The following is a 55,666-nucleotide window of genomic DNA, read 5'->3' on the forward strand; positions in this document are numbered from 1 at the left end:
GACCGTCAGGTGTGACCTGGCCGTCAGGCGACCGCCCGCCGCGCCCGGCCGTGCAGCGTCAGGTAGAAGGTCTGCGCGGACTCCCCCGGCCCTCCCGTCTCGAACCGGTTGCGGACCTTGCCGAGCGGGTTCCAGACCCGTCCGTCCGGCATCCGCACTCCGACGGGCTGACCGAACAGGGCCTGCTGGTCGGCGTCGAAGTCCACCCACACCGCCCCGGCCCGGCGCACCAGCACCTCGCCCACGTACGCCCCGAGCCCGAACAGCACCCCCCGGCTCCGCTCGGCCCCGGCCCCGCCCTTGCGCAGCCCGTCGACCATGAAGTCGACCACGCGCAGGCTGGCGACGGAGTAGTCGAGCGGCAACCGGTTGCGGGCGGTGACGCGGGCGACGAAGGCCGCCGTGTACGACCGCATCTCCCTCGCGCACGGCATCCGTCCGTCCGCCGTCCCCATGACACCCCACCCCTTGACTCGGCAGCGGAGAGCACCCGGCGGCCCTCCCCCCGTCCCAGCGGGCCCGGCACCTCGAACGACACGGGCGACGGACGTGTGGATCATCACAAGGAAAGTCCCGAGTTCCGTACAACCTTCTGACGAAACCGCACGACGACGCAGGCCAGCCGCCGGATGGGCCGGGCCCGTGCCGTGGACACCCCCGGCGCTTCCCGCGACGCGGTGTGATGTTTCCCCTCCGTTCACCGCTGAGTGTGACAGCGGACCATCCCTGTGACGGATGTGTCTCGCCCGACTCTTCCTTCTCCGGCCTTCCCGGGCCGGCCACGGCGTTCTTTGAGGTGGATTCGTCTTGAGCCGACGTCAGTCGTCGCACGCCTACAGACCCCTGAGTCTGAAACGCAGAGCCTGGATCACGCTCGGTGCGGTGGTCCTTGGGGGTGGGGGCGCGGTGACGTACGCCCTGGCCAGTCCCTCCGTGGAGCCCGGCCCGGCGGGGCGGGAGAAGCGGCCGGTGAAGGTCTACGACCTCGCGCTGAAGAACGCCGGCAAGGGCAAGCGGGAGCTACCCCGCACCGGCACGGAGGAGTTCTCCCTGCTGGGCGTCTCCTGGACCGGGGCCGCGAAGAAGCTCGACGGCACCGCGCAGGTACGCACCCGGAGCGTCGCGGACGGCGAGTGGAGCCCCTGGCGGGAGCTGGAGCCCGGCGAGGACCGGGCGGAGAAGGTGCGCTCCGGCATGCGGGGCGCGTCGGCTCCGCTGTGGGTGGGCCCCTCCGACGGGGTCGAGGTCCGGGTCGTGCACGAGGACGGCACGTCCAGTGCCGGGCTGCCCAAGGGGCTGCGGGTCGATCTCGTGGACCCGGGCGTGGTGACCGAGGGCGAGACCAGGATCGGCCCCGACGCGATGGAACCGGCCGCGTTCGCCGCCGACGCCATGGAACCGGCCGCGTTCGCCGCCGAGACCAGCGCCCCCGCGACGGCGACCGGCACGGCGACCGCGCCCGTCACGGACTCGGCCTCGCCCACCGCCTCCCCGCTGCCGAGCGACGGCACGCCCACCGCGACGGCCACCGACACCGCCTCGCCGTCCCCCTCGGACACCGGCTCGCCCTCGCCCTCGGCCTCCGCGTCGCCGTCCCCGACCGCGACCGTGCCCACCGCGCCGCCCTCCACGGTCACCCGGCCGCCCATCACCACCCGGGCGCAGTGGGGCGCGGACGAGTCCAAGGTCGAGGACCCGCCCTCGTACATCGACTCGGTGCAGGCGGTGTTCGTGCACCACACGGTCGGCACGAACAGCTACAGCTGCGCCCAGTCGGCGTCGATCGTGCGCGGCATCATGGCGTACCACACGGACGTCAACGGCTGGAACGACCTCGGCTACAACTTCCTGGTCGACAAGTGCGGCCAGATCTTCGAGGGCCGCGGCGGCGGCGCCGACCTGCCCGTGCAGGGAGCGCACACCTACGGCTTCAACAGCTACTCCACCGGCATCGCCGTCCTCGGCGACTTCCACGGAGACCCCGCGAACGGTGTCCCGGCCGGCCGGCCGACCCGGGCCGCGCTGGAGTCCGTGGCCCGCGTCGCCGCCTGGAAGCTGGGCCAGTACGGCGGTGACCCGAGCGGCAAGGTCACACTGACCGCCGCCGGCGACACCGGGGTGTGGAAGACCGGCGACCAGGCCACCTTGAACACCATCTCCGGTCACCGCGACGGCTACGCCACCGAGTGCCCCGGCGAGGCGCTGTACGCCAAGCTCGGTGAGATCCGCCGCTTCGCCTCCGGTCCGGGCGCCAATTCGGCCATCCCGACCTCCGACACCGACCGCGACGGCATCGCCGAGCTGGTCGCCGGCCTGCCGAGGACGAACGGCTGGGAGGGGAGCCTGGTCGTCGTGCCCGGCGGCATCGAGGGACCGGTCGGCTCCGCCCGGTACACGCTCGACCAGAACAGCCCCGGCGTGCCCGGCGGTTCGGAGTCCGGCGACGACTTCGGCGCCACGACCGCGTGGGGCGACGTCGACGGCGACGGCCACGCCGACCTCGTGGTCGGCGCGCCCGGCGAGGACTGGACCCAGGCCAACCGCGGCGCGATCACCGTGCTGTACGGCCCCGGCCTCGACTCCGGCGACATGTACACCACCACCGGGGTGGCGACCACCGACGCCAAGCTCGGTTCGGCGCTGGCGGTCGGCGACTTCGACGCCGACGGCAAGGCCGACGTCTTCGCGGCGGGCACCGGCAACGGCGGCAGCTGGAACGCCCGCCTGGCCGGCGGCACCACCCAGTACGGCAAGCTGACCTCCGCCACCGGCGCGGTCGCCCACACCGACGCCACCTCGGGCGACTTCAACCGCGACGGCTACGCGGACGTCGCGCTCAACTACCGCGACCAGTCCGGCACCGGCCGCGTCACCTGGTTCAAGGGCAGCGCCTCGGGCCTGGTCAAGGTCAGCGTGCTGTCGGTCATGGGCGGCCGGGGCGTCGACGCGGGCGACGTGAACGGCGACGGCTACGACGACCTCGCCGTCGGCCAGCCGTACACCGCCGAGTCGGGCGCGTACACCGGCGGCCAGGTCACCGTGGTGCCGGGCAGCGCCACCGGGTTCACCACCACCGGTATGCGCACCGTCCACCAGGACACGGCGGGCGTCCCGGGTGGCGGCGAGGCCGGTGACGGCATGGGCGCCTCGGTCTCCGTCGGCGACTACGACGCGGACGGCTACGCCGACGTCCTGACCGGCCTGCCCGGCGAGGACGTCAGCCGCAGCGGCGCGAACCAGGCCGACGCGGGCATGGCGGCACTGCTGCGGGGCACGTCCTCGGGGCTGACCGGCACCGGTGCGCAGGTCTTCCACCAGGACACCGCCGGCATCGACGGCGCCACCGAGCCCGACGACCGGCTCGGCTCCTCGGTGGTCCTGAAGGACCTGTCCGGCTGGGGCCGTGCCGACCTCGCCATCGGCGTGGAGGGCGAGAACGCCTACGACGGCACCGTCCTCCAGCTCGACAGCGGCAGCTCCGGCATCAGCACGGACGGTCACGAGTACTACTGGCGCAGCACGCTGGGCACGCCCGCGGGCGCCCGGCTCGGCCAGACGCTGACGCCGTAGGAGGGCTCGTCCCCGGGCCGGATCGCCCCCGGCGCGGATCGTCCCCGGGACGGTCCCCGGCCCGGGAAGGCCTCCGGCCCGGACGCCCCTGACCCGAATCAGCGGCCGGGGCCCCGCTCACCCGCGGGGTTCCCGGTCCGCACCGGCCCCGCCGCCCGGCGCACTACGGCCGGCCAGACCCCCGGTCGCAGCGTCCCGGCACAGCAGCCGCAGGGAGCCGTGCCCGGCGAAGCAGCGGCGGGCCTCGTCGAAGGGGTCCCAGAGGCGGCCGTCGGGGGTGCGCATCCAGTGGTCGCCGCCCGTCGCCCACCACTCGCCGCCCGTCTCCCGGGCGATCACCTCGCCCGCGTAGGCGCCGAAGCCGCGCAGCACCGTCTCCACGGCCGCCGTCGGCGGGCTCTCGCCGCGTATCTCGTCGATCACCCGGTCGACGCGCCACAGGCTCTGCGCCGAGTAGTCCAGGCGCAGCCGCGCGCCCTCGCGCATCGTCGCCACCGTGTCGGCCGCCCACCGGACGGGCTTGGCCGCCGCCGAGGGCCTCGTCTGTTGCAGTGCCGTCGTTTCAGTCACACCAGCTAGAGCGCTGCACGGCGGTGATTCGTCACGCGGCTTCCGGGGTTTCCCGCAACCGGCGCAGGACCGCCCCACCGCCACCCCGGCTCCACCGCACGACGGTCACAGACGGGCCCCCTCAGCCCAGGCCGCGTGCCCGGCGGGACACCACAGCGCGCAGCACCCGGCGGCCCTCGGTCGTCACCTCCAGGGCGCGCCGCAGCCCGCCGGCGCCGTGCCCGGCGAGGAGCTCCAGCACGGTGACCTGGCGGCGCAGCTCGGCGGCGACGAGCGGGGAGGCGTCCTCGGCGCCGCCCTCGGCGCGCACGTCGGCGGGGCCCTGGCCCACGGCGGGGTCGAGGAGCCGGTGGATCTGGAGGGAGGCGACGGAGCAGGCGTCGGCCCAGGCCCGCAGTCCCGCGTCCGGCCAGGCGGCGGGCGCGGCGGACAGCATGCGCCGGGCCAGGCCGGCGGCCTCGTCGCCGGGCTCCCCGCCGCCGGCGAGGGTGCCGCGGGCCTCCTCGAGGAGCTTGCCCCAGGCCTGGGCGTCGCCGTCGGCCGCCAGGCTGCCCCACAGCGGGCGCAGCACCTCGTCGGCATCGCCCAGCAGGGGCACGCACCGATCCAAACAAGCCAGCCCGCTCGCGGCCAGCCCGCGCTCGTCGGCCTGCGCGATCAGCTCCACCAGGCTCATGCATGCCTCCCTGTTCGTGCCGTTTCGGCCCGGTCACCGCCACGGGACCCGCACTTCCCTTTACTGCGTGCGACGGCTCCGGAGTGTCACAGCGGCACCACGCCCAGCCGATCGAGGAACCGGAAGAAGAGGTTTTCGGCCATGTTGTCGGGGTCGGCGGCGAGCACGTCGGCCAGTGCGTCCGCGGTCGTGGTGCGCCCGGCCTCGGCGGCCCAGGCCACGGCGCGCTCGGCGGCGTCCCGCGGCTCCAGGAAGTAGTCCTCCAGCGTGAGCCCGTCCTTCTCCGCGCCGAGGTAGCCGGCCATCGCCGCCCGCGCCAGACAGGTCGTCCAGGCCCCGCTCTGCGGTGCCGCCGCCTCCAGGACGACGCAGTCGCTGTCCATGACGTAGCCGAAGAGCGCGGGCGCGCCGGTCTCGGCGGCCAGGTCCCGCATGTTGCCGACGTCGCCGTCGCCGCCCGGGTACTCCCAGACCTGCCATCCGTCCGGCGCGGACCTGTGCAGCGCCATGCCGTCGGTGCCGGCCAGCGCGTCCAGCTCGGTGAGCGGCCGCTCGGCGCGGCCCACGACGAAGTACCCCCAGTAGCCCATGATCCGGCTCCCCCCGCGTGACGGTCGGCTCGCCCTCACACCACCACAGGCGTACGGGGGTTCGCAGCCGGATCGGGCAATCCGCCCCCGTCCGGAGCCCGCCCCGCCGGCCGGTCGGGTCAGCCGCTCACGTCAGCCGGTCCGCCAGCGCCCGGAACTCCGCCCAGGACAGCTCGGGCCGCCCGGGGTCCCACAGCTTCTGCACGGTCGCCGCCAGCGGCAGCCGGATGCCGTCCGCGACCTGGGCCTGGGTCTGGGCGTTCGGGATGTCGCCCCAGACGGCGAAGCTGCCGCCGAGGATCTGGTCGTCGTACTCGGCCGGGACCGGCTGGGTGCCGCGCAGCACGCGCGGGGTCCACTGCTCGTAGATGCGCTCGCCGGTGGGATAGACGAAGGTGAGCGGCTCGCCGAGCACGTAGTAGAGGTACTCGTCGTTGTAGTTGATGACCTCGCGGCCGGCACGCAGGTACTCGACCGGCTGCCGGGCGCCGATCTCCTTGCCGGTCCAGTAGGCGACCTGGAGTGCGGCGGCGGGGCGCACGGAGGCGTCGCGGAAGAAGCCGTCGTTCCAGGCGCGGGGCGTGCGGTCGTGCGCCCGCACGGTGGCGGCCCGGTCGTTGAGCCAGCCCGTCGTGAGGTCGGCGACGGTCGCCCCGGCGCCGTAGCGCTCGCGGGCGGCGGCGGCCAGCTGCGGGTAGGAGGCCTGCGGGTCGGGCACGGTCAGCGCCTGGTACTCGTCGCCGCCGAGGTGCCACCGCGAGCCGGGGAAGACGTCGGCGTACTCGTTCAGCAGGTCGTCGACGATCCGGGCCGACTCCGCCTTGGAGATGTCGATGGCGCCGCGCGTCGCCGCGCCGCGGGCGTTGCGCAGCTGGAGGTCGGGGTGGGCGGCGATGACGGCGCCGAGGTGGCCGGGCGAGTCGATCTCGGGCACGACCTCGATGTGCCGCTCGGCCGCGAGGTCGACGATCTCCTTGACCTGCGCCTTGGTCAGATGGTCGGCGGAGACGACCTCGGGGTGCGAGTCGGACTCGATGCGGAAGCCCTGGTCGTCGGAGAAGTGCAGGCCGAGTTCGTTGAACTTCAGGTCGCCCAGCTCGCGTATCCGGTCCTTGATCCACTCGGCGTCGTAGTGCTTGCGGGCGATGTCCAGCATGAATCCGCGCCGCTGTTTGGCCGGCTCGTCCCGTACGACGCCCTCGGGGGCCGTGCCGCCGTCGTGCACCGCCTGCTTCAGGGTGCGGGTGCCGTAGAAGACGCCCGCGTCGGCCGGGGCGCTGACGGTGGCGCGCCCGCCGCGCACGGTCAGGGTGTAGGACTCGGGGTTCGCGCCCTCGTCCGCGTTGATCTCCAGCCGCAGGTCCCCGGCCCGCTCGTCGTCCTTCTCCCCCGCGTACGCCATCCCCAGTTCGTCGGCTATCAGCCGGCCCTCGTCGGCCAGACGTGCGTCGTCGGCGACGACGACCCGGTGGCCGCGCTCGGGCTGCCAGCCGGGGCCGCGGGCGGGGGTGTGGTCGCGTACGGCGGGTATGGTGCGGGGCTCCTCGGACAGGGGGTAGGAGCGGCTGGGACTCGGAGCGGCGCTCGACGAAGAGGTCACGGCGGGCGAGCCCACGGAACCCCCGCCCCCGTCGCCGCCGGCCGCCCACACCCCGGCGCCGACGCCGAGGGCGACCACCGCCGCGCCGGCGACCATCGCCCGCTGCCTGACCTTCCGCGCCGGGGGCCGGCGCCCGTGCTGGCTCACCCTGTCAACCTACGGCCGCCGGCACCGTCGCGCGTCCACCACATGTTCCGAAACTCTCCCGTCCGGGTGAAATTCCGACACCCCTCGGACATTCGCGGCCCCACTCGGTAACGTGACGTCCCAACTCTCACAAGATCCCCTGCCGACACACACGTGACGCCCACGAGGACCCACGCTGCCCGTGCACCGTCTTCCCGATCTCTCCGGCCGAGTCGCCATACCGGTGCCGGTGCAAACCCGTGCCGTCCCCGCCGCCTCCCCCACGCTGGCGGACTTCAACGGCGCCCCGCACGACGAGGCCGTCCACACCCTGCTGACCTGCCTGCACAGCCTGCGCTGGGCCCATCGCGTCGCCGCCCACCGCCCCTACCCCGACCTGCCGGCCCTCCTCGCGGCGGCGGACGAGGCGGCGTACGACCTGACGCCGGAGGACCTGACGGAGGCACTGGCGACGGAAGCCCTGCCCGCCCTGCCGGAGGACACCTACTCGGCGGCCCACACGGCCCTGCGGGCCGCCCACGCGGCGTACGAGGCGCGGTTCGGTCATGTGTTCGTCATCTGTCTGGACGGCATTCCGCCGGCCGAGACCCTCGACCGCGTCCTGGAAGCCATCCGGTCACGATTGACGAACGATCCGGACGAGGAACGAGAGGTGACGGCGGAGGAACTCCGCCACCTCGCCAGGGGCAGACTGACCGACGCCCTGGGGGCGCGGGGAACCGCACGACCGGCCCAAAACCCCCCGCACCCGGCAAACCGGCCCGGCCCGCCGCCCCGGTAGCCGCCCGATACCCCCCTTCGCGTGCAACTTTGATCACACCGGCAGGCCCCCCGTAAGCCCCGCAGGCAACCGTCGCTACGATGCTGGGGGCCGGTGGACCGTACCCGGCCGGGCCCGACCGACAGAGAAGCCGGCGCGGCCCCAATCCCCGCTCCCGGAGGAAACTTCCGTGCCGGCTGGAACGCTGTACCGCGGCCGGGAAGGAATGTGGTCCTGGGTGGCTCACCGAGTCACCGGCGTCCTCATTTTCTTCTTCCTGTTCGTTCACGTGCTGGACACCGCACTCGTCCGTGTGTCCCCCGAGGCCTACGACCAGGTCGTGGCCACGTACAAGTCGCCGATCGTCGCGCTGCTGGAGTACGGCCTCGTCGCCGCCATCCTCTTCCACGCGCTCAACGGTCTGCGCGTCATCGCCGTCGACTTCTGGATCAAGGGCGCTCGGTACCAGAAGCAGATGCTCTGGACCGTCGTCGTGCTCTGGGCCGTGCTGATGCTCGGGGCGATCTATCCCGTCCTCGGCCACGCCGCTCGTGAACTGTTCGGGAGCTGACGCGCACGATGTCGAACAACATCACCACTGAGAAGAACGCTTCCGGTATCGGCCCCGTCGAGGGCGAGGGCGCCTCCCTCTACGGCGTCGACAACCCGGCGCCGCTGATCGAGCCGCCGCGCAAGCGCACCAAGAAGACCCCGAAGACCACGCGCGGCAACTTCGAGATGGCCGCCTGGCTCTTCATGCGGCTGTCCGGCATCGTGCTGGTCGTCCTGGTCATCGGCCACCTGCTCATCCAGCTGGTGCTGGACGGCGGCGTCTCCAAGATCGGCTTCGCCTTCGTGGCGGGCCGCTGGGCCTCCCCGTTCTGGCAGGTCTGGGACCTGCTGATGCTGTGGCTGGCGATGCTGCACGGCGCGAACGGCCTGCGCACGGTCATCAACGACTACGCGGAGCGTGCGAACACCCGCCTGTGGCTCAAGGGCCTGCTGTACACCGCCACGGTGTTCACCATCCTGCTGGGCACGCTGGTGATCTTCACCTTCGACCCGAACATCCGCTAGGCACGGGGCTGCGAGAACTCATGAAGGTACACAAGTACGACACCGTCATCGTCGGCGCCGGTGGCGCCGGTATGCGGGCCGCCATCGAGGCGACCAAGCGCAGCCGCACGGCCGTCCTGACGAAGCTCTACCCGACCCGCTCCCACACGGGCGCCGCGCAGGGCGGCATGGCCGCCGCGCTGGCCAACGTGGAGGAGGACAACTGGGAGTGGCACACCTTCGACACGGTCAAGGGCGGTGACTACCTGGTCGACCAGGACGCCGCCGAGATCCTGGCGAAGGAGGCCATCGACTCCGTCCTCGACCTGGAGAAGATGGGCCTGCCGTTCAACCGGACCCCGAACGGCACCATCGACCAGCGCCGCTTCGGCGGTCACAGCCGCAACCACGGCGAGGCCCCGGTCCGCCGCTCCTGCTACGCGGCCGACCGCACCGGTCACATGATCCTGCAGACGCTGTACCAGAACTGCGTCAAGGAGGGCGTGGAGTTCTTCAACGAGTTCTACGTCCTGGACCAGCTGATCACCGAGGTCGACGGCGTCAAGAAGTCGGCCGGTGTGGTGGCCTACGAGCTGGCCACCGGCGAGATCCACGTCTTCCACGCGAAGTCCGTGATCTACGCCTCCGGCGGCTGCGGCAAGTTCTTCAAGGTGACGTCGAACGCCCACACGCTGACCGGTGACGGCCAGGCGGCGGTCTACCGGCGCGGGCTGCCGCTGGAGGACATGGAGTTCTTCCAGTTCCACCCGACCGGCATCTGGCGCATGGGCATCCTGCTCACCGAGGGCGCCCGCGGTGAGGGCGGCATCCTGCGCAACAAGGACGGCGAGCGCTTCATGGAGAAGTACGCGCCCGTCATGAAGGACCTCGCCTCCCGCGACGTCGTCTCCCGCTCCATCTACACGGAGATCCGCGAGGGCCGCGGCTGCGGTCCCGAGGGCGACCACGTCTTCCTGGACCTGACGCACCTGCCGCCGGAGCAGCTGGACGCCAAGCTCCCGGACATCACCGAGTTCGCCCGTACGTACCTCGGCATCGAGCCGTACACGGACCCGATCCCGATCCAGCCGACCGCGCACTACGCCATGGGCGGCATCCCCACCAACGTCGAGGGCGAGGTGCTCGCCGACAACACCACGGTGGTACCGGGCCTGTACGCGGCCGGCGAGGTCGCGTGCGTGTCCGTGCACGGCGCCAACCGCCTGGGCACCAACTCGCTGCTGGACATCAACGTCTTCGGCAAGCGGGCCGGCATCGCGGCGGCGGAGTACGCGCGGACGGCGGACTTCGTCGAGCTGCCGGAGGCCCCCGAGTCGCTGGTGGTCGAGCAGATCGAGCGGCTGCGCACCTCCACCGGCAACGAGCGGGTGTCGGAGCTGCGCCGCGAGCTTCAGGAGACCATGGACGCCAACGTCATGGTGTTCCGCACCGAGCAGACGATCAAGACGGCCGTCGAGAAGATCGGCGAGCTGCGCGCGCGGTACAAGAACGTCGCCATCCAGGACAAGGGCAAGCGGTTCAACACCGACCTGCTGGAGGCCGTCGAGCTGGGCAACCTGCTGGACCTGGCCGAGGTCATGGCCGTCTCGGCACTGGCGCGCAAGGAGTCCCGCGGCGGTCACTACCGCGAGGACTACCCCAACCGCGACGACGTCAACTTCATGCGCCACACCATGGCGTACCGCGAGGTGGGCGCCGACGGCTCCGAGACCGTCCGTCTCGACTACAAGCCGGTCGTCCAGACCCGCTACCAGCCGATGGAGCGTAAGTACTGATGGCTACCCCCGTTATGGACAAGGCGGAGGCCGACGCGAAGTCGGCGGCGTCCCCCTACATCACCGTCACGTTCCGCATCCGGCGGTTCAACCCGGAGGTGTCGGCCGAGGCGACCTGGGAGGACTTCCAGATCGAGCTCGACCCGAAGGAGCGCGTCCTGGACGGCCTCCACAAGATCAAGTGGGAGCTGGACGGCACGCTGACCTTCCGCCGTTCGTGCGCGCACGGCATCTGCGGGTCGGACGCGATGCGGATCAACGGCAAGAACCGCCTCGCCTGCAAGACGCTGATCAAGGACATCAACCCCGAGAAGCCGATCACGATCGAGGCCATCAAGGGCCTGACGGTCCTGAAGGACCTGGTCGTGGACATGGAGCCGTTCTTCCAGGCGTACCGGGACGTGATGCCCTTCCTGATCACGAAGGACACCAACGAGCCGACGCGCGAGCGGCTCCAGTCGGCCGAGGACCGCGAGCGGTTCGACGACACGACGAAGTGCATCCTGTGCGCGGCCTGCACCACGTCCTGCCCGGTGTTCTGGAACGACGGCCAGTACTTCGGTCCGGCCGCGATCGTCAACGCCCACCGCTTCATCTTCGACTCGCGCGACGAGGCCGGTGAGCAGCGGCTGGAGGTCCTGAACGACCGCGACGGCGTGTGGCGCTGCCGCACGACGTTCAACTGCACGGACGCCTGCCCGCGCGGCATCGAGGTCACCAAGGCGATCGCGGAGGTGAAGCGGGCGCTCATCACGCGCCGCTACTGACGCACCCCCGCACGCGCCCACGAGGGCCCCGCTTCCTTCCGGAGGCGGGGCCCTCGCGCTTGCCGAGGCGGCCCCGCGCCCACGTCCGGAGCACACGGGGCCGCCAATCACACCTTTCGGACAATCACCGCCCTACTCTGACGGTATGTCAGATGACGAGTCGTACGAACTGCTCGGGTTCGACAACGTGCTGCTGCCCGTCGGGGACCTCGGCGAGGCCGTGGGGTTCTACGAGCGCGCCGGGTTCCCGGTGGCCTTCCGGCTCGACGAGGCCGGGATCGCCCTGCTGAAGGCCGGGGGCGAGACGCCCGGGCTGCTGCTGCGGGCCGAGGAGGGCTTCGGGCCCCGTCCGCCGCTGTGGCCGTGCCCGCGGGTCTGGCTGGAGGTGCCGGACGCCCGCGTCGCCGCCGAGGCCCTGCGCGCGGCGGACATCGCACCGCTCGACGACCCCTTCCCCGTGGCCACGGGCTGGACGGTGGAGTTCGCCGACCCGTGGGGCAACGTCATCGGACTGACCGACTACAGCAAGCGCCCGGAGCTGGGCCGCCGGCCGTGACGCAGGCCTCACCCCTTCGCGTTGAACACGTTCAAAAACAGGTCTAGAGTCTCTCCCGTCAGCGTTTTGAACGCGTTCAAGAAGGGGTGGGGCATGGACCGCACCGTCATCGCCTACGTCATCTACCTGGCCGTCAGCATCGCCCTGACCGTCTGGGTGGCCCGCACGCTCAGCCGCAACGGCCGGGTCTTCCTGGCCGACGTCCTGCACGGCAACGAAAAGCTCGCCGACGCCGTCAACCACCTCCTGGTGGTCGGCTTCTACCTGGTCAACCTGGGCTTCGTCGCCCTCTACCTGAGCGACGACGAGACGATCGCCGACACCCGCGGGATCTTCGAGGCCCTGTCGACCAAGCTGGGCGTGGTGCTGCTGGTCCTCGGCGTGATGCACCTGGGCAACGTCTACGTGCTCAACCGCATCCGGCGGCGCGGGATGATGGAGCGGGAGCAGACCCCGCCGGTCGACCCGCAGGGCTTCCTCGCCCCGCCGGCCGGTGCCTGAGCCGATGGCTCCCGCGACCGCGACGGCCGGCGCCCCCGTGCGCCGGCTCACCGTCCTCTACGACGCCGAGTGCGCGCTGTGCGCCTTCGTGCGGGACTGGCTGCTGCGGCAGCGGCAACTGGTCCCGCTGGAGCCGGTGCCGGCCGGCTCCGAAGAGGCCCGGCGCCGGTTCCCGGGCCTCGACCACGCCGCCACCCTCGAGGAGATCACCGTCGTCGGCGACGCCGGTCAGGTCTACCGGGGCGCCGCCGCCTGGATCGTCACCCTGTGGGCGCTGAAGGAGCACCGGCCGCTCGCCCACCGGCTGAGCACCCCCGCCGGGGCGAGGCTGGCCAGGGGAGCGGTGCTGGCCGCCGCCAAGTGGCGGGGCGGCCAGTGGGGCGGCCGGACCTATCGCCGGGCCGACGGCTGGTCCTACGACCCGCGCACCGGGTGGACGTACGCCGCACCGGGCTGTGCCGGCGGCGCCTGCGCCACTGGCTAGGCTCCCTACCGTGCCTGCGAAGAACGACGGCCCCGTCGAGGGGGCCCAGCCCAGCAAGTCCGAGCAGACCCGCGCGCTGATCCTGGAGACGGCCATGCGGCTGTTCCAGGAGCGCGGTTACGACCGGACGACGATGCGGGCCATCGCCCAGGAGGCCGGCGTCTCCGTCGGCAACGCCTACTACTACTTCGCCGGCAAGGAACACCTGATCCAGGGCTTCTACGACCGGATCGCCGCCGAGCACCAGGCGGCGGTCCGGGAGGTCCTGGCCCGGGAGACGGACCTGGAGGCACGACTGGCGGGCGTGCTGAAGGTGTGGCTGGACATCGCCACGCCCTACCACGAGTTCGCGGTGCAGTTCTTCAAGAACGCCGCCGACCCGGACAGCCCGCTCAGCCCCTTCTCCCCGGAGTCGGAGCACGCGCGCCGGGAGGCCATCAGCGTGCACCGGGCGGTGCTGGCCGGGGCGAAGACCAAGGTGCCCGGGGAACTGCGCGACATCCTGCCCGAGTTGATGTGGCTCGCGCAGATGGGACTCGTCCTGTACTGGATCTTCGACCGCACGGAGGGCCGCGAGCGCAGCTACCGCCTCGCCGAGCGCGGCGCCCGGCTCACGGCCCGGGGCGTGGCGCTGGCCCGCTTCCGGGTGCTGCGCCCGCTGGTGCGCGAGGTGCACGAGCTGTTCACGGACTTCCTGCCGGGGATGACCCGGGCCCTCCCGGACCCGGCGAAGGGACCCGCGCAGGGCCTGGCGAAGGATCCCGCCAACGGTCCGGCGAACGGCCCGGCGGGAAAGCCCGCCGATCAGGCCTGACGGGACGCCAGCTCGATCACGGTGATGTCCGACGGCGCCCCCACCCGGGTGGGCGGGCCCCACGCTCCGGCGCCCCGGCTGACGTACAGCTGGGTGTCGCCGTAGCGCTCCAGCCCCGCGACGGTGGGGTTGGCGAGGCCGGCGAGGAGGGGGCCGGGCCAGAGCTGGCCGCCGTGCGTGTGGCCGGAGAGCTGGAGGTCGACGCCGTGGTCGACGGCCTCGTGGATCTGCACCGGCTGATGGGCGAGCAGCACGCAGGCGCGGGCCCGGTCCCGGTCGCCGAGGGCACGGGCGTAGTCGGGGCCGTGGCCCTCGTCCTCGCCCGCCACGTCGTTGACGCCGGCGAGGTCGAAGTGGGGCAGTTCCGTACGGGCGTTCTCCAGCGGGCGCAGCCCCAGGCGCCGCACCTCCTCCACCCACTGCTCGGCGCCGGAGAAGTACTCGTGGTTGCCGGTGACGAAGAAGCTGCCGTGCCGGGCCTCGAGTCCTGCGAGCGGCGCCGCGGCCGGGCCGAGGTCCTTCACGCTGCCGTCCACCAGGTCGCCGACGACCGCGATCAGGTCGGGCCGCGTGGAGTTGATCGTGTCGACGACCTTCTGGGCGAAGCCCCGGCCGAGCACCGGGCCCAGGTGGATGTCGCTGACCACGGCGATGCGGTAGCCGTGCGCGGCCCGCGGCAGCTTGGCCAGCGGCACGGTGACCCGCTTGACCGTCGGGCCGTTCAGCACGCCGTACGTGCCGTGTCCGACCGTCCCGAGGGCCACGGCGGCGGCGGCACCGCCGACGACCCTGGAGACGAACAGGCGGCGGGAGGGAGCGGCGAGGGGCCGGTCCGGGGGCGTGCCGTCGGACTCGGGTCCGTCGGCCGCGGGTCCGGCCGGAGGGGATCCGGCGGGCGCGGCTCCGGCGGGCGGCACGGGCGCGGCCTCGGGCTCGGTCTCGGGCGCCCGCAGCGGGCCGGCCCCGGGGTCGGGCGCCGGCGCCCGGTCCGCTCCGGGCTCGGACTCCGGCGTCTTCGGCGGTGCCGTGCCGGCCGGTATGCGCTCCGGGGCCGCCGGGGCAGGGGCCGCCGTGCCGGGGGCCGGCGCGGCACCCGTCCGTGCGGCGGCCCGCCGCTTCAGCAGCCGGCCCAGCAGCGGCCGTACGACCTCCCCCGCGAGCAGCGCCAGCAGCAGGTAGACCGACAGGGCCAGCCACAGGTAGCCCGGCCAGGCCAGCACCTGCTGGAGCCAGAAGGGAGCGCCGGCCCGTCCGGCGACCAGGGCGCCGATGGCCAGCGCCCACCCCCCGGCGATCAGTACCGCGCCCGCGCGGCGCACCGCGCCGGGGCCGCGGGTGGTGTCGCGGAACAGCCGCCGCCACACGTACCAGTTCGCCGTCGCCAGGACGCCCACCACGGTCAACGCGACGAGCGCGAAGACGACCACCATGCCGTCGAGTCCCCTCAGTCGTGAGATGTGCGGCGCAGTGCGCGCAGACCGCGCAACCCGAGGACCCCGATGACCGTCCCCAATACGAAGGAGACGACGGCCAGCGTCAGATGCACCCAGAAGTACGCCGTGGGGTCGCCGTCCTCGAAGGCGAGCCCGCTGCTGTCCTTGAACAGGTTGTTGACGAAAGTGATCCAGATGACCCAGCTCCACACCCCGAAGGCGAGCAGGAACCAGGAGACGGGGCGGCTGAGCTTCATGGCACCAGTATCGCCGGGCCGTGTCCGGAACGCTGTGCGGGGTGGGGAGGGGGCCGGGACTTCCGGGCGGCCGGGAGGTACGTTCTCCGTCGTGCCCGCACCCATGACGACCGCCAGGCGCTCCCTGGCGGTCACCGCCGCCGTCCTGACCACCGCCGCCTCGCTCGCCCTGACCGGGCCCGCCGCGCACGCGGCCCCGAGCCCCTCGGCGAGCCCGTCCACGAGCCCGTCGGCCACTCCCCCGGCGACGATGTCCTCCGTGGGCGGCGCCCGGCTCGGGCAGCCGGGGACGCAGGTCAATCTGGCGACCGGCGTGCCGGTGCTGCCCAAGGACGTCACCGCCCGCTCCTGGATAGTCGCCGACGCCGAGTCCGGCGATGTGCTCGCCGCGCACAACGCGCACTGGCGGCTGGCCCCGGCGAGCACCCTGAAGATGCTGTTCGCCGACACGCTGCTGCCGAAGTTCCCCCGCGACCAGAAGCACAAGGTGGCCCCCTCCGACCTGGCGGGCGTCGGCCCCGGCTCCAGCATGGTCGGCATAAAGGAGGGCGAGACGTACACGGTGCACGACCTGTGGCTCGGGGTGTTCCTGCGCTCCGGCAACGACGCGGTGCACGTGCTGTCCGCCATGAACGACGGCGGCCTGGAGGGCACCGTCGCGGAGATGAACGACCGCGCCGAGGAGCTTCAGGCCCTCGACACGCACGTGGTCAGCCCGGACGGCTACGACGAGCCGGGTCAGGTCTCCTCCGCCTACGACCTGACCCTGATCGCGCGGTCCGGGCTCCAGAAGAAGGACTTCCGCGAGTACGCCTCGACCGTCCGGGCCAAGTTCCCCGGCAAGACGACCAAGGACAAGAAGGGCAGGACGACCCGCGACTCCTTCGAGATCCAGAACACCAACCGGCTGCTCACCGGCGACTCGGACGTCGAGGTCTACCCGGGTATCGCCGGTGTGAAGAACGGCAGCACCACCAACGCCGGCTCCACCTTCACCGGCGTCGCCGAGCAGGGCGGCAAGGTGCTGCTGGTCACCGTCATGAACCCGGAGAAGGACGAGCACAACGAGGTCTACAAGGAGACCGCCCGGCTCTTCGACTGGGGCTTCAAGGCGGCCGGCAAGGTGGAGCCGGTCGGCGAGCTGGTGCCGCCGAAGAGCGCCGTGCCGCCGAGCGCGTCGCCGAGTGCGGGCCCCGCCGGTGAGGCGGGCGGCGCCGCGGCCGGGGAGGGCGCCGCGGGGACCCGGCCGGTGGCCGGTGCCGCGGCGGCGGACGGCTCCAGCGGCATCGGGACCGCGCTGGCGGTCACCGGCGGGGTGCTGGCGCTGCTCGCCGGCGGCGTGTTCCTGGTCAACCGCCGGTGGCCGCTGCCCGATCTGGTGCGTCGCCGCTCCCGTCCCTGACCGCGCCCGCGCCCTCGCCGTCGTCGTCCTTGCTGCCAGTCGCCGTCCACGCGGCGCAGAACAGCACCAGCTTGCAGGTGAAGTTGATCCACAGCAGCAGGGCGACGGGCACGCCGAACGCGCCGTACATGTTCTTCGCGGCCACGCCCTGCATATAGCCGCTGAGCAGCAGCTTGAGCAGTTCGAAGCCGACGGCGCCGATCAGCGCGGCCACCACCAGGCGGCGGCGCGGCGGTTCGGCGCCGGGCAGCAGACCGAGGACGTAGAGCAGGACGAGGAAGTCGGCGAGGACGGCGACGGCGAACGCCGCGATGTACAGCAGGACCCCGCCGACTCCCCCGCTGTCCATGCCCAGTTGGCGGATGATCCAGCCGACCAGCGCGGAGGCGACGGTGGAGATCGCGATCGTGATCAGCAGGGCGCCACCGAGACCGACCAGGATGCCCGCGTCCTTGGCCCGGTGCAGCACCGGGTTCTCCTCCTCGTCCGGCAGCTCCCAGACGGCGCGCAGACAGCCCCGGGTGGCGTCGATCCAGCCGATGCCGGTGAGCAGCAGCAGGACGCCCGCGATGACCCCGACGGTGCCGGCGTTCGCCACCAGGCCCTCGATGTTCAGCTGGTCGGAGATGCCGGGGATCTGCTCGGCGATCTTCTCCTGGATCCGGTCCTGCTGCTCCTTGCTGAGCGTGGCGGCGGTGACGGCACCGGCCAGGGCGAGCAGCGGGAACAGTGCGACGAAGCTGGTGAAGGTCATGGCGGCGGCCAGCCGCGCCCACTTCACCCGGTCCAGGCGCTCGTACGACCGCCATGCGTGCGTGGCCGTCAGCCGGGTCACCCACGGGCCCACGACGGGAAGCTTTTTCAGCCAGTCCATGATCCGACCCTGCCCCCACTCCGCTCCGTCCATGAACGCCGGTCCCCGGTGGCACGGAAGACCAGTGTCCGTGTGCCCCAGAAACGCAGAAGTGTGGCCAGCGCCATGCCGACTCCCGCTCCGGAGACGGTGTCCGCGGTCTGCGAGGTGAGGCCGAGGCCGTAGTGGCTGACGGCCAGGCACAGCAGTTGCACGGCGGCCCCGGCGAGGTTGACCGCGAAGAACACGGCGCAGGGGCGCAGCCCGCGGGGGCGCAGGTGCCGGTAGGTGCCGAGGGCGTTGCCGGCGTACGCCACCGAGCAGCCGGCGACGAAGGACAGCGCCTTGGCGGTGAGCGGGTCGACGCCGGCGGGTCCGCGCAGCACGGTGAACAGGGCCAGGTCGGTGGCGTAGGCGAGCAGGCCGGCGGTGGCGAACCCGACGAGTTCGCGCCGGTCGGCTACCAATTGGCCACCGCCAGGGCGTACATGGCCACCCATGCCGCACCGATCAGGGCGAGGGCCCGGTCGCGCAGGACGACGTCCTCGGGTTCCCCGGCGGTGCCGCGGTCGGCGAAGACGGCGTAGCGCAGGACGGCGAGGATGAAGGCGGCCATGGACAGCTGGCGCCAGGGCAGCACGCTGGTGTGCGGGACGCCGCCCTCCTCCATGGCCCACAGGCAGTAGCCGAGGACGGCGACGCCGGCCGCGAGCTGCCAGACGAAGCGGAGGTAGCCGGTGGTGTACTCGGTGAGCAGGGCGCGGGTGGCGCCCGCCTTCCCTGCCATCTGCACGGCCTCCGAGTAGCGCTTGGCCGCGACCATGAACAGCGCACCGAACCCGGTGGTGATCAGGAACCAGCGGGAGAGCGGGATGCCGAGCGCCGGTCCGCCGATCATCGCGCGCATCAGGAAGCCGGTGGTGACCACGGCGAGGTCGACGACCAGGACGTGCTTGAGGCTGACGCAGTAGGCCAGTTGCATCACCAGGTAGGCGGCCAGCACCAGGGCGACGGCCGGCGGGCACAGCCAGGCGGCGGCGACCGGCGCCAGCACCCCGAGGGCGCCGCCGGCGGCGTACGCCACCGGTACGGGCACCTGCCCGGCGGCGACCGGGCGGTGGCGCTTGACCGGGTGGGCGCGGTCGGCGTCGACGTCGCGGGCGTCGTTGATCAGGTAGACGGCGGCGGAGCACGCCGTGAACAGGACGAAGACCAGCGCGGTCCGGGTCAGCGCGGCCACGGAGAACAGCTCGCCGGCGGCGGCCGGGGCGGCGACCACGAGCACGTTCTTGACCCACTGGCGGGGGCGGGCGGTGCGCAGCAGCCCGCCGAGGACGCCGCCCCCGCCGGGCGGCGCGGGGGGCTGCTCCTGGGCGGTGCGCCGGTGCAGTACGGCCGTGTCAGCCACGAACGGCTCCTCTCATCCAGTCGGCGCCGAGCCGCGCCGTGAGGACGCCCAGGGCGGCGCCCGCGGCGACGTCCGAGGGGTAGTGGACGCCGACGACCAGCCGGGACAGGCACACGGCGGCGGCCAGCGGCCACAGCGCGCGGGCCCGGCGCGGGCCGAGCGCGCCGAACGCGACGGCGGCGGCGGCGGCCGAGGTGGCGTGCGAGCTGGGGAAGGAGTGCCGCCCGGCGGTGCGCACCAGGGGCTCGACGTGCGCGGGGCGGGGGCGGCGCACCACCCGTTTCACGCCCATGCTGACGAGGTGCGCTCCCGCGGTGAGGGCGGTGCCGCGCAGCCAGGCGCCACGCCGGGGGCCGTCCACGGCGGCCGAGGTGAGGCCCGCCGCGAGCCACACGGCCCCGTGCTCCCCGGCCCAGGACAGGGCGCGCGCGGCACCGGCCACGCGCGGGTCGGCGCCGTACGCCCTGAGCGCGGTCACGATCCGGTGGTCCAGGTCCATGGGGACTGACTGTTCCTGCCGCCGCGGCCGGAACCCCGGAAAAACTCCGTGAATACCGTGCGACATCCCATTAATCACCCGTTTCGGGGATGAAAGGGATGTTTCATGACCGGTCGCTCATTCATCGGCGATACGGTCGCCGCCATGTCCGTCGACACCACCGTTTCCGTCACCGGCTGGGGCCGCACCGCCCCCACCGCCGCCCGGCTGATCCGCCCCCGGAGCTACGAGGAGGCGGCGGCAGCCGTCCGGGAGTGCGGGGCCCGCGGCGGCATCCCGCGGGGCCTGGGGCGGGCGTACGGCGACGCGGCGCAGAACGCGGGCGGCACCGTGCTCGACATGACCGGCCTGGACCGCATCCACGCCATCGACGTCGAGGGCGGCACCGTGCTGTGCGACGCGGGCGTCTCCCTGCACCGTCTGATGGAGGTGCTGCTGCCGCTCGGCTGGTTCGTGCCCGTGACCCCCGGCACCCGCTACGTCACCGTCGGCGGGGCCATCGGCGCCGACATCCACGGCAAGAACCACCATGTGTCCGGCTCCTTCGCCCGCCATGTGCTGTCCCTGGAGCTGCTCACCGCCGACGGGCAGGTCCGCTCGGTGGCCCGCGGCACCCCGCTGTTCGACGCGACCGCCGGCGGCATGGGCCTGACCGGCGTGATCCTGACCGCGACGGTGCGGCTCCAGCCGGTCGAGACGGCGCTGATGTCCGTCGACACCGAGCGGGCGGGCGACCTCGACGACCTGATGAACCGGCTCGCCGCCACCGACCACCGCTACCGCTACTCCGTCGCCTGGATCGACCTGCTCGCCCGGGGTTCGGCGACCGGCCGCGCGGTGCTCACCCGCGGCGACCACGCGCCGCTGGACGCGCTGCCGGAGCGGTCCCGGGCGCGGGCGCTCGCCTTCCGCACCTCCCGTCTCCCGGCCGCCCCCGCCCTGGTCCCGGAGGGCCTGCTCAGCCGCACGACCGTGGGCCTGTTCAACGAGCTGTGGTACCGCAAGGCGCCCCGCGCCCGCCGTGGCCGGCTCCAGCGGATCTCCACGTTCTTCCACCCCCTGGACGGCGTCCCCCACTGGAACCGGATCTACGGCCGCGGCGGCTTCGTGCAGTACCAGTTCGTCGTCGGCTACGGCCAGGAGGACGCCCTGCGCCGCATCGTGCAGCGGATCTCCGAGCGCCGCTGCCCCTCGTTCCTGGCCGTCCTCAAGCGCTTCGGCGACGCCGACGCCGGCTGGCTCTCCTTCCCCGTGCCGGGCTGGACCCTCGCTCTGGACATCCCGGCGAACCTGCCCGGCCTCGGTGCCTTCCTCGACGAGCTGGACGAGGAGGTCGCCCGGGCCGGCGGCCGGGTCTACCTGGCCAAGGACTCCCGGCTGCGGCCGGAGCTGCTCGCCGCGATGTATCCGCGTCTGGACGACTTCCGTGCCCTGCGCGCGGAGCTGGACCCGCGCGGGGTGTTCGTCTCCGACCTCTCCCGCCGACTCGCCCTCTGACCTTCTGGAGCTGCCGTGAAGGACGCCTTCGGTCTCCCTCAGTCCCTGCTCGTCCTCGGCGGTACGTCCGAGATCGCGCTGGCCACCGCCCGCCGGCTGATCGCCCGCCGTACCCGCACCGTGTGGCTCGCGGGCCGGCCCTCGCCGGGCCTGGACGCCGCCGCCGAACAACTGCGCGGCCTCGGCGCCACCGTGCACACCGTCGCCTTCGACGCCCTGGACCCCGAGTCGCACGAGGCGGCGCTCGGCAAGGTCTTCGCCGAGGGCGACGTCGACATGGTGCTGCTGGCCTTCGGCATCCTCGGCGACCAGGCGCACGACGAGCGGGAGCCGGTGAGCGCCGTGCGGGTCGCGCAGACCAACTACACGGGCGCCGTCTCGGCCGGCCTGGTGTGCGCCCGCAATCTCCAGAACCAGGGCCACGGCTCGCTGGTGGTGCTCTCCTCCGTGGCCGGTGAGCGGGCCCGCCGGGCCAACTTCATCTACGGCTCCAGCAAGGCCGGCCTGGACGCCTTCGCGCAGGGGCTGGGCGACGCGCTGCACGGCACGGGCGTGCACGTGATGGTCGTACGCCCCGGGTTCGTCCGGTCGAGGATGACCGCGGGCCTTCGCAAGGCTCCGCTGGCGACCACCCCGGAGGCGGTGGCCGCCGCCGTCGAACTGGGGCTCAGGCGCCGATCGGAGACCGTGTGGGTGCCGGGCGCGCTGCGCGTGGTGATGGCGGCGCTGCGCCATCTGCCCCGGCCGGTGTTCCGGCGGCTGCCGGTCTAGGGGCGGACCCTAGCGCGCGGGCAGGGTGCCGCGGTCGACGCGGCCCGCCTGGGGCGGGACGACCGCGCTGCCGAAGGGGAACTCGCGCAGCTTGCGCCAGACCCCGTCGGCGCCCTGCTCGTAGAGCGCGAAGCCGGTGCACGGCCACTGGGCGGCGTAGTCGGCCAGCTCCTCGAAGGCGCGGTCCATCGCCGCCTCCTCGATGCCGTGCGCCACCGTGACGTGGGGGTGGTAGGGGAACTGCAGTTCGCGGGCGACCGGCCCGGAGGCGTCCCGGATCCGCTGCTGGAGCCAGGAGCAGTCCTCGACGCCCTCCACCACCCGGACGAAGACCACCGGCGACAGCGGCCGGAAGGTCCCGGTGCCGGACAGCCGCATCGGGAACGGCCGTCCGGCGGACGCCACGCGCGCCAGGTGCGCCTCGATCGCGGGGAGCGCCGCCGCGTCGACCTCCGTCGGCGGCAGCAGGGTGACGTGCGTGGGGATGCCGTGCGCCGCGGCGTCGCCGAAGCCCGCGCGCAGCTGCTGAAGCCGGCTGCCGTGAGGCTCCGGGACCGCGATCGAGACACCGATCGTTACGGTCCCCACGTCGTCTCCTGTCGTTTTGTCGGACACCCGGTTATCGACTGTACGGCCACGACCGTGCCGCGGGCAGGCGCAACCGACGTGATGTACGGCGCTCGGGGGCGCTGCGTGGTGCTCTCAGTGCTTGGCGGGCAGGAAGCCCACCCGCTCGTACGCCCGGGCGAGGGTCTCGGCGGCGACCGCGCGGGCCTTCTCCGCGCCCTTGGCCAGGACCGAGTCCAGCGTCTCGGGGTCGTCCAGGTACTGCTGGGTGCGCTCGCGGAACGGCGTGGCGAAGTCGACCATGATCTCGGCGAGGTCGGTCTTGAGCGCGCCGTACATCTTGCCCTCGTAGTCCCGCTCCAGCTCGGCGATCGACTTGCCGGTGAGGGTCGCGTAGATCGTGAGGAGGTTGCTGACGCCCGGCTTGTTCTCGGCGTCGTAGCGGATCACGGTGTCGGTGTCGGTGACCGCGCTCTTGACCTTCTTGGCGGTGGCCTTCGGCTCGTCCAGGAGGTTGATCAGGCCCTTCGGCGTGGACGCCGACTTGCTCATCTTGATCGACGGGTCCTGGAGGTCGTAGATCTTCGCCGTCTCCTTCAGGATGTACGGCTTCGGCAGGGTGAAGGTGTCGCCGAAGCGGCCGTTGAAGCGGTCGGCGAGGTCGCGGGTCAGCTCGATGTGCTGGCGCTGGTCCTCGCCGACGGGCACCTCGTTGGCCTGGTAGAGCAGGATGTCCGCGACCTGGAGGATCGGGTACGTGAACAGGCCGACGGAGGCGCGGTCGGTGCCCTGCTTGGCGGCCTTGTCCTTGAACTGGGTCATGCGGGACGCCTCGCCGAAGCCGGTGAGGCAGTTCATGACCCAGGCGAGCTGGGCGTGCTCGGGGACGTGGCTCTGCACGAAGAGCGTGCAGCGGTCCGGGTCCAGCCCGGCCGCCAGCAGCTGGGCGGCGGCCAGCCGGGTGTTGGCGCGCAGTTCCTTCGGGTCCTGCGGGACCGTGATCGCGTGCAGGTCGACGACCATGTAGAACGCGTCGTGGGTCTCCTGGAGGGCCACCCACTGGCGCACGGCGCCGAGGTAGTTGCCGAGGTGGAACGAGCCGGCGGTGGGCTGGATGCCGGAGAGCACGCGGGGTCGGTCAGTGGCCATGGTGCTTATTGTCGCAGAGGGCCCGGGGGGTTCCGTGCGTGGGGAACTGCGGACCGTGGTGGCTGGTCGCGCCCACGCGGCGGAGCCGCACATCGCATGCGGCCCCGCCCCCGTTCGGGGCGCTCAGCCCAGGTCGATCTCCGGGTACAGGGGGAAGCCCTTGACCAGGTCCGTGGCGCGCTGGGCGATCTCGTCCGCGACCTTCGGGTCCAGGACGTGGGACGCCTTCGAGGGGGCGCCCGACTTCGTGGTGCCGGGCTCCGTGGTCGTCAGTACGCGGTCGATCAGGGCCGCCACCTCGTCCATCTCCGCGGTGCCCAGGCCCCGGGTGGTGAGGGCGGGGGTGCCGATGCGGATGCCGGAGGTGTACCAGGCGCCGTTGGGGTCGGCCGGGATGGCGTTGCGGTTGGTGACGATGCCGGAGTCGAGGAGGGCGGCCTCGGCCTGGCGGCCGGTGAGGCCGTAGGAGGTGGCGACGTCGATCAGGTTGAGGTGGTTGTCGGTGCCGCCGGTCACCAGCGTGGCGCCGCGGCGCATCAGGCCCTCGGCCAGCGCGCGGGAGTTGTCGACGATGCGCTGGGCGTAGTCCTGGAAGGCGGGCTGCCGGGCCTCGGCGAGGGCGACCGCCTTGGCGGCCATGACGTGCGGGAGCGGGCCGCCGAGGACCATCGGGCAGCCGCGGTCGACCTGGTCCTTGAGGGAGTCGTCGCACAGCACCATGCCGCCGCGCGGGCCGCGCAGCGACTTGTGGGTGGTCGTCGTGACGATCTGGGCGTGCGGGACGGGGTCGAAGTCGCCGGTGAGCACCTTGCCCGCGACCAGGCCGGCGAAGTGCGCCATGTCGACCATGAGGGTCGCGCCGACCTCGTCGGCGATCTCCCGCATGATCCGGAAGTTCACCAGGCGCGGGTAGGCGGAGTAGCCGGCGACGATGATCAGCGGCTTGAACGCGCGGGCCTGGGCGCGCAGCGCCTCGTAGTCGATCAGGCCGGTGGCCGGGTCGGTGCCGTAGGAGCGCTGGTCGAACATCTTGCCGGAGATGTTCGGGCGGAAGCCGTGGGTGAGGTGGCCGCCGGCGTCGAGGGACATGCCGAGCATGCGCTGGTTGCCGAAGGCCTGGCGCAGCTCGGCCCAGTCGGCGTCGGTCAGCTCGTTGATCTGGCGGACGCCGGTCTTGGCCAGGAAGGGGGCCTCGACGCGGTCGGCGAGAACGGCCCAGAAGGCGACCAGGTTGGCGTCGATGCCGGAGTGCGGCTGGACGTAGGCGTGGCGGGCGCCGAACAGCTCGCGGGCGTGCTCGGCGGCGAGGGACTCCACGGTGTCGACGTTGCGGCAGCCGGCGTAGAAGCGGCGGCCGACGGTGCCCTCGGCGTACTTGTCGCTGAACCAGTTGCCCATCGCCAGCAGCGTGGCCGGCGAGGCGTAGTTCTCGGACGCGATCAGCTTGAGCATCTCGCGCTGGTCGGCGACCTCCTGGCCGATCGCGTCGGCGACGCGCGGCTCGACGGTGCGGATGACGTCGAGGGCGGCGCGGTAGGCGGCGGACTCCCGGGACTGGGACGCGGGCGAGTCGGACATCAGGACCTCCGGACGTGGCGTTCGGCGTACACGGTTCGGCCCAGGCGCACGGCACACATTCCCGTACGGGCCGCTCCCCGATGGTCGGTCCCATCCCAGCGCGCCAGTCACGGCCCTGAGTCAGCCTACCGGGTGCCCCCGGCCGTCCCCGGCGGACGTCCGCCATGCGGGCGCAGCGGTCACAGGATCACGTGCGGCAGGAAGCGGGCGTACTCGTCCGTCACCAGGCCCGAGGACTCCCGGATGCCCAGACCGGCCGGCTCGTTCTCCACGACCCAGGCGCCCAGCACGACGCGGTTGCCGTCGAAGTCGGGCAGCGGGGCCAGCGCCTGGTAGCAGCAGGGCTCCTCGCGCGGGGCCGGGTCGGTGCCCGGCTGGTGGACGGTGACGCCCGCGCCCTCGCGGCCCAGCAGCGGCTTGGCGACCCAGCCGGTGGTGGCGGCCAGCTCGCGCGGGCCGTCCAGGTAGGCGGGGAGCAGGTTGCGGTGGCCGGGGTACAGCTCCCAGAGGATCGCCAGCAGCGCCTTGTTGCTCAGCAGCATCTTCCAGGCGGGCTCGATCCACAGGGTGGAGCCGGTGCCGCCGCCGTTGTCGAGGGTGTCCAGGACGTGGCCGGCGAAGCGGTCGGTGGTGAGCCACTCCCAGGGGTACAGCTTGAAGATGCTGCGGACGAAGCGGAGCCGGCCGTCCACGAAGCGGCCCGAGAGGCGGTCCCAGCCGATCTCCTCCATGGATATCCACTCGGTGGCCAGGCCGGCCTGTTCGGCGGTCTCCTTGAGGTAGGCGACCGTCATCAGGTCCTCGCCGAGTTCGTCGGCCTCGGAGTTGGCGAAGTACAGCGGCCCGCCGGGCGGCAGCAGCGCGGCCTGCCGCTTCCAGGCGTCGATCAGCCGCTCGTGGAGGGAGTTCCACTGGTCGGCGCCGGGGAAGCGCTCCTCCATCCAGAACCACTGGGGGGACGCCGCCTCCACGAGCGAGGTGGGGGTGTCGGCGTTGTACTCCAGCAGCTTGGCGGGTCCGGTGCCGTCGTAGCGCAGGTCGAAACGGCCGTAGAGGGACGGCAGTTCGGCGCGGCGGTGCCAGGCCTCGGCGACCGCGCGGGCCACCCGCGGGTCGGTGATGCCGAGGTCGGCGAAGCGGTCCTCGGCGACGATGTGCCCGGCCGCCGCCAGGCACATGCGGTGCAGCTCCTCGACGTCCTCCTCCATGGCCTCGACCTCGGGCAGGGAGAAGACGTAGTACGCACTCTCGTCCCAGTAGGGGCGCAGCGTGCCGTCGGGGTAGCGGGTCAGGGGGTAGACGCACCCCTGTTCCTCGACCGTCCGCTGCCAGCCGGGGCGGGGGTCGGTGGTGCGGCGTTCCACGGCTCAGCCGCCGCCGCTGCCCGAGCCGGAGCAGCCGAAGCCGCCGCGGTCGACGGCCTCCTCGCGGCTGAAGGTGCCGTCGTCGGCCCAGCCGCCGCTGACGTCGGCGTCGTAGTACCAGTCGGCGTCCCGGACCTTGGTCCGGCTCTTGCCGGCGGAGACGGAGGTCCTGCAGTTCTTGTCGGCGACGACCTTGTAGCCGTAGAGGAAGTCGTAGCTGCCGCGGTCCACGCAGCGGCGGTCGGGTTCCGAGCCGCAGGACGTCAGGGCCGCCGCGAGCACTCCCATGCTGCCGAGTGCCACGGTGCTCGAGCGCAGCCGTCGCCGTTTTTCCGCCATCCTGACTCCCCCTCATGTCCGACTGTCGTACGAGCGTTGCCGGGGTGGGACTTTACGGCAGTGCGCGGCACAGGGCGCCGAGGGCCCCCGTCCAGGCATGGTCGGGCGGGGTGCCGTAGCCGACGACCACCGCGTCGAGGGGTTCGGCGACCGCCTCGGGATGACGGAATACGGACAGACCCAGCAGGGCCAGCTGCTGCCAGGCCGCCGCCTGGACCACCGTCCGCTCGGTGCCGGGCGGCAGCCGCAGCACCGCGTGCAGTCCGGCGGCGATGCCTGTGGGCCGGACCTCGGGGGCACGGGCGGCGAGCGCCGCGACCAGGGCGTCCCGGCGGCGCCGGTAGCGCAGCCGGGCGGCGCGGACGTGCCGGTCGTAGGCGCCGCAGGCCAGGAACTCGGCGAGGGTCAGCTGTTCCAGCGCCGGGCAGGTGTCGCTGCCGCCCTTCGCCGCCGTGACCGGCTCCACCAGGTCCGGCGGCAGCACCGCCCAGGCCAGCCGCAGGGCGGGGGCGAGGGACTTGCTGGCGGTGCCGAGGTGGACGACGCGGTCGGGGTCGAGGCCCTGGAGGGCGCCGACGGGCTGGCGGTCGTAGCGGAACTCCCCGTCGTAGTCGTCCTCCAGGACCAGGCCGCCGGTGCGCCGCGCCCAGTCGACGACGGCGGCCCGGCGGTCGGGGTGCAGGGCCAGGCCCATCGGGAACTGGTGGGCCGGGGTGAGCAGGACGGCGCCGGCCCCGTCGGGCGGCGGGACCGGGTCGGTGCCGCGGTCGTCGAAGGGCAGGGCCACGGTGCGCAGTCCGGCCGCGGCGAGCAGGTCGCGGTGCTGGGCGAGGCCGTAGGACTCGACGGCGACCGTGTGCACGCCGCGGGCCCGCAGCGCGGTGCCGAGCAGGGTCAGGGCGTGCCCGAACCCGGAGCAGACGAGGACGCGTGCGGCGTCGGCGCGCACGCCCCGCGCGCGGGACAGGTACCCGGCGAGCGCGGCGCGCAGTTCGGGACGGCCGCGGGGGTCGCCGTAGCCGAGGGCGTCGTGGGGTGCGGCGGCGAGGGCGCGGCGGGTCGCCTTGAGCCACTCGGCGCGCGGGAACGCGGCGAGGTCGGGGGTGCCGGGGCGCAGGTCGTAGGCGGGGCGGGCGGGGGAACGGGGCCGGGGGGCGGCGTCCGGGGCGGGGGCGGCGACGGCGCGGTCCGCGACCCGGGTGCCCGAGCCCTGGCGGGCGGTGAGCCAGCCCTCGGCGACGAGGTCGGCGTAGGCGTCGGCGACGGTGTTGCGGGCGATGCCGAGGTCGGCGGCGAGGGAGCGGGAGGACGGCAGGCGGGTGCCGGGGGCCAGGCGTCCGGTGCGCACCGCCTCGCGCAGGGCGTCGGTCAGTCCGCGCCGCAGCCTTGGACCGGTCGGTTCCAGATGCAGGTCGATGCCCAGAGTGGCCCACGGTTCCGCCATGGAAATGGACCATACTCCTGGGCTGCTTCGTTCCTAGGGTCGAGGCATGACCGACCACGACACCACCACGTACGCCGCCGAGCCCACGCCCCGGATGGACTGGGCCGCGCTGGCTCCCGACGTCTTCAAGGCGATGCTCCGGCTCGACGGGGCGGCCGGGCGGGGGCTCGACCCGAAGCTGCGCGAGCTGGTGAAGATCCGCGCCTCCCAGCTCAACCACTGCGCCTTCTGCCTGGACATGCACACCAAGGACGCGCTCGCCGCGGGCGAGAGCGTCGAGCGGATCGTCCAGCTCAACGCCTGGGAGGAGTCGCCGCACTTCTACACCGAGCGGGAACTGGCGGCGCTGGAGCTGACGGAGGCGGTGACCGTCCTGACGGAGGGCTTCGTGCCGGACGCGGTGTACGAGAAGGCGGCGAAGCACTTCGAGGAGGAGGAGCTGGCGCAGCTGATCGCCGCGATCGCGGTGATCAACGCCTGGAACCGGTTCGGCGTGGCCACCCGCCGGGTGCCGGGCCACTACCGGCCGGGGCAGCACGCGTGAGCGCCCGTACGGCGGTTCTCGACGACGGGGTCCGCTCCGCGCTCCAGGCGGTGAGCGCCGCCGCCAAGCGGGGCCTGAGCGACCCGGGCCTGGCCGAGCTGGTGCAGATCCGGGCCTCGCAGCTCAACCACTGCGCGTTCTGCCTGGACCTGCATCTGGCGATCGCCCGCAAGCACGGAGTGAGCGAGAAGCAGCTCGATCTGCTGGACGCCTGGGAGGAGGCCGGGGAGGTCTTCGACGAGCGGGAGCGGGCGGCGCTGGAGCTGACCGAGGCGGTGACGGTCCTGACGGAGGGCTTCGTGCCGGACGCGGTGTACGAGAAGGCGGCCGAGCACTTCGAGGAGGACCGGCTCGCCCACCTGATCGCCTTGGTCACCGCCGTCAACACCTGGAACCGGCTGATGGTCGCCCGGCGCATCCCCGCGGGGAGCAGTCAGTGGTGAGCGCGGCCGACGTGTTCCGGGCCCTGCACCACGGCCGGGCGCCGGACGATCCCCTGGTCCTGCCCGGCCCCTGGGACGCGGCCAGCGCCCGGGTGTTCGCCGAGGCCGGCTTCCCGGCGCTGGCCACGCCCAGCGCCGGGGTCGCCGCGTCCCTCGGGTACGCGGACGGACACACCCCGGCCGACGAGATGTTCGCGGCGGTCGCGCGGATCGTGCGGGCCGTCGACGTGCCCGTGTCGGCGGACGTCGAGGGCGGCTACGGGCTGCCCGCGCGGGAGCTGGTGGAACGGCTCCTGGAGGCGGGGGCCGTGGGCTGCAACCTGGAGGACTCCGAGGGCGGGGTGCTCGAGGACCCGCACGAGCACGCCGAACGGCTCGCCGAGGTGCGGGCGGCGGCCGGGGACCGGCTGTTCGTGAACGCGCGCGTGGACACGTTCCTGCGCGGGGTCACCGACCCCGGCCGGGCGATCGAACGGGCCGCGCTGTACGTCGCCGCGGGCGCCGACTGCGTGTACCCGATCGGCGCCCCGACCGAGGTGCTGCCGCTGCTGCGGGCGGGCATCGAGGGCCCGGTGAACGTGCTCGCCGACCCCGGGGGCGGCCCCTCGTCCGCCGCGCTCGGCGAACTCGGGGCCACCCGGATCACGTTCGGGCCCCGCCTCCAGCGGCGGGCGGCCGAGGCGCTGCGGGAGCTGGCCTCGCGCCTGTGAGGGGGGTCAGGGCAGCCACTTCTTCCAGACGGACTCGTGGCTGTCCACCCACTTCTCCGCGGCCTCCCGGGGCGACAGCTTCTGCTCGGCGATCATCAGGGAGACCTCGTTCTGGTCCTCGGTCGTCCACTCGAAGTTCTTGAGCAGCTCGGCCGCGTCGCCGCCGTTCTCCGCGAAGTCGGCGTTGAGGTACTTCTGGAGCGGGGTGTGCGGATAGGCGCAGGCCACCTTCTCCGGGTCGGCGTCGCAGCCCTCCTCGTACGGCGGGAGCTTCACCTCCGTCATGGGGACCCGCTCGAACAGCCACTGCGGGGTGTACCAGTACGTCAGGAAGGGCTTCTTCTCCTTGGCGAACTGCTGGATCTGGGTGATCTGCGCCGCCTCGGAGCCGGCGAAGACGACCTCGTAGTCCAGGCCGAGGTTCTTCACCAGCGCCTTGTCGTTGGTGACGTAGGACGGGGAGCCGTCCATCAGCTGGCCCTTGCCGCCGCTCTCCGGGGTGCGGAACGCGTCGGCGTACTTGTTCAGGTTCTTCCAGTCCTTGACGTCCGGGTGCTGCTCGGCGAAGTACGTCGGGACGAACCAGCCGATGTGTCCGGTGACCCCGAGGTCGCCGCCGTCGACGATCGTCTTCTTGTCCTCGACGTAGCGCTGTTCCTGCTCGGGGTGGCCCCAGTCCTCCAGGATGGCGTCGACCCGGCCCTGGCTGAGCGCGTCCCAGGCGGGGACCTCGTCGACCTGCACGGTGTCGACGCGGTAGCCGAGTTCGTGCTCCAGCAGGTACTGGGCGACGGCCACGTTGGCCTGGGCGCCGACCCAGGACTGCACGGACAGGGTGACGGTGCGGGCGCCCTCTGCGTTCGCGAACGGCGAGGCCTGCTTGGTCATGTCGGCGGCGCCGCAGCCGGTGAGCAGCAGGAGCGCCGCACCGGCGGCCACCGCGGTGGTCGTAGGCATGCGCATGGTCACGCTCCCTTCTTCGGACGGCGTCCGGTCGGCTGGGTCACCCGGTCGAGCATCAGGCCGAGGCAGACGATCGCCGCGCCGGCCACCAGACCGGTCGCCAGGTCGCCCTGGGCGAGGCCGAAGACGACCTGGTAGCCGAGGGCGCCGCCGCCGACCAGGCCGCCGATGATGACGACGGCGAGGACCAGGACCACGCCCTGGTTGACGGCGAGCAGCAGCGAGCGGCGGGCCAGCGGCAGCTGGACCTGGCGCAGTTGCTGTCCGCTGGTGGCGCCGAGCGAGCGGGCCGACTCCAGCGCGGCCGGGTCGACCTGGCGCAGCCCCTGGGCGGTGATGCGGACCACCGCGGGCAGCGCGTAGACGACGGCCGCCGCGACGGCGGGGGCGCGGCCCACGCCGAACAGGGCGACGACCGGGATCAGGTACACGAACTGCGGCATCGTCTGGAACACGTCCAGTACGGGCCGCAGCAGCCGTTCCACGCGGTCGCTGCGGGCGGCGGCGACGCCGACGGCGACGCCCAGCACCAGGGTGACGGCGACGGCCGCCAGGACCTGGGAGAGGGTGTCCAGCGACGGCTTCCACACGCCGAGCACACCGATCGCGGCCATGGCGAGGACGGCGGTGAGCGCGGTGCGCCAGGTGCCGATCAGCCAGGCCAGGGCGGCGACGACGAGGAGCACGGACCACCAGGGCAGCCACTGGAGGCCGTCGCGGACCGGGTCCAGGACCCAGGTGGTGAAGCGCCCGGCCCAGTCGGCGGTGCCGCCGACGACGGGCACGCCCGAGTACAGGTGGGCGGTCATCCAGTCGACGGCCCCGTTGACCGGCTCGGCGATGTTCACCACCCAGGCGTCCGGCCACTCCAGCCGGCCCGCCAGGCGTCCGGCGACCGCCACGGCGACGGCGGCGGCCAGGGCGTACAGCCAGGTCAGCGGCGACCGGCCGGACTCGCCGAGGCGCTCACCGGCCGCGCCGGTGACACGGTCCAGGACGACGGCGAGCAGCACGATCGGAATGCCGGCCGCGAGGGCGGCGCCGACGTCGACGGAGGCGAGGGCCTGGTAGACGCGGTCGCCGAGGCCGCCGGCGCCGATCACGGAGGCGATGACGGCCATGGACAGCGCCATCATGATCGTCTGGTTGACGCCGAGGAGGAGTTCCTTGCGGGCCAGCGGGATCCGGGCGGTCAGCAGCCGCTGCCGGGCGGTGGTGCCGAGGGACTCGACGGCCTCCAGCACCTCCCCGTCGGCGCCGCGCAGGCCGAGCGCGGTGAGCCGGGCCATGGGCGGGGCCGCGTAGACCACGGTGGCCAGGACGGCGGCGGGGACGCCGATACCGAAGACCAGGACGACCGGGAGGAGGTAGGCGAAGGCCGGCAGCACCTGCATGGTGTCGAGCACCGGGCGCAGGACGCGGTCCATCCGGTCGGACAGTCCTGCGGCCAGGCCCAGCAGGGCGCCGACGACGACGGAGGCGACGACGGCCACCACCATCAGCGCGAGCGTCTGCATGGTCGGCACCCACATGCCGAGCAGGCCGCAGGCGAGGAAGGCCGCCGCCGTGCCGAGCGCCAGCCGCACGCCGGCCGTGCGCCAGGCGAGCAGGGCGCCGATCGCGGTCACCCCGGCCCAGCCGACGGCGAGGAGGGCGAGGTAGACGGCGCGTACGGAGACGACGACCGCGTTGCTGACGTGGCCGAAGAAGTAGAGGAACAGCGGGTGGCTGTCGCGGTTGTCGATGATCCAGTCGCTGGCCGTGCCGAGCGGTTCGGAGACGTCGACGGTGAGGGCGGCCGGCCAGCTGCCGCTCGCCCAGCGGGCGTGGGCCAGGGGCACCAGGACCGCGGCGAGGACGGCGAGCACCAGCAGCTTCCGCACGGTCCGGTGGCGCAGGACGCCGGGCGGGGCCGGGCGCGGCGCGGTGGACGCGGTGACGGTGGCCATCAGACCGCCTCCCCGGTCTGCTCCGCCTCCTTCGGGCGGCGCTCGCCCCCTGGGGACGGCACGGCGTCGGCGAAGCGGCCGGTCCCGGCGACGACGCCGAGCAGGTCGCTCGCGTCGACCACGCCCAGGCAGCGGCCGTCGCTCAGCACGCGGGCCGGGGAGCCCGCGCGGGCGACGGCCTCGATGGCCTCGGAGACGGTGGCGTCGGGGCGGACCGCCGGGCCGGTGCCGGCCTCCTCCGCGGACGCGGCGGGGCGCATGGCCGTACGGACCGTCATGACCTGCTCGCGCGGGACGTCGCGGACGAACTCGCGGACGTAGTCGTCGGCGGGCGCGCCGACGATCTCCTCGGGGGTGCCGAGCTGCACGACCCGCCCGTCGCGCATCAGCGCGATCCGGTCGCCCAGCTTCAGGGCCTCCTGGAGGTCGTGGGTGATGAAGACCATGGTGCGGCCCTCGTCGCGGTGGAGCCGGACGACCTCCTCCTGCATGTCCCGCCGGATCAGCGGGTCGAGCGCGCTGAACGGCTCGTCGAACAGCAGCACCTCGGGGTCGACGGCGAGGGCGCGGGCGAGGCCGACGCGCTGGCGCTGGCCGCCGGAGAGCTGGCTCGGGCGGCGCTGCTCCAGGCCCTGGAGACCGACCTTGGCGACGATCTCGGCGGCCCTGGCGCGCCGTTCGGCGCGGCCCACGCCCTGGATCTGGAGGCCGTAGGCGACGTTGTCGAGGACGGTGCGGTGCGGGAGCAGGCCGAAGTGCTGGAAGACCATCGCGGCCCGGTGGCGGCGCAGTTCGCGCAGCCGGGCCCTGTCCATGGCGCGGACGTCCTCGCCGTCGATGGCGATGGTCCCCGCGGTCGGCTCGATCAGCCGGGTCAGACAGCGCACCAGCGTGGACTTGCCGGACCCGGACAGGCCCATGACGACGAAGACCTCGCCCTTGCGGACGTCGAAGGAGACGTCCCGGACGGCGGCCGTGCAGCCGGTGCGGGAGCGCAGCTCCGCCGGGTCCAGGGCGGCCAGCCCGGGGTCGGCGGGGACGCGGCCCGCCTTCGGGCCGAAGACCTTCCACAGGCCGTCGACGGAGAAGACGGGCGCGTCGGCGGGCACCGCGTCGTCGGTGCCGGCGGGTATCGCGGCGTCGGTGCTCGCGGTCATCACGCATCACCGCCGATCAGCTCGACGGCGCGCTCCCCGACCATGAGCACGCCGATCATGGGGTTCACGGCGGTCATGGTCGGGAAGACGGAGGCGTCGGCGATGCGGATGCCCTCGAGGCCGCGGATGCGCAGCTCGGGGTCGACGACGGCCAGTTCGTCGCCGGCGGCGCCCATCTTGCAGGTGCCCGCCGGGTGGTAGACGGTGTGGGCGACCTTGCGGGCGTACTCGCTCAGCTCCTCGTCGCCGGTGACGTCCGGGCCGGGCGCCACCTCGCGCTTGAGCCAGCCGGCCAGCGGCTGGGTCCTGGCGATCTCCCGGGCGATCTTGATGCCGTCGACGAGGGTACGGCCGTCGTAGTCGTCCTCGTCGGTGAAGTAGCGGAAGTCCAGCGCGGGCTTGGCCTCGGGGTCGGCGCTGGTCAGGTAGAGCCGGCCGCGGCTCTTGGGCTTGGGGATGTTCGGGGTCATGGAGACGCCGAACTCCGGCCGCCGGTAGCCCAGTCGCTCCGGGTTGTCGGTGAACGGGATCTGGTAGAAGTGGAACATCAGGTCCGGGCCCGCGTGTCCGGGGTCGCGGCGCACGAACAGACCGGCGTCGGAGTCCATCGCGGAGTTGTCCGGGATCGGCCCGTTGGTCTCCCACACGATCACCGACTCCGGGTGGTCGAGCAGGTTCTCGCCGACGCCGGGCAGGTCGTGGACGACGGGGATGCCGAGGGCCTCCAGGTCGGCCCGGGGGCCGATGCCGGAGTGCATCAGCAGCCGGGGCGAGTCGACGGCGCCGGCGCACAGCACGACCTCGCGCCGGGCCTTGACCAGGACCTCCTCGCCGTCCTTGGTGCGCACGTGGACGCCCTCGGCGCGGGTGCCGTCGAACTGGAGCTTGTACGCCCAGGTCTCCAGCATGATCGTGAGGTTGGGCCGCTCGTCCATCACCGGGTGCAGGTACGCCACCGACGCCGAGGAGCGCTTGTTGTTCTCGGGGTGGTAGGCGAGGTCGAAGAAGCCGACGCCCTCGGTGAACGGCTTCTTGTTGAAGCCCTCGACGCGCGGCACGCCGAGCGCGGCCTGGGCGGCGTCGACGAAGTCGCGGGCGATGGCGTTCCGGTCCTTCTCGTCGACCGGCACGATGTTGTTGAGCAGCCGGGCGTAGTACGCCTCCATCTGCACCGCGCCCCAGCCGGTGGCGCCGGCTGCCTCCCACTCGTCCCAGTCGGAGGGCAGCGGCTTGAAGGCGATGAGGGTGTTGTGGGAGGAGCACCCGCCGAGCACCCGGGCGCGGCTGTGCCGGATGTGGGAGTTGCCGCGCGGCTGTTCGGTGGTCGGGTAGTCGTAGTCGAGTTCGCCGCCGAGCAGGCCCATCCAGCGGCGCAGGGTCAGCACGTCGTCGCGGCCGACGTCGCTGGGGCCGCCCTCGATGACGGCGACGGTGACGTCCGGGTTCTCGGTGAGCCGGGAGGCGATGACGGAACCTGCCGTTCCGCCGCCGATCACGACGTAGTCGTACTCGCGGGTGTTCTCGGGCATGGGGGTGCTCACTCCTGAGGGTGCGGGAGGGGACGTTCGGGGGGACGGGGGCCGCGGTGACCGGACCGGCGGTGCGGTGGTGCGGTGCGGTGCGGCCGGGCTGTGCGGTGCGGGGCCTGACCGGGTCCCGGGGGGCCGGAACTGCCCCCGAGGGCAGGTCAGAGCCCGGTCGGGCCCACCCGGGTCGGACGCCGGTCCGGGCCCCGCCCGGGTCGGACGCCGGTCCGGGCCCCACCCGGGTCAGCCGCCGGGCGGGTCCGGTCCGGGCCGGGGACGGCGGGCGGGCCCGGTGGGTCAGCCCGCGAACCAGCGCACCGGCTTCGGTGCGAGGTTCTGGTACACGTGCTTGGTCTCGCGGTACTCGGCGAGACCGGCCGGGCCGAGTTCACGGCCGGTGCCGCTCTTGCCGAAACCGCCCCACTCCGCCTGCGGCAGGTAGGGGTGGAAGTCGTTGATCCAGACGGTGCCGTGGCGCAGCCGGCCGGCGACGCGCCGGGCGCGGCCGGGGTCGGCGGTCCACACGCCGCCCGCGAGCCCGTACTCGGTGTCGTTGGCGAGGGCGACGGCCTCGTCCTCGGTGCGGAAGGTCTCGACGGTGAGGACGGGCCCGAAGACCTCCTCACGGACGACACGCATCTCGCGGTGGCACCGGTCGAGGACGGTCGGCTCGTAGAAGTACCCTCCCTCGGGCCGCGCGTCCGACGGCTCGGGGCGCTTGCCACCGCAGCGCAGCACGGCGCCCTCGGCGAGCGCGGAGGCGACGTACTCCTCGGTCTTGGCGCGCTGCTGCTCGGAGACGAGCGGGCCGCACTCGACGCCGTCCTCGGTGCCGCGGCCGAGCCTGATCCGCTCGGCGCGGCGGGCCAGTTCGGCGACGAACCGCTCCCGGACCGACTCCTCCACTATCAGCCGGGCGCCCGCCGAGCAGACCTGGCCGCTGTGGATGAAGGCCGCGTTGAGGGCCTGGTCGACGGCCGTGTCGAAGCCCTCCTCGGTGGCGCAGGCGTCGGCGAAGACCACGTTGGGGTTCTTGCCGCCGAGTTCGAGGGCGACCTTCTTGACGGTCGGCGCGGCGGCCTGGGCCACCTTGGTGCCGCTGACCAGGCCGCCGGTGAAGGAGACCAGGTCGACGTCGGGGTGCTCGGCGAGCCGGGCGCCGACGGTGTGGCCGGGGCCGGTGACGATGTTGGCGACGCCGGCGGGCAGGCCCGCCTCGACGAGCAGGTCGATCATGGCGACCGTCGTCAGCGGGGTGATCTCGCTGGGCTTGATGACGAAGGTGTTGCCCGCGGCGAGCGCCGGGGCCACCTTCCAGCTGGCCTGGAGCAGCGGGTAGTTCCAGGGCGTGATCATCGCGCAGACGCCGACCGGCTCGTGCACGACGACGCTGTGGACGTCGGGCGAGCCCGCGTCGACGACCCGGCCGGGCGCCTCGGCGGCGACCAGGTCCGCGAAGTAGCGGAAGGCGTCGGCGACGCAGTCGACGTCGACCCGGCCCTCCTCGACGGTCTTGCCCGCGTCGCGGCTCTCCAGCAGGCCGAGCTTCTCCCGGTCGCGCACCAGCAGATCGGCGACGCGGCGCAGCAGGGCGGCGCGCTCGGCGACCGGGGTGCGCGGCCACTCGCCCTCGTCGAAGGCGCGCCGGGCGGCGGCGACGGCGAGGTCCGCGTCCTTCTCGTCGCCCTCCGCGACCACGGCGAACGGCAGGCCGTCCGCGGGATCGAGGATCTCGCGGGTGGCACCGGAGGACGCTTCCAGCCATTCCCCTCCCGCATGAATGGTCTGCCGCGTCCTGGATACCTGATGTTCCGTACTGTCCGCCATGATCCGGTACTGCCTTCCGTTCCTGTTCAGCGTCCCTGTGTCACACGCGTGTCACTCGCGGGACCGTTAGCCCCTGCCCAGAGCCTGACCATGCATGCGGGATTCATGGCCGAAAGTGCGCCGCGTCACTGAAGATACGGACAAACAGAACAAAACCCTTGGCTCAACCCGCCCCGGCACACGAAGAGGGCCCCGTACGACGGGGCCCTCCGGGTGCGCCGGTGCCTGGAGACGGCGGATCGGCCGAGGTGCGGGAACGGCGGATCAGATGAGGCCGAGGCCGCGGACCGCCTCGCGCTCCTCCTCCAGCTCCTTGACGGAGGCGTCGATGCGGGCGCGCGAGAACTCGTTGATCTCCAGGCCCTGGACGATCTCGTACTTTCCGTCCTTCACGGTGACCGGGAAGGAGGAGATCAGGCCCTCCGGGACGCCGTAGGAGCCGTCCGACGGGATACCCATGGAGACCCAGTCGCCCTCGGGGGTGCCGTTGACCCAGGAGTAGACGTGGTCGATCGCGGCGTTGGCGGCCGAGGCGGCCGAGGAGGCGCCGCGGGCCTCGATGATGGCGGCGCCGCGCTTGGCGACGGTCGGGATGAAGTCGTCGGCGAGCCACTTCTCGTCGTTCACGACCTCGGCGGCGTTCTTGCCCGCGACGGTGGCGTGGAAGATGTCCGGGTACTGGGTGGCGGAGTGGTTACCCCAGATCGTGAGCTTCTTGATCTCGGAGACCGGGACGCCGGTCTTCTTCGACAGCTGGGTCAGCGCGCGGTTGTGGTCCAGGCGGGTCATCGCGGTGAAGCGCTCCGCCGGTACGTCCGGGGCGGCGGCCTGCGCGATCAGCGCGTTGGTGTTGGCCGGGTTGCCGACCACCAGGACGCGGATGTCGTCGGCGGCGTGGGCGTTGATGGCCTGGCCCTGCGGCTTGAAGATGCCGCCGTTGGCCTCCAGCAGGTCGCCGCGCTCCATGCCCTTGGTGCGGGGGCGGGCGCCGACGAGGAGGGCGACGTTGGCGCCGTCGAAGGCGACGTTCGGGTCGTCGGTGATCTCGATGCCCTGAAGGAGCGGGAACGCGCAGTCGTCCAGCTCCATCGCCGTGCCCTCGGCGGCCTTCAGCGCCGGGGTGATCTCCAGCAGGCGCAGCTTGACCGGCACGTCCGCGCCGAGCAGCTGGCCGGAGGCGATGCGGAAGAGCAGTGCGTAACCGATCTGGCCGGCCGCGCCGGTGACGGTGACGTTCACGGGAGTGCGGGTCATGGCGTTCTCCGTATGACAGCTGGCGGTGGGGCGTCCCTGCCCCGCTACGTTTGATCGATCTCTTGGTATCAAGAGATCGATCCAGCGGTCAGGCTATCGCGCATCCGCAGACCCGGACGTCCGGGTCGGTGTGGCCCGGCCCACAGCCCCACCGGTCGGCGCACACGGCCGCCCACCATGAGGCGGCCGCCCGTCCGGGAGAGGGGGGACGGAGGCGGCCGCCGTTCGGGGATACCGTTGCCGGACTCCCGTGGGGGTACTTCTCGCGTGCCCCCGATACCGGGGGCCATGCGCACCCGTCGGCGGTTTTCGCGGCGGCGGTCCCCGACCGGGTGCTTTTCGGCCGGGGCCGTTCCGGGCGGGGACGGCCGTGTTCCCGTCCGCTCCGCCGCCCTCCGTGGGCGTTCCGCTCTACTGCGTGCAGCCCTCCGTGCCCGACGCCAGTGTCGCGCAGGCCGTGGCGTCGGCCGCGTCCTTCACCGCCACCATCGGCGTGTACGCCACCGTGTCCCCGGCCGCGGTGATCGAGCCGGTCTCCTCGGCCTCGCCCGCGCTCACCCGCACCTCGTCGCCCTGTCCGGCCTGGGTGACCCGGCCCCAGGCGGCGCCGCACGTCTTGCTGTAGCGGACCTCGACGACCGCCGTGCCGACGGTGGCCGTCCGGGCCGTGGTGACCAGGTCGCCGCCGCACCCCATGACTTCGGCGTCCTTGCCGGTGCAGCTGTCGCCGCTGCACTTCACGCCCGGCGGCAGCTTCGCGTCGGTGGTCGCCGACGGCGACGGGGACGGCTCGGCGCGCTCGTTCTTCTCGCCGCCGCCGTCGTTCAGCAGGAAGAAGGCACCCGCGATCACCACGAGCACGCCGACGACTCCCGCGACGAACGTGGTCAGCCGTCTGCCGCCGTCCCCGCCGGAACGCCGGCGCCCGCCCGTGGGGTTCTGCGGCGGCTTCCCGTACACGCCCTGGACGCCCGGTGCGCCGGGCCCGCCCGCGCCGGTGACGCCGCCGGCGCCCGGTCCCGGCACCAGGGGTCCCTGGCCGGCCGGCGCCCCCGGGCGGGGGGTGGCGGTCCCCGGTCCCCGGCTGCCGGTGGGCGCCGGCCCCCGGTATCCGGCGAGGCCCCACGAGTTCTGCCCGGACCCCTCGGAGGACGCGGACGACCCGGACGGCCCGGGCCTTTCGGAGGACCCGGGCCCCTCGGAGGAGAGGTCGAAGGGCGCCATGGACGACGTGCCGGAACCGCGTCCGCCGCCCGTCGCGTCCGCGCTGTCCGCGGCCGTCGGCTGCGCCGGGACGGCGGGCGGCAGGGTGGGCGACACCCCGGCCGGCCCGGCGACGCCGGGCGTGACGGTGGCGCTGCCGCCGCCCCGCCGGCCGCCCGCCCGGCCGCCCTTGGCGTGCCGGGACTTCTCCGAGCCCCCGGGAGGCGTGCCCAGCTCACCGAGCGCGGCCCGTGCCTGGGAGATGCGGATGGCCTCCATGGTCATGTCGTGCCGCATCTCCGAGCGGCTCCAGGCACGCTCGGCCAGCTCCCACATGGTCGTCAGGTGGACGGGATTGGTCCCGGTCACCTCGGCCAGGGCCACGATGGCGCCCTTGGGCGCCAGCAGCCGGCCGTTGAGGTACCTCTCCCAGGACGTCTTGCTGTAGCCGGTGGCGTCGGCGAGCGCGGCGATGCTCAGATCGCTGCGGTCCACAAGACGGCGCAACTGGCTGGCGAACTCCTTGATCTGCGGATCGAGTTCGTCCGGCAAGGCCTTCCAACGAGGCATTGCTTCCCCCTCTTCCCCCCGGGTGACGTGCTGGTTGGTCCCGTGCCGGTGCCTCTGCCGAGTCCCCGATCTGGCTACCCACAGGGATGCGCCCGGTCAGGGTCTCAGTTCCCGGGGTGGGGGCGCACGGGAGCACAGAGGTCGCGAGCATGCACGGTGGCACGCGCACGGGTCGGCGTCCAGTGTCCCATCAGCGGGCGGTCACCGTTCACGGACTCCTTGCCGGAACGGTCACTTCCGTGCCACAGCGCCCGGACAGCCGTTGAACGCTCCGTTCGACGTGCAGGAGTGTGGTCTGCGCCGGCGGCCCGCCCTCGACAACGGGGGAGAGGACGGGCCGCCGCGCGCCGTCCGGCGCGGCGGCTCAGTTGCTGACGGTGAAATGCAGGGTGTCCTTCAGGAACGGGATCTCCAGCAGCGGATTCGGCTGGACCATCAGCGCCAGCAGGGCGATCGCCAGGCCCAGCCCGCCGTAGGTGACGATGTCCGTGAAGCGGGACCGCACGGCGAGCATGCCGACGTCGGGCAGCAGCCAGCGCAGCAGCGCGCCGCACAGCAGCGCGGCCCCGATGAGCAGGGTCCCGGCCCGGAACGCGTCCAGCGCGGTCAGCAGCAGGCCGACGCCGACCAGGCCGGCCACGGCGAGGATCGGCCACTGCCGGGCGGGCGCCGGCGCGTCCTTCGGTGCGGCCCGGCCGCCGCCCTCGGGGCGCGCGGTGTCCTTCGTGAACAGCGGGAAACGGCGCGTGACGCGGCGCGGCCTGCCCTCGGCGTCCGGCGCGCTGACCGCGTCCCGGACCATGGCGTCCTCGGGCCGCCGCCGGTCCGTACTTCCCACGGGCCGCCCGTCCGTGCCCTCGTCGGGCCTCCGGTCCGCGCTCCCCGCAGGCCGCCGGCCCGTGTTCCTCTCGGGCCGCCCGTCCGAGTTCCCCCCGGGCCGCCGCGCCCGGTCCGCGGGCCCGCGGGCCGTGGCCCCGGCGTCCGCGCCGGTCGCCCTGTCCTCAGCCGGCACTGCGCTCCGCCGCCTCGACCACGTTGACCAGCAGCTGGGCCCGGGTCATCGGGCCGACGCCGCCGGGGTTCGGGGAGATCCAGCCGGCCACCTCGGCCACACCGGGGTGCACATCGCCGACGATCTTGCCCTCGGCGTTGCGGGAGACACCGACGTCGAGGACGGCCGCGCCCGGCTTGACGTCCTCCGGGCGGACCAGGTGCGGGGAGCCGGCGGCGGCCACGACGATGTCCGCGCGCTTCAGGTGGGCGGACAGGTCACGGGTGCCGGTGTGGCACTGGGTCACGGTGGCGTTCTCGCTGCGCCGGGTGAGCAGCAGCGGCATGGGCCGGCCGATGGTGACCCCGCGGCCGACGACCACGACCTCGGCGCCCTTGATCTCCACGCCGTGGCGGCGCAGGAGCGTGAGGATGCCGTTGGGGGTGCAGGGCAGCGGGGCCGGCTCGTTCAGCACCAGGCGCCCGAGGTTCATCGGGTGGAGGCCGTCGGCGTCCTTGTCCGGGTCCATCAGCTCCAGGATCCGGTTCTCGTCGATGCCCTTGGGCAGCGGCAGCTGGACGATGTACCCGGTGCAGGCCGGGTCCTCGTTCAGCTCGCGGACGACCGCCTCGATCTCCTCCTGCGTCGCCGTGGCCGGCAGCTCGCGCTGGATGGAGGCGATGCCGACCTGGGCGCAGTCGCGGTGCTTGCCGGCGACGTACTTCTGGCTGCCGGGGTCCTCCCCGACCAGGATCGTGCCGAGGCCGGGCGTGACGCCCTTCTCCTTCAGGGCCGCCACGCGGGCGGTCAGTTCGGACTTGATCGCGGCTGCGGTGGCCTTGCCATCGAGAATCTGGGCGGTCATGCCCCCATCCTCGCGGATGACCGGCCCGCTGTTCCAATCCGCCCGTCCTGCGGACGGCGCGCGGACGGGTGCCGAGGTGGCGGGGCCCCTCCCCGAACGGTCCGCGAATGATCACGGATGTTGCACTTGCACAACACCTGGCGGATGCGACGGGCCGAGGCTGGACAAGTAAGAGTCCGGTCAAGAACGATTGACGGGCCAGTGCCGCGGGGCAGTACCGGGGGGACGAACCGCAGACCGTAGACATTCCTCCGAACCACGCCACGCGCCGTCCCCGCACGTGACAGCAACGGAGGAAGAACCGCCATGAGTTTCGGCGACCCGAACAACCCCTACGGCGCCCCGCAGGGCGGCCAGCAGCCCGGCCAGCCCGGTTACGGCTACCCCCAGCAGGGCCAGGGCCAGGGCCAGCAGCCCGGCTACGGCTACCCGTCCGCTCCGCCGGTGCAGCAGCCGTACGGTTCCGCTCCCACCACCATGCCGGGCACGGTCAACGCGGCCCGCGTCCTGCTGTGGGTGATCGTCGGTCTCCAGGTCATCGGAACCGCCCTGTTCGGTTTCTCGGCGGTGGCCGTGGACCAGGCGAAGGACGACCCCGCCTTCGAGGCGCTGGCCGACTACCCGACCGGCGTGCTGTGGGGCTTCATGATCCTCGCCCTGGCCTGGGGCGTGTGGGCGGCCGTGCTGGCGGTGAAGTTCTCCTCCGGCGGCAACGGCCTGCGCATCACGGCGCTGGTCTTCGGCATCCTCACCGGCGTCATCGCCATCTACCCGTTCACCATCGCCGGCATCATCCACCTGGTGCTCGGCATCCTGATCGCGGTGTTCGTCGGCAACGCCAAGGGCGCCGCCTGGTTCAAGCGCCCCCGTTACTGACGCGGAGCGCTTTCTCGCCAATCACGTCACAGGGCCGCGTCTCACCCGTACGAGGGGGGACGCGGCCCTGACGCGTCGCCCTACCCTGGCAACGGCAGCCGTCAGGGCCGTCAGGCACGGGGAGACGCACCTTGTACAGCATCATCGTGGTACCTCCGCCGACCCCGGAGGACCAGCGCGAGCACACCGTTCCCACCGCTCCCGGCACGCACGCCGCTCCCGCCCAGCTCCGGCTCGCCCCCGGCGAGCGGCTGGCCTTCGGGCGGGCCGTGCCCGAGGGCGGTCTGCTGATCCCGCACGACGGGGTGTCCCGCCGGGCCGGTGAGATCACCGCCCAGGGCACGTTCTGGACCCTGAGCAACCTGTCGTCCCGGCAGACGTACGTCGTGGAGAACCCGGAGGGCGCGGGCGAGCACATCAAGGTGGCGCCGGGGCGGCTGGACGCACCCGTGCCGTTCGAGTTCTCGCGGATCGTGCTGCCCGCGGCCGGCGACCTGCTGCCGGTCGAGGTGTGGGCGCCGCGCCACGACTACCTGCCCGTCGAGGGCGGCGCCGACGGCGAGCCGACCGCACCCGCCTTCTCCGTCGACCGCTCCAAGCGCTACTTCGCGGTGCTGGCCGCCCTGTGCGAGCCGCGGCTGCGCGGCATGCCGCACGCGCCGCTGCCGACGGTCGAGCAGGTGGTCGAACGGCTGCGCCCCACCTGGCCGGCCGCCTCGCGCACGTCGGTGCAGTGGAACATCGACTACCTGGCCGTCAAACTCCGGCTGAAGCCGGGCCCGGAGACGGCCGAGCCGGGCCCGCGGCTGAACGGCAAGAAGGAGTCGCTGGTGTCGATGGCGCTCCGCTTCGACCTGGTCCGCGAGGACGACCTGGTGGTCCTCGCCCCCGCCCGGGACGGGGCCGGGCCGACCGGACGGGCACCGCGGTGACCGAGCCGTACGCCGTGCCGGTGCCCAGGGGGTACCGGGTGGGCGTCTGGGAGGTGCGCGAGCCGATCGCGACCGGCGCCTTCGGCAGCGTGTACGCCGCCCGCCGCACCGGGGGCACCGGCGGTCCCGGCCGGCTGCCCGAGACGGCCGCCCTGAAGTTCCTGCCGACCGGCACGGGCACCCCCCGGCAACTCACCCACCTGCGCGAACTCATCGAGCGCGAGGTCGAGTTGCTGCGCCGGCTGCGGCAGCCGCGGCTGATCCGGATGTACGAGACCCTCACCGTCGACGACCCCGGCGAACCGCGGCTGGACGGCGCCACCGTCCTGGTGCTGGAGCGGGCGGAGGGCTCCCTGGCCACGCTCCTCACCGGCTCCGCTCCCCCGTCGGCCGGGCCGGCGCTGCTCGCCCAGGTCTGCGAGGGCCTGCACCAGCTCCATCAGGCGGGCTGGGTGCACGGCGACCTGAAACCGGCCAACGTGCTGCTGATGGCGGACGGTTCGGTGCGGCTGGCCGACTTCAACATGGCCGCCGAGCTGGAGGGCACGCACGCGTACACGCCCGCCTTCTCCACCCCGGACTACACCCCGCCCGAGCTGCTGTGGTCCGAGATCGGCGAACGGGGCCGCCGCACCCGCCCGTCCGCCGACGTGTGGGCGTTCGGTGTCCTCGCCCACCTCGTCCTCACCGGCGCCTTCCCGCTGCCCGGCGGCACCCCGACGGCCCGCCGCGACGCGGCCGTGGCCTACTCGCGCGGCGCCGACGAGCTGCGGCTGTCGCCGGAACTGCCCGAGGGGTGGCGGGACATCGTGGCCGCCTGCCTGACCCGTACGCACGCCGACCGCATCGGCACCGAAGCGCTGCTGCGCCGGGTCGCGGCGGTCACGGCCACGGCGGCCGGCCCGCGCCGGCTTCCGACGTCCTTCCCCGGTCGCCGTCGTCCGCGCGGCCGGCGGGCGGTACTGGCCGCGTCGGCCGCGACCGTCGCCGTGGCCGGGCTCGGGTTCGCCCTCGCGACCTGGGCCGGGGACGGCCGGAGCGCCGGCGGCGGCCCGGGCGGCCCGGCCGACGTGTCCGCGGCCTCCTACGGCGCCGACGAGCTGCGCACCGACCGGGGGGTGCCGCCCGCCTACCGGCTGCTGATCGTGGAGACCGCCCACGACTGCGACCAGAGGGACGTCACACCGGCGCTGATCGCCGCCCTGCTGAAGGTGGAGAGCGACTTCGACCCGGACCTCGCCGACCCGGCCAAGGACGAGTACGGCATCGCCCGCTGGACGCCGCGGGTGCTGCGCTGGTGGATGAACGAGGACGGCACACCCGGCGAGACCGTCCCCGAACCGCCGTTCCCGCCCGCCGAGTCCATCCCGGCGATGGGCCGCTACCTGTGCTGGATCGCGCCCCGGCTGGACGAGGCCCTGCCGGGCGACCGGCGGGTGCTGATCGCCGTGGCCTACCGGACGTCGTACCGGAAGGTGAACGACGCGGCCGGAGTTCCCCCGAAGTACCGCGACCACGCCGACCGCGTCGCCCACTACCTCAAGGAGTACACGCCGGACGGCCGGTGGTGACCCTGTGACGTCCGGGGTTGACGTCGGTCCCGCCGGGCGGTGCCGGCGGGACCGACGTCGTAGGGCTCCGTCATAGCGCTGAGTCACAGCGCGAAGTCGTAGCGCTCAGGCGTACGGCTCAGTGGAAGAAGTGACGCGTCCCCGTGAAGTACATCGTCACACCGGCCTTCTCGGCCGCCTCGACCACCAGCTCGTCACGGACCGAGCCGCCCGGCTGCACGACGGCCTTGACGCCCGCCTCGGTGAGGATCTCCAGGCCGTCGGGGAACGGGAAGAACGCGTCCGAGGCGGCGTACGCCCCCTGCGCGCGCTCGGCGCCCGCGCGCTCCACCGCGAGCCTCGCGGAGTCGACGCGGTTGACCTGGCCCATGCCGACGCCGACGGAGGCGCCGTCCTTGGCGAGCAGGATGGCGTTGGACTTCACGGCCCGGACGGCCTTCCAGGCGAAGGCCAGCTCGGCCAGCTCGGCCTCGCCCAGCGCCTCGCCGGTGGCCAGCGTCCAGTTCGCCGGGTCGTCGCCCTCGGCCTGGAAGACGTCCGTGACCTGGGCCAGGCCGCCGCCGTCGATCGGGCGGAACTCGGCGGGCGTCCGCGGGGCCTCGGGGCAGCGCAGCACGCGGATGTTCTTCTTCTTGGTGAGCGCCTCGAGGGCGCCGTCCTCGTAGCCGGGCGCGACGACGACCTCGGTGAAGATCTCCGCGACCTGCTCGGCCATCTCCTTGCTCACCGGGCGGTTGACGGCGATCACGCCGCCGAACGCGGACAGCGGGTCGCAGGCGTGCGCCTTGCGGTGCGCCTCGGCGACGTCGGCGCCGACCGCGATGCCGCACGGGTTGGCGTGCTTGATGATCGCGACGCAGGGGGCGTCGTGGTCGTAGGCGGCGCGGCGGGCGGCGTCGGTGTCGACGTAGTTGTTGTACGACATCTCCTTGCCGTGCAGCTGCTCCGCCTCGGCCAGGCCGCCGCAGCCGCCGGTGTACAGGGCGGCGGGCTGGTGCGGGTTCTCGCCGTAGCGCAGGACGTTCTTGCGCCGGTAGCCCACGCCGATGAACTCGGGGAACTCCTCGCCGTCACCGGCGTACTCCCCCGCGAACCAGCCGGCGACCGCCAGGTCGTACTCGGCGGTGTGCCGGAACGCCTCGGCGGCGAGCCGCTTGCGGGCGGCCAGGTCGAAGCCGCCGTCGCGCACGGCCGTCAGCACGTCGCCGTACCGGTCCGGGCTGGTGACCACGGCGACGGACGGGTGGTTCTTGGCGGCGGCGCGGACCATGGAGGGACCGCCGATGTCGATCTGCTCGACGCACTCGTCGGGCGAGGCGCCGGAGGCGACGGTCTGCTCGAACGGGTAGAGGTTGACCACGACCAGGTCGAACGGCTCGACCCCCAGGTCGGCCAGCTGCCGCCGGTGGGTCTCCAGGCGCAGGTCGGCGAGGATGCCGGCGTGCACCTTCGGGTGCAGCGTCTTGACCCGGCCGTCCAGGCACTCGGGGAAGCCGGTGAGGTCCTCGACCTTGGTGACCGGGACGCCGGCGGCGGAGATGCGGGCGGCGGTGGAGCCGGTGGAGACCAGCTCGACGCCGGCCTCGTGCAGCCCGCGGGCCAGCTCCTCGAGCCCGGTCTTGTCGTAGACGCTGACGAGTGCGCGACGGATGGCGCGCTGGTCGCTCGCGGCGGTCACTGGGTTGGTACCGGCGGTCACTGGATTACTACCTTTCGTCCCTCAATGCGATAGCCGTTGCGGGCGAGCCGCCCCACGACATCGACGAGCAGCCTTCGCTCGACTTCCTTGATGCGCTCGTGCAGAGCGCTCTCGTCGTCCTCGTCCCGGACCTCCACCACGCCCTGCGCGATGATCGGCCCGGTGTCGACGCCGTCGTCGACGAAGTGGACGGTGCAGCCGGTGACCTTGGCGCCGTACGCGAGTGCGTCCCGTACGCCGTGAGCTCCCGGGAAACTGGGCAGGAGCGCGGGGTGGGTGTTGACGAGCCGCCCTCCGAACCGGGCCAGGAACTCCTTGCCCACGATCTTCATGAACCCGGCCGAGACCACGAGGTCGGGCTCGTGGGCGGCGACCGCCTCGGCGAGCGCCGCGTCCCACTCCTGCCGGGTGGCGTAGTCCTTCACCCGGCAGACGAACGTGGGCAGCCCGGCGCGCTCGGCCCGCGCCAGCCCCTCGATGCCGGCGCGGTCGGCGCCGACGGCCACGATCTCGGCACCGTAGGCCTCGGCTCCGGTGGCGGCGATCTCGTCGAGGAGCGCCTGAAGGTTGGTGCCGGATCCGGAGACCAGCACGACCAGTCGCTTGACGCGCTCGGCCACGGGCTTGGCGGCCACGGTGGGGCCCTTTCTCGGGGAGGCGGATGCGTGCGGCCGGTTCGCACGGCCGCGTTTGTGCGGTCGTACGAATGCTTCGCGCCCCCGGATACGGGGAAGTCTACGAAGCGGTCGACCGTCAGCAACGATACCGGCACACCGGGCGGCCCCCGCGGGACGGGGGCGCGGCCGGGAGGTAGCGTCTGGGTGGGCTGGACCGGGGCCGGGCCCCGGACCGGGCCGAGCCGGACCGCGGCCGGGCCGGGAACGCCGTCCGCACGTCGGGCGTTCACCAGTCAGGGGCCGGACCCGCCCGTCCTGCCCGCCAGCCGTACTCACTCGTCATCGCCAAGGGGAAGACGCTCACTTGATGCCGGACCGCAGCCTGCGACTGCTCACGCTCCCCCAGCAGTCGGCGCAGGGAGGGGAGCACAGCACTGCCGTGCTGCTGCGGGAGCGCCCGTCCTCACCGCCCGAGACGTCCTCCGGCCGGGGTTCCGGCGACGACCGGTCCGGTGCCGGGAAGGACGACAACCCGTTCGCGCCACCGCCCGAGGGCACACCGGACCGCCCCTGGCAGCCCCGGCACCCCGAGGAGGGCGAGGACTCCTCCCGGGACGGCGGCGGACGGTCGCCGTGGGGCCGGCAGTGGAGCAACCGGCAGCCCGGGCGTTCCAACGGCGGCTTCGGCGAGCGCCCCCGCACCGGTCCCGAGGGGCCGTCCGGCGCTCCGGGCCCGCGCTGGGACCCGACCGACCCCGCCCAGCGCCGCGCGCGGTACGCGCTGCTGAGCGGCATGTGGGCGCTGTTCTTCGCCCTCTTCACCTGGCCCTACGTGGCACTGCTGCTCGGCGCCCTCGCCCTGTACTGGGGCATCAGCTCCCTGCGGGCCAAGCCGCGCGCCGCCGACCCGGACAGCCCGGCGCCCGAGCAGAGCGCCGGCCGGCCGCAGACCACCGCCGCGGTCAGCGGCCTGGTCACGGCCTCGCTGGGCATCCTGCTCGTCGCCGCGTCCTTCGCCGCGCAGCTGGTCTACAGCGACTACTACACCTGCCGTGAGGACGCGCTCACCAACGCGTCGAAGCAGACGTGCAGCCGGCATCTGCCGGAGGAGCTGCGCGGGGTGCTGGACTCGGAGGGATAGGGCGCTTTCGGGGGTGCGCCGCCCGGATCAGGGAGCGGCGGGCGGGTGCCCTGGGGGTGAGGTGCCGTCCTCGGGGGCTGTGGTGCCGGTGCCGCCGGTGGTGGGACCGGTGCCGCCGGTCATGGGGCCGGTGCCGCCGGTCATGGGGCTGGTGCCGGCCGGCGGGTCGGGGGTCAGCGGGTCGGGGGCCAGGGGATCGCGGGCCAACGGGTCTCGGGCCAGGGGATCGGAGGCGGTGAAGCGGGGTCTGGGCGACCTGGGGTCGGCGGGCGGGACGGGGTCCAGGGGGAGGAAGTCGTACGGCTCGTCGTCGTCCCCGTCCGTGTCTGTGCCCGTGGCGGTGCCGCCGACCGCCGGGGTGGCCTTGGGCGACCGAGGGGACTTCGGCGTCCGGGGCTCAGGCCCCTCCTCCGGCCCCTGCGCGTCCCGTGCCTCCTCCGGCTCCTTCCGCCGGGCCGGCCAGTCGCCCATCGACGGCAGCGGCACGCGGGGGCGGGGCTCCGCCGGTTCCCCCGCGGCCGGCGCCTCCGTCCGCCGCAGCCTTCCTCCCCGGCACCGCCACGCCCGGGCGCCGAGCGCCACGGGGACCGCCAGCACCGCGACCCACCCCAGCGTGGCGCCCCCGACCTGCCACCACACCGGCCCGAACCGGGCGAGGGCGGACACCCCGAGCGGACCGCCCGCCGACGCGGCGAGCAGCGCGGCCAGGACCGCGCACAGGACGGCCGCCAGCACGGCGGCGACGGCGGTACGGCGGTTGGACCAGGGCAGCTCCGTCCGGTCGGCGCCGTCCCCGGTGGCCGTCGCGGCCGAAGGGGGTGTCGTGGGCGTCCCGGATGCGGTGGATGTGGTCGACGTCGACATCGACATTGACGTCGACATTGACGTCGACGTGGTGAACGAGGTCGTGGACGCCGGGTCCGCTTCCGTCGTGGCCGCCCGTGCCGTGAACCACCCCACCGTCACCCCGGCCACCACCGGTACCGCCCCGGCCGCCCAGTGCAGCGGCGTGCCCGGGCCCGCGTCCGGCACCGCGGCCAGCAGCGGAAACGGCGGCAGCAGCGGCGCCGGAGCGGAGGAGAACGGGTCGACCACATGGCCGGTGCCGAGCACGAACCCCGGCCCGAGGGAGTAGGCCGCCGCCCACACCGCCGCGTTCGGCACCAGGGCCAGACACAGCAGCAGCACCGCGAACTGCCCCGACCAGCCCTCCGCGAGCCGCAGGAACGACGTGGCGGCGGCCCCGTGGTGCCACAGCAGCGACACCGTCAGCAGCAGCGCCCCGCCGCCGACGAGCACCGCCGCACCGGCGCACGCGGCGCGCGTCGCGGCGCCCAGGCGGGCGTCCGGCTCGACGATCAGCTCCCGCACCGTCCGGGGCAGCCGGGCCAGCGCCCGGCCCACCGGACCGCCTGGGCGGCCGAACGCCGTCCACACCCCGGCACCCGCCGCGCCCATGGCGACCAGTGGCAGACACACCGCCACCGACGCCCACGAGGGACGCAGCGCGCCGCCCGAGGCGTAGAGCACGACGGGCGTGCCCACGGCCAGGTAGCCGAGGACGACCCCCGTCCAGGCGATGCGGGCGGAGACCGGCGGCGGCGCGGCCTCCCGGCCCGCTCCCCCGCCCACGGCCACGCCGGGCCCCGGTCCCACCGTCACCCCGACGCCCGCTCCGGGGTCCGTCGCCTCCCGGGCCGCCCGGTGCAGCAGCCACGCCGGCAGCAGGAGAAGGAGCAGCGGGGTGACGCCGACGGGCGCGGGGACGCCGGAGAGCGTGTCGGTGCGGACCAGCTCCACGCCGTGCGAGAGCACCCACAGCGCGGCGGCGACGTGCAGGGCGCCGCCGGGACCGTTGTCGGGGTACGGCGAACTGATCCACAGCACCATCACCAGGACGGCGAACGAGGCCACCCCCAGCCCCGCCGCCAGCGCCCCGCCCAGGAGACCGTCGGCCAGTCCGGGCGAGCGGTCGCGCCACCGGGCGCGCAGTACGGAGACGGGCGAGGGGGAGTGCGGTCGGCGAGCGGTCGTCTGGGTCACGCCCGCCATGCTCCCAACGACACGCGCTTTACCGGCGTAACAGGCGAAGGACCGCTGTGTCGCTCAATATACGTTTATGTTCTTTTTCGTACGGCGCGTAGGGAGGGGCGCCCTGTGACGCGGAGCCCTGCGACCCCGCTCCCCTCCCCCAAGACCCGTCGACGCCTGCGCGAGGCCGCTTCGCTGACCCGGGCTCAGGTCGCGGAGCGGGTGGGTGTCACCCGCGAGACGGTACGCGCGTGGGAGAACGGACGCTCGACCCCGCGCGGCCGGAAACGGCTGGCGTACGCGGAGCTGCTGCGCGCGCTGGAGGCACGGGCGGGGGTGATGGACGGTCAGGAGGGCGGTGTGCGGGACGGTGCGGGGGACGGCACGCGGGCCGGTGCGGAGAGCGGCACGGGGGCCGGTGCGGAGAGCGGCACGGGGGCCGGTGCGGCGGGGGACGCAGGGGGCGGACGGGTGCCGGCGGAGCACGAGTCCGCCGAGCACGGGGCCGCCGCTCCCCGGGCCGCCGGACCCCGCACCGGCGAGTCCGCGTCCGTCGAACCCCGGGCCGACGCGTCCGCGTCCACCGAGCCGCCCGCGTCCACCGGGTCCGATGTCGTCCACGAACCCGCCACGGAAGCACCGGAGCCGGAGCCGGAGCGGGGAAAGGAACGGGGGAAGGAACGGGGACAGGAACCGGAACCGGAGTCCGAGAGCGAGACCGAGCCCGGAAGCGGCGCGGGGGCTGGGCCGGAACGGGCCGGGCTGACGCCCGCTCAGGCCTTCGACGCCCTGTACGCGTTCTGCGCGCCCTCCCTCGTCCGCCAGACCTACCTGCTGACCGGGCGCCGCGAGCTGGCTCGGGAGTCGGTGGAGCGGGCCTTCCAACTCGCCTGGGAACGCTGGCCCGAGGTGGCCCGCGACCGCGACCCCGCGGGCTGGGTCCGGGCGGCGGCGTACGAGTACGCCGTCTCCCCCTGGCACCGGTTCCGCCTGCGCTACCGGCACCCCGAGGCGCCGCCCGCCGAGGCCGCCGACCGGGTGCTGATGGACGTACTGCTGAAGCTCCCGCCGCCGCGCCGCCGCACCCTGCTGCTCCACGACGGTCTGGGCCTCGGGCTGCCCGAGACGGCGGCGGAGACGGAGGCGACCACGGCGGCGACGGCCGGCCGGTTGCTGCGCGCCCGCAAGGCCGTCGCCGCCCGGCTGCCGGAGCTGGGCGATCCGCAGGAGCTGCAACGGCGGCTGTCCGAGCTGGCGTCCACCGAGCGGCTGCGGGCAGCCAAGCCGCCGGCGGTGCGGGCGGGCAGCGAGCGCCGGGCCCGGTTCTGGACCCGCGCGGCCATCGCCTTCACGGTCGCCCTCATCGGGACGACGGCGCTGACCCTGCGGACGGCCCCCACGCAGTACGAGGCGCCGGTGCCGCCCGGGGAGACGGTGCGGGGCGTGCCGCCGCGGCAGGCGCCGGGACCGCTGTCGGAGGAGGAGCTGGAGCTGCGGTCCAAGCTCCGCGAGGACCTGCGCAGCGGCACCCAGCGGCTGGTGCCGCAGACCCGCTGAGGACGCGCGGGTGCGCGCACGTCACCCACGTCACGCATGCCACGCACCACGGACGCCGCGCACGCCGAAGGGCCCGCCCCCTGCACGAGGGGGCGGGCCCTTTCGGTCACGCGGTGCGGCCGGCGGGCGGCCGCGGCGGGGCCGGTCTCAGCTGCCGAGGATGGCGCGCGCCAGCTTGGCCGTCTCGGTCGGCGTCTTGCCGACCTTGACGCCGGCGGCCTCCAGGGCCTCCTTCTTGGCCTGGGCCGTACCGGAGGAGCCGGAGACGATGGCGCCGGCGTGGCCCATGGTCTTGCCCTCGGGCGCGGTGAAGCCCGCGACGTAGCCGACGACCGGCTTGGTCACGTTCTCCTTGATGTAGGCCGCGGCCCGCTCCTCGGCGTCGCCGCCGATCTCGCCGATCATGACGATCAGGTCGGTGTCGGGGTCGTCCTGGAAGGCCTTCAGGGCGTCGATGTGGGTGGTGCCGATGATCGGGTCACCGCCGATGCCGACGCAGGTCGAGAAGCCGATGTCACGCAGCTCGTACATCATCTGGTACGTCAGCGTGCCGGACTTCGAGACCAGGCCGATGCGGCCCGGCTTGGTGATGTCGGCCGGGATGATGCCGGCGTTCGACTGGCCGGGGGTGATCAGGCCGGGGCAGTTCGGGCCGATGATCCGGGTCTTGTTGCCCTTCTTGCCGGCGTACGCCCAGAAGTTCGCGCTGTCGTGCACCGCGATGCCCTCGGTGATGACGACCGCGAGCGGGATCTCGGCGTCGATGGCCTCGATGACCGCGTCCTTGGTGAACTTCTCCGGGACGAAGATGACCGTGACGTCGGCGCCGGTCTTCTCGATGGCCTCCTTGACGGAGCCGAAGACCGGTACCTCGGTGCCGTCGAAGTCGACGGTCGTGCCCGCCTTGCGCGGGTTGACGCCGCCGACGATGTTGGTGCCGGAGGCCAGCATGCGGCGGGTGTGCTTCTGGCCCTCGGAGCCGGTCATGCCCTGGACGATGACCTTGGATTCCTTGGTGAGGAAGATAGCCATGGTGTTCTGGTACCTCGTCCCTTACTTCGCGGCAGCAGCCAGCTCGGCGGCCTTGTCGGCCGCGCCGTCCATGGTGTCCACCTGCTGAACGAGCGGGTGGTTGGCGTCGTTGAGGATCTTGCGGCCCAGCTCGGCGTTGTTGCCGTCGAGGCGCACGACCAGCGGCTTGTCGACGGCCTCGCCCTTGCTCTTGAGCAGCTCCAGGGCCTGCACGATGCCGTTGGCCACGGCGTCGCAGGCGGTGATGCCGCCGAAGACGTTGACGAAGACGGACTTGACGTCCGGGTCGCCGAGGATGATCTCCAGGCCGTTCGCCATGACCTCGGCGGAGGCGCCGCCACCGATGTCCAGGAAGTTGGCGGGCTTGACGTCGCTGTGCTTCTCGCCGGCGTACGCGACGACGTCCAGGGTCGACATGACCAGGCCGGCGCCGTTGCCGATGATGCCGACCTCGCCGTCGAGCTTGACGTAGTTGAGGTTCTTCTCCTTGGCGGCGGCCTCGAGCGGGTTGGCCGCGGCCTTGTCGTGGAGGGCCTCGAAGTCGGGGTGGCGGAACTCGGCGTTGTCGTCCAGCGACACCTTGCCGTCGAGGGCGATGACGTCACCGGAGGCGACCTTGGCCAGCGGGTTGACCTCGACCAGGAGGGCGTCCTCCTCGATGAAGGTGTCCCACAGCTTGACCAGGACGTTGACGACCTTGTCGGCGACCTCGGCCGGGAACTTCGCGGCCTCGACGATCTCGCGGGCCTTGGCCTCGGTCACGCCCTCGATGGGGTCGATCGGGGTCTTGGCGACGGCCTCCGGACGGGTGGCGGCCACCTCCTCGATCTCCACGCCGCCCTCGACGGAGGCGATGGAGAGGAAGGTGCGGTTGGCACGGTCGAGGAGGAAGGAGACGTAGTACTCCTCGAGGATCTCCGGGGCCGTCTCGGCGATCATCACCTTGTGGACCGTGTGGCCCTTGATGTCCATGCCGAGGATGTCCGTCGCACGGGCGACGGCCTCGTCCGGGGTGGCGGCCAGCTTCACGCCACCGGCCTTGCCGCGGCCACCGACCTTCACCTGGGCCTTGACGACGGACTTGCCGCCCAGACGCTCCGTGATCTCGCGCGCCGCCTCAGGCGTGTCGATGACTTCACCGGCCAGCACCGGTACATCGTGCTTGGCGAAGAGGTCCCTCGCCTGGTACTCGAACAGGTCCACGCGCTTCCGTCCCTATCAGTGATCTCGCGGTTCGTTGGATGCGTGGGCGTGCCGCGAAGGGCAACGTGACGTCCGCATGTGTCACAAGGGAGGCGCACACGGTGTCCGAGCGCGCGGCATGTCCGTCTCGCAGGTTATCGCCGCTTGCGGGGGCTCCCTAAATCGAGGGTCACACCTGAGCGGTGATACCTGTCACATGATGCCGTCCTCACTGGCACGGCGTGCCGACGGTGAGGGACGCCGAACGGGTGGACCGGAGGGAGGACGGGGAGCGGGACGAGACCCGGGAGGGTACCCGGGAGGAGGGCCTCACCGGGCTGGGGTCGACCCGGTGAGGCCGTGGAACGCCCCGAGGGACCGTTGGGTGCGGCCCGCCGGGGTGTGGGCCGGGCGATCCCCACCCCAATGGGGACCGACCGGCCCGGCTCGCAGGGCCGGACCGGACGGGGGCCGACGGCTTTCGGCCCACGTCCCGCCCGGCGCTCCGCGAAGTCCGTGCGGACGGGTGTCCGTCGGGACGGGTGTCCGTCCGTGAGGACTGGTGTCCGTCCGTGAGG

At 73.3% G+C, this 55,666-nt stretch carries 52 protein-coding genes and 1 riboswitch; of the genes, 21 read left to right on the top strand and 31 right to left on the bottom strand.

From position 1 onward, the window contains the following. Positions 1-23: 23 nt before the first annotated feature. Positions 24-455 (bottom strand): hypothetical protein, encoded by a 432-nt coding sequence (locus ACZ45Q_RS02310; protein ID WP_468253896.1) that lies wholly within the window; start codon positions 453-455, stop codon positions 24-26. A 394-nt stretch (positions 456-849) separates the two neighbouring features. Between ACZ45Q_RS02310 and ACZ45Q_RS02315 the strand changes: the two genes are divergently transcribed. Next, on the top strand, positions 850-3,570 hold the full coding sequence (locus ACZ45Q_RS02315) for an FG-GAP-like repeat-containing protein (protein ID WP_468254319.1): 2,721 nt from the start codon (positions 850-852) through the stop codon (positions 3,568-3,570). 117 nt (positions 3,571-3,687) lie between these two features. On the opposite strand, the gene ACZ45Q_RS02320 is transcribed toward ACZ45Q_RS02315, so the two are convergent. The 4 genes from ACZ45Q_RS02320 to ACZ45Q_RS02335 all read right to left on the bottom strand — a co-directional run bounded on the left by ACZ45Q_RS02320 (position 3,688) and on the right by ACZ45Q_RS02335 (position 7,102). Continuing rightward, positions 3,688-4,140, bottom strand: coding sequence for a hypothetical protein (locus ACZ45Q_RS02320; protein ID WP_468253897.1), 453 nt, complete (start codon positions 4,138-4,140; stop codon positions 3,688-3,690). A gap of 121 nt (positions 4,141-4,261) precedes the next feature. Beyond that, complete coding sequence (locus ACZ45Q_RS02325; RefSeq protein WP_468253898.1) at positions 4,262-4,816, bottom strand: hypothetical protein; 555 nt, start codon at positions 4,814-4,816, stop codon at positions 4,262-4,264. An 86-nt stretch (positions 4,817-4,902) separates the two neighbouring features. Then, on the bottom strand, positions 4,903-5,406 hold the full coding sequence (locus tag ACZ45Q_RS02330; protein WP_468253899.1) for a hypothetical protein: 504 nt from the start codon (positions 5,404-5,406) through the stop codon (positions 4,903-4,905). A 127-nt stretch (positions 5,407-5,533) separates the two neighbouring features. Next, positions 5,534-7,102 carry a beta-N-acetylhexosaminidase gene (locus ACZ45Q_RS02335; protein ID WP_468254321.1) on the bottom strand — a complete coding sequence of 523 codons (1,569 nt, stop codon included), beginning with the start codon at positions 7,100-7,102 and terminating at the stop codon, positions 5,534-5,536. A 274-nt stretch (positions 7,103-7,376) separates the two neighbouring features. Between ACZ45Q_RS02335 and ACZ45Q_RS02340 the strand changes: the two genes are divergently transcribed. The 9 genes from ACZ45Q_RS02340 (at position 7,377) to ACZ45Q_RS02380 (ending at position 13,887) form a co-directional block, all read left to right on the top strand. Further along, on the top strand, positions 7,377-7,934 hold the full coding sequence (locus ACZ45Q_RS02340; RefSeq protein WP_468254324.1) for a 2-oxo-4-hydroxy-4-carboxy-5-ureidoimidazoline decarboxylase: 558 nt from the start codon (positions 7,377-7,379) through the stop codon (positions 7,932-7,934). Positions 7,935-8,103: 169 nt separating this feature from the next. Then, entirely contained in the window at positions 8,104-8,484 is a 381-nt protein-coding gene (gene sdhC, locus ACZ45Q_RS02345; RefSeq protein WP_416525336.1) for a succinate dehydrogenase, cytochrome b556 subunit, read from the top strand. Positions 8,485-8,492: 8 nt separating this feature from the next. Next, complete coding sequence (locus tag ACZ45Q_RS02350; protein WP_468253900.1) at positions 8,493-8,990, top strand: succinate dehydrogenase hydrophobic membrane anchor subunit; 498 nt, start codon at positions 8,493-8,495, stop codon at positions 8,988-8,990. A 20-nt stretch (positions 8,991-9,010) separates the two neighbouring features. Beyond that, positions 9,011-10,765 carry a succinate dehydrogenase flavoprotein subunit gene (gene sdhA / locus ACZ45Q_RS02355; RefSeq protein WP_468253901.1) on the top strand — a complete coding sequence of 585 codons (1,755 nt, stop codon included), beginning with the start codon at positions 9,011-9,013 and terminating at the stop codon, positions 10,763-10,765. Continuing rightward, positions 10,765-11,532, top strand: coding sequence for a succinate dehydrogenase iron-sulfur subunit (locus ACZ45Q_RS02360; protein ID WP_468253902.1), 768 nt, complete (start codon positions 10,765-10,767; stop codon positions 11,530-11,532). Before sdhA ends, ACZ45Q_RS02360 begins: the two co-directional genes overlap by 1 nt. 145 nt (positions 11,533-11,677) lie before the next feature. Continuing rightward, complete coding sequence (locus ACZ45Q_RS02365) at positions 11,678-12,088, top strand: VOC family protein (RefSeq protein WP_468253903.1); 411 nt, start codon at positions 11,678-11,680, stop codon at positions 12,086-12,088. Positions 12,089-12,181: 93 nt separating this feature from the next. Then, positions 12,182-12,589 carry a hypothetical protein gene (locus ACZ45Q_RS02370; RefSeq protein ID WP_468253904.1) on the top strand — a complete coding sequence of 136 codons (408 nt, stop codon included), beginning with the start codon at positions 12,182-12,184 and terminating at the stop codon, positions 12,587-12,589. Between the two features lie 4 nt (positions 12,590-12,593). Continuing rightward, on the top strand, positions 12,594-13,073 hold the full coding sequence (locus ACZ45Q_RS02375; protein WP_468253905.1) for a thiol-disulfide oxidoreductase DCC family protein: 480 nt from the start codon (positions 12,594-12,596) through the stop codon (positions 13,071-13,073). Positions 13,074-13,083: 10 nt separating this feature from the next. Next, a complete protein-coding gene (locus ACZ45Q_RS02380) occupies positions 13,084-13,887 on the top strand; it encodes a TetR family transcriptional regulator (RefSeq protein WP_468253906.1) in 804 nt (267 codons plus the stop codon). Here ACZ45Q_RS02380 and ACZ45Q_RS02385 read toward each other — a convergent pair. Further along, on the bottom strand, positions 13,878-15,317 hold the full coding sequence (locus ACZ45Q_RS02385) for a metallophosphoesterase (RefSeq protein WP_468253907.1): 1,440 nt from the start codon (positions 15,315-15,317) through the stop codon (positions 13,878-13,880). The two genes, ACZ45Q_RS02380 and ACZ45Q_RS02385, sit on opposite strands and share 10 nt — an antisense overlap. 14 nt (positions 15,318-15,331) lie before the next feature. After that, positions 15,332-15,577 carry an SCO4848 family membrane protein gene (locus tag ACZ45Q_RS02390; RefSeq protein ID WP_468253908.1) on the bottom strand — a complete coding sequence of 82 codons (246 nt, stop codon included), beginning with the start codon at positions 15,575-15,577 and terminating at the stop codon, positions 15,332-15,334. A gap of 91 nt (positions 15,578-15,668) precedes the next feature. On the opposite strand from ACZ45Q_RS02390, the gene ACZ45Q_RS02395 reads away from it, so the two are divergent. Further along, complete coding sequence (locus ACZ45Q_RS02395) at positions 15,669-16,979, top strand: D-alanyl-D-alanine carboxypeptidase family protein (RefSeq protein ID WP_468253909.1); 1,311 nt, start codon at positions 15,669-15,671, stop codon at positions 16,977-16,979. On the opposite strand, the gene ACZ45Q_RS02400 is transcribed toward ACZ45Q_RS02395, so the two are convergent. From ACZ45Q_RS02400 to ACZ45Q_RS02415, 4 genes are read right to left on the bottom strand one after another with little or no spacing between them, the layout of a single operon-like run. Next, the gene (locus ACZ45Q_RS02400; protein ID WP_468253910.1) at positions 16,927-17,853 is read right to left on the bottom strand and encodes a YihY/virulence factor BrkB family protein; all 927 of its coding nucleotides are present in this window, start codon (positions 17,851-17,853) and stop codon (positions 16,927-16,929) included. The two genes, ACZ45Q_RS02395 and ACZ45Q_RS02400, sit on opposite strands and share 53 nt — an antisense overlap. After that, entirely contained in the window at positions 17,841-18,332 is a 492-nt protein-coding gene (locus ACZ45Q_RS02405; RefSeq protein WP_468253911.1) for a GtrA family protein, read from the bottom strand. Before ACZ45Q_RS02405 ends, ACZ45Q_RS02400 begins: the two co-directional genes overlap by 13 nt. Beyond that, entirely contained in the window at positions 18,293-19,240 is a 948-nt protein-coding gene (locus ACZ45Q_RS02410; RefSeq protein WP_468253912.1) for a decaprenyl-phosphate phosphoribosyltransferase, read from the bottom strand. The genes ACZ45Q_RS02405 and ACZ45Q_RS02410 overlap by 40 nt, the downstream gene beginning before the upstream one ends. After that, positions 19,233-19,739: a phosphatase PAP2 family protein gene (locus tag ACZ45Q_RS02415; RefSeq protein WP_468253913.1), complete on the bottom strand. Its 507-nt coding sequence runs from the start codon at positions 19,737-19,739 to the stop codon at positions 19,233-19,235. Before ACZ45Q_RS02415 ends, ACZ45Q_RS02410 begins: the two co-directional genes overlap by 8 nt. A 105-nt stretch (positions 19,740-19,844) precedes the next feature. Here ACZ45Q_RS02415 and ACZ45Q_RS02420 point away from each other — a divergent pair, with 105 nt between their 5' ends. Beyond that, a complete protein-coding gene (locus ACZ45Q_RS02420) occupies positions 19,845-21,236 on the top strand; it encodes an FAD-binding oxidoreductase (protein ID WP_468253914.1) in 1,392 nt (463 codons plus the stop codon). 15 nt (positions 21,237-21,251) lie between these two features. After that, a complete protein-coding gene (locus ACZ45Q_RS02425) occupies positions 21,252-22,007 on the top strand; it encodes a decaprenylphospho-beta-D-erythro-pentofuranosid-2-ulose 2-reductase (protein ID WP_468253915.1) in 756 nt (251 codons plus the stop codon). Positions 22,008-22,016: 9 nt separating this feature from the next. Here the strand turns inward: ACZ45Q_RS02425 and ACZ45Q_RS02430 are convergent, their stop codons facing one another. The 6 genes from ACZ45Q_RS02430 to pdxR form a co-directional block, all read right to left on the bottom strand. After that, on the bottom strand, positions 22,017-22,595 hold the full coding sequence (locus tag ACZ45Q_RS02430; RefSeq protein ID WP_468253916.1) for a 2'-5' RNA ligase family protein: 579 nt from the start codon (positions 22,593-22,595) through the stop codon (positions 22,017-22,019). Between the two features lie 114 nt (positions 22,596-22,709). Then, positions 22,710-23,723, bottom strand: a complete 1,014-nt coding sequence (gene trpS / locus ACZ45Q_RS02435; protein WP_468253917.1) for a tryptophan--tRNA ligase — start codon at positions 23,721-23,723, stop codon at positions 22,710-22,712. A gap of 123 nt (positions 23,724-23,846) precedes the next feature. Then, entirely contained in the window at positions 23,847-25,301 is a 1,455-nt protein-coding gene (locus tag ACZ45Q_RS02440; protein WP_468253918.1) for a glycine hydroxymethyltransferase, read from the bottom strand. A gap of 31 nt (positions 25,302-25,332) precedes the next feature. Next, a riboswitch (ZMP/ZTP riboswitch) is annotated at positions 25,333-25,422 on the bottom strand. 58 nt (positions 25,423-25,480) lie between these two features. Further along, positions 25,481-26,665 carry a glutathionylspermidine synthase family protein gene (locus tag ACZ45Q_RS02445; protein WP_468253919.1) on the bottom strand — a complete coding sequence of 395 codons (1,185 nt, stop codon included), beginning with the start codon at positions 26,663-26,665 and terminating at the stop codon, positions 25,481-25,483. A 3-nt stretch (positions 26,666-26,668) separates the two neighbouring features. Beyond that, the gene (locus tag ACZ45Q_RS02450) at positions 26,669-27,004 is read right to left on the bottom strand and encodes a hypothetical protein (protein WP_468253920.1); all 336 of its coding nucleotides are present in this window, start codon (positions 27,002-27,004) and stop codon (positions 26,669-26,671) included. Positions 27,005-27,056: 52 nt separating this feature from the next. Beyond that, a complete protein-coding gene (gene pdxR / locus ACZ45Q_RS02455; RefSeq protein WP_468253921.1) occupies positions 27,057-28,448 on the bottom strand; it encodes a MocR-like pyridoxine biosynthesis transcription factor PdxR in 1,392 nt (463 codons plus the stop codon). A 46-nt stretch (positions 28,449-28,494) separates the two neighbouring features. Here pdxR and ACZ45Q_RS02460 point away from each other — a divergent pair, with 46 nt between their 5' ends. The 3 genes from ACZ45Q_RS02460 to ACZ45Q_RS02470 are packed head-to-tail and all read left to right on the top strand — an operon-like array spanning position 28,495 to position 30,145. Continuing rightward, positions 28,495-28,992: a carboxymuconolactone decarboxylase family protein gene (locus tag ACZ45Q_RS02460; protein ID WP_468253922.1), complete on the top strand. Its 498-nt coding sequence runs from the start codon at positions 28,495-28,497 to the stop codon at positions 28,990-28,992. Continuing rightward, positions 28,989-29,435, top strand: coding sequence for a carboxymuconolactone decarboxylase family protein (locus ACZ45Q_RS02465; RefSeq protein ID WP_468253923.1), 447 nt, complete (start codon positions 28,989-28,991; stop codon positions 29,433-29,435). Before ACZ45Q_RS02460 ends, ACZ45Q_RS02465 begins: the two co-directional genes overlap by 4 nt. After that, positions 29,432-30,145, top strand: coding sequence for an isocitrate lyase/PEP mutase family protein (locus ACZ45Q_RS02470; protein ID WP_468253924.1), 714 nt, complete (start codon positions 29,432-29,434; stop codon positions 30,143-30,145). Before ACZ45Q_RS02465 ends, ACZ45Q_RS02470 begins: the two co-directional genes overlap by 4 nt. A 6-nt stretch (positions 30,146-30,151) precedes the next feature. Here ACZ45Q_RS02470 and ACZ45Q_RS02475 read toward each other — a convergent pair whose 3' ends face one another. The 9 genes from ACZ45Q_RS02475 to ACZ45Q_RS02515 all read right to left on the bottom strand — a co-directional run bounded on the left by ACZ45Q_RS02475 (position 30,152) and on the right by ACZ45Q_RS02515 (position 42,450). After that, positions 30,152-31,108 (bottom strand): ABC transporter substrate-binding protein, encoded by a 957-nt coding sequence (locus ACZ45Q_RS02475; protein ID WP_468253925.1) that lies wholly within the window; start codon positions 31,106-31,108, stop codon positions 30,152-30,154. Positions 31,109-31,110: 2 nt separating this feature from the next. After that, positions 31,111-33,057 carry an ABC transporter permease gene (locus tag ACZ45Q_RS02480; RefSeq protein ID WP_468253926.1) on the bottom strand — a complete coding sequence of 649 codons (1,947 nt, stop codon included), beginning with the start codon at positions 33,055-33,057 and terminating at the stop codon, positions 31,111-31,113. Continuing rightward, positions 33,057-34,214, bottom strand: coding sequence for a quaternary amine ABC transporter ATP-binding protein (locus tag ACZ45Q_RS02485; protein ID WP_468253927.1), 1,158 nt, complete (start codon positions 34,212-34,214; stop codon positions 33,057-33,059). Before ACZ45Q_RS02485 ends, ACZ45Q_RS02480 begins: the two co-directional genes overlap by 1 nt. After that, positions 34,214-35,743 (bottom strand): GMC family oxidoreductase, encoded by a 1,530-nt coding sequence (locus ACZ45Q_RS02490; RefSeq protein ID WP_468253928.1) that lies wholly within the window; start codon positions 35,741-35,743, stop codon positions 34,214-34,216. The genes ACZ45Q_RS02485 and ACZ45Q_RS02490 overlap by 1 nt, the downstream gene beginning before the upstream one ends. A 294-nt stretch (positions 35,744-36,037) precedes the next feature. Further along, positions 36,038-37,567, bottom strand: a complete 1,530-nt coding sequence (locus tag ACZ45Q_RS02495) for an aldehyde dehydrogenase family protein (protein WP_468253929.1) — start codon at positions 37,565-37,567, stop codon at positions 36,038-36,040. Between the two features lie 264 nt (positions 37,568-37,831). Continuing rightward, entirely contained in the window at positions 37,832-38,821 is a 990-nt protein-coding gene (locus ACZ45Q_RS02500) for a malate dehydrogenase (RefSeq protein ID WP_468253930.1), read from the bottom strand. 411 nt (positions 38,822-39,232) lie between these two features. Beyond that, positions 39,233-40,594 (bottom strand): helix-turn-helix domain-containing protein, encoded by a 1,362-nt coding sequence (locus ACZ45Q_RS02505; protein WP_468253931.1) that lies wholly within the window; start codon positions 40,592-40,594, stop codon positions 39,233-39,235. Positions 40,595-40,958: 364 nt separating this feature from the next. Further along, the gene (locus ACZ45Q_RS02510) at positions 40,959-41,396 is read right to left on the bottom strand and encodes a DUF3017 domain-containing protein (protein ID WP_468254326.1); all 438 of its coding nucleotides are present in this window, start codon (positions 41,394-41,396) and stop codon (positions 40,959-40,961) included. Between the two features lie 199 nt (positions 41,397-41,595). Then, the gene (locus tag ACZ45Q_RS02515; protein WP_468253933.1) at positions 41,596-42,450 is read right to left on the bottom strand and encodes a bifunctional methylenetetrahydrofolate dehydrogenase/methenyltetrahydrofolate cyclohydrolase; all 855 of its coding nucleotides are present in this window, start codon (positions 42,448-42,450) and stop codon (positions 41,596-41,598) included. A 306-nt stretch (positions 42,451-42,756) separates the two neighbouring features. On the opposite strand from ACZ45Q_RS02515, the gene ACZ45Q_RS02520 reads away from it, so the two are divergent. The 3 genes from ACZ45Q_RS02520 to ACZ45Q_RS02530 all read left to right on the top strand — a co-directional run bounded on the left by ACZ45Q_RS02520 (position 42,757) and on the right by ACZ45Q_RS02530 (position 45,829). Further along, entirely contained in the window at positions 42,757-43,326 is a 570-nt protein-coding gene (locus ACZ45Q_RS02520) for a hypothetical protein (RefSeq protein WP_468253935.1), read from the top strand. A gap of 131 nt (positions 43,327-43,457) precedes the next feature. Beyond that, on the top strand, positions 43,458-44,258 hold the full coding sequence (locus ACZ45Q_RS02525; RefSeq protein WP_468253936.1) for an FHA domain-containing protein: 801 nt from the start codon (positions 43,458-43,460) through the stop codon (positions 44,256-44,258). Continuing rightward, positions 44,255-45,829, top strand: a complete 1,575-nt coding sequence (locus tag ACZ45Q_RS02530; RefSeq protein ID WP_468253938.1) for a serine/threonine protein kinase — start codon at positions 44,255-44,257, stop codon at positions 45,827-45,829. Before ACZ45Q_RS02525 ends, ACZ45Q_RS02530 begins: the two co-directional genes overlap by 4 nt. Positions 45,830-45,947: 118 nt before the next feature. On the opposite strand, the gene purH is transcribed toward ACZ45Q_RS02530, so the two are convergent. Continuing rightward, positions 45,948-47,507, bottom strand: a complete 1,560-nt coding sequence (gene purH / locus ACZ45Q_RS02535; protein WP_468254327.1) for a bifunctional phosphoribosylaminoimidazolecarboxamide formyltransferase/IMP cyclohydrolase — start codon at positions 47,505-47,507, stop codon at positions 45,948-45,950. A 17-nt stretch (positions 47,508-47,524) separates the two neighbouring features. Continuing rightward, positions 47,525-48,163, bottom strand: a complete 639-nt coding sequence (gene purN, locus ACZ45Q_RS02540) for a phosphoribosylglycinamide formyltransferase (RefSeq protein ID WP_468253939.1) — start codon at positions 48,161-48,163, stop codon at positions 47,525-47,527. Between the two features lie 349 nt (positions 48,164-48,512). Here purN and ACZ45Q_RS02545 point away from each other — a divergent pair, with 349 nt between their 5' ends. Further along, positions 48,513-49,286 (top strand): hypothetical protein, encoded by a 774-nt coding sequence (locus ACZ45Q_RS02545; protein ID WP_468253940.1) that lies wholly within the window; start codon positions 48,513-48,515, stop codon positions 49,284-49,286. A gap of 27 nt (positions 49,287-49,313) precedes the next feature. Here ACZ45Q_RS02545 and ACZ45Q_RS02550 read toward each other — a convergent pair whose 3' ends face one another. Next, positions 49,314-51,338, bottom strand: a complete 2,025-nt coding sequence (locus tag ACZ45Q_RS02550) for a cell division protein PerM (RefSeq protein ID WP_468253941.1) — start codon at positions 51,336-51,338, stop codon at positions 49,314-49,316. Positions 51,339-51,443: 105 nt separating this feature from the next. Here ACZ45Q_RS02550 and ACZ45Q_RS02555 point away from each other — a divergent pair, with 105 nt between their 5' ends. Continuing rightward, positions 51,444-52,874 carry a helix-turn-helix domain-containing protein gene (locus ACZ45Q_RS02555; RefSeq protein WP_468253942.1) on the top strand — a complete coding sequence of 477 codons (1,431 nt, stop codon included), beginning with the start codon at positions 51,444-51,446 and terminating at the stop codon, positions 52,872-52,874. Between the two features lie 147 nt (positions 52,875-53,021). On the opposite strand, the gene sucD is transcribed toward ACZ45Q_RS02555, so the two are convergent. Both sucD and sucC read right to left on the bottom strand, forming a co-directional pair. Then, positions 53,022-53,906: a succinate--CoA ligase subunit alpha gene (gene sucD, locus ACZ45Q_RS02560; protein WP_468253943.1), complete on the bottom strand. Its 885-nt coding sequence runs from the start codon at positions 53,904-53,906 to the stop codon at positions 53,022-53,024. A gap of 21 nt (positions 53,907-53,927) precedes the next feature. Further along, positions 53,928-55,109 (bottom strand): ADP-forming succinate--CoA ligase subunit beta, encoded by a 1,182-nt coding sequence (sucC, locus tag ACZ45Q_RS02565; RefSeq protein WP_468253944.1) that lies wholly within the window; start codon positions 55,107-55,109, stop codon positions 53,928-53,930. Between the last annotated feature and the right edge of the window lie 557 nt (positions 55,110-55,666).

It is taken from the genome of Streptomyces sp. NPDC031049, from assembly GCF_055571015.1.

What these genes read in the sequence shown, in the direction of transcription:
- ACZ45Q_RS02310 (WP_468253896.1), bottom strand. Translation starts at nt 455, where the DNA reads ATGGGGACGGCGGACGGACGGATGCCGTGCGCGAGGGAGATGCGGTCG.
- ACZ45Q_RS02325 (WP_468253898.1), bottom strand. Translation starts at nt 4,816, where the DNA reads ATGAGCCTGGTGGAGCTGATCGCGCAGGCCGACGAGCGCGGGCTGGCC.
- ACZ45Q_RS02330 (WP_468253899.1), bottom strand. Translation starts at nt 5,406, where the DNA reads ATGGGCTACTGGGGGTACTTCGTCGTGGGCCGCGCCGAGCGGCCGCTC.
- ACZ45Q_RS02335 (WP_468254321.1), bottom strand. Translation starts at nt 7,102, where the DNA reads ATGGTCGCCGGCGCGGCGGTGGTCGCCCTCGGCGTCGGCGCCGGGGTG.
- ACZ45Q_RS02350 (WP_468253900.1), top strand. Translation starts at nt 8,493, where the DNA reads ATGTCGAACAACATCACCACTGAGAAGAACGCTTCCGGTATCGGCCCC.
- sdhA (WP_468253901.1), top strand. Translation starts at nt 9,011, where the DNA reads ATGAAGGTACACAAGTACGACACCGTCATCGTCGGCGCCGGTGGCGCC.
- ACZ45Q_RS02360 (WP_468253902.1), top strand. Translation starts at nt 10,765, where the DNA reads ATGGCTACCCCCGTTATGGACAAGGCGGAGGCCGACGCGAAGTCGGCG.
- ACZ45Q_RS02365 (WP_468253903.1), top strand. Translation starts at nt 11,678, where the DNA reads ATGTCAGATGACGAGTCGTACGAACTGCTCGGGTTCGACAACGTGCTG.
- ACZ45Q_RS02370 (WP_468253904.1), top strand. Translation starts at nt 12,182, where the DNA reads ATGGACCGCACCGTCATCGCCTACGTCATCTACCTGGCCGTCAGCATC.
- ACZ45Q_RS02375 (WP_468253905.1), top strand. Translation starts at nt 12,594, where the DNA reads ATGGCTCCCGCGACCGCGACGGCCGGCGCCCCCGTGCGCCGGCTCACC.
- ACZ45Q_RS02385 (WP_468253907.1), bottom strand. Translation starts at nt 15,317, where the DNA reads ATGGTGGTCGTCTTCGCGCTCGTCGCGTTGACCGTGGTGGGCGTCCTG.
- ACZ45Q_RS02390 (WP_468253908.1), bottom strand. Translation starts at nt 15,577, where the DNA reads ATGAAGCTCAGCCGCCCCGTCTCCTGGTTCCTGCTCGCCTTCGGGGTG.
- ACZ45Q_RS02400 (WP_468253910.1), bottom strand. Translation starts at nt 17,853, where the DNA reads ATGGACTGGCTGAAAAAGCTTCCCGTCGTGGGCCCGTGGGTGACCCGG.
- ACZ45Q_RS02405 (WP_468253911.1), bottom strand. Translation starts at nt 18,332, where the DNA reads ATGGGTGGCCATGTACGCCCTGGCGGTGGCCAATTGGTAGCCGACCGG.
- ACZ45Q_RS02415 (WP_468253913.1), bottom strand. Translation starts at nt 19,739, where the DNA reads ATGGACCTGGACCACCGGATCGTGACCGCGCTCAGGGCGTACGGCGCC.
- ACZ45Q_RS02420 (WP_468253914.1), top strand. Translation starts at nt 19,845, where the DNA reads ATGACCGGTCGCTCATTCATCGGCGATACGGTCGCCGCCATGTCCGTC.
- trpS (WP_468253917.1), bottom strand. Translation starts at nt 23,723, where the DNA reads ATGGCCACTGACCGACCCCGCGTGCTCTCCGGCATCCAGCCCACCGCC.
- ACZ45Q_RS02440 (WP_468253918.1), bottom strand. Translation starts at nt 25,301, where the DNA reads ATGTCCGACTCGCCCGCGTCCCAGTCCCGGGAGTCCGCCGCCTACCGC.
- ACZ45Q_RS02450 (WP_468253920.1), bottom strand. Translation starts at nt 27,004, where the DNA reads ATGGCGGAAAAACGGCGACGGCTGCGCTCGAGCACCGTGGCACTCGGC.
- pdxR (WP_468253921.1), bottom strand. Translation starts at nt 28,448, where the DNA reads ATGGCGGAACCGTGGGCCACTCTGGGCATCGACCTGCATCTGGAACCG.
- ACZ45Q_RS02460 (WP_468253922.1), top strand. Translation starts at nt 28,495, where the DNA reads ATGACCGACCACGACACCACCACGTACGCCGCCGAGCCCACGCCCCGG.
- ACZ45Q_RS02475 (WP_468253925.1), bottom strand. Translation starts at nt 31,108, where the DNA reads ATGCGCATGCCTACGACCACCGCGGTGGCCGCCGGTGCGGCGCTCCTG.
- ACZ45Q_RS02480 (WP_468253926.1), bottom strand. Translation starts at nt 33,057, where the DNA reads ATGGCCACCGTCACCGCGTCCACCGCGCCGCGCCCGGCCCCGCCCGGC.
- ACZ45Q_RS02485 (WP_468253927.1), bottom strand. Translation starts at nt 34,214, where the DNA reads ATGACCGCGAGCACCGACGCCGCGATACCCGCCGGCACCGACGACGCG.
- ACZ45Q_RS02490 (WP_468253928.1), bottom strand. Translation starts at nt 35,743, where the DNA reads ATGCCCGAGAACACCCGCGAGTACGACTACGTCGTGATCGGCGGCGGA.
- ACZ45Q_RS02495 (WP_468253929.1), bottom strand. Translation starts at nt 37,567, where the DNA reads ATGGCGGACAGTACGGAACATCAGGTATCCAGGACGCGGCAGACCATT.
- ACZ45Q_RS02500 (WP_468253930.1), bottom strand. Translation starts at nt 38,821, where the DNA reads ATGACCCGCACTCCCGTGAACGTCACCGTCACCGGCGCGGCCGGCCAG.
- ACZ45Q_RS02505 (WP_468253931.1), bottom strand. Translation starts at nt 40,594, where the DNA reads ATGCCTCGTTGGAAGGCCTTGCCGGACGAACTCGATCCGCAGATCAAG.
- ACZ45Q_RS02510 (WP_468254326.1), bottom strand. Translation starts at nt 41,396, where the DNA reads ATGGTCCGGGACGCGGTCAGCGCGCCGGACGCCGAGGGCAGGCCGCGC.
- ACZ45Q_RS02515 (WP_468253933.1), bottom strand. Translation starts at nt 42,450, where the DNA reads ATGACCGCCCAGATTCTCGATGGCAAGGCCACCGCAGCCGCGATCAAG.
- ACZ45Q_RS02520 (WP_468253935.1), top strand. Translation starts at nt 42,757, where the DNA reads ATGAGTTTCGGCGACCCGAACAACCCCTACGGCGCCCCGCAGGGCGGC.
- ACZ45Q_RS02545 (WP_468253940.1), top strand. Translation starts at nt 48,513, where the DNA reads ATGCCGGACCGCAGCCTGCGACTGCTCACGCTCCCCCAGCAGTCGGCG.
- ACZ45Q_RS02550 (WP_468253941.1), bottom strand. Translation starts at nt 51,338, where the DNA reads ATGGCGGGCGTGACCCAGACGACCGCTCGCCGACCGCACTCCCCCTCG.
- sucD (WP_468253943.1), bottom strand. Translation starts at nt 53,906, where the DNA reads ATGGCTATCTTCCTCACCAAGGAATCCAAGGTCATCGTCCAGGGCATG.